Source organism: Flaviaestuariibacter flavus, assembly GCF_004337505.1.
GTDB lineage: Bacteria > Bacteroidota > Bacteroidia > Chitinophagales > Chitinophagaceae > Flavisolibacter > Flavisolibacter flavus.
Genome location: NZ_SJZI01000046.1, coordinates 115,344 through 171,930 on the forward strand (window position 1 = coordinate 115,344; position 56,587 = coordinate 171,930).

Consider the following 56,587-nt stretch of genomic DNA (forward strand, 5'->3'; position numbering starts at 1 on the left):
GTGGCGCGTACCGCACTGCTCGGCTCGCTTGCCTGCTGCCTTGCCGCTCCGCTGGCGCTCCGCCTGCCCCTGCCGCTTTTTACCGCTTTCCTGTTGTTCTGGGGCTTTATGGTAGTGGCCGACTCGCCGATGTTTTCTACCCTCGTAGCCCGGAGGGCACCGGCAGCTCAAAAAGGCACGGCGCTCACCCTGGTGACCTCGCTTGGATTTGCCATTACCGTTGTTTCTATTGCGTTGCTGGGGCGGCTCCAGGGCGTATGGCCGGAGGGGATGCTTTTCCTGCTGCTGGCGCCCGGGCCGCTCTTCGGACTGCTGGCTCTTGGAAAGGAGCAGCAATAAAAAAGCCTCCCGTGGTGGAGGCTTTGATAGAGCGTTTATTTGCTTAGCGCTTTTGCTTGCGCTCTTTCCAGTAGTTACCGGTTTTGCGGCCTTTGCCTTCGGGCGAACCCATCCGGTCCATGGCGCAGCGGAAGCCTACCATGCTCGAAGCCTGGTCTTCTTCCATATAGCGGCGGGCACCGGGGCTCAGCCAGTAAGCGCGGTCGTTCCAGCTACCGCCTTTGTAAACGCGGCTCTTGTCGGAAACGAGGGTGGTCTTGCCATAACCGTAGGAGGCGTCGGACAGGGAGTCACCATCGAGGAAGTTGATCACGTTACCACGCTGGTAGTTGCGGCGGCTGCGGCTTTCGGCATCGGTCACGGCTTCCATCTTCACGCGGCCGGTGGAGTCGATCTCAGCCTCACCGTTGGCGTTCTTATAGAGCTTCATGAACTTGTTGCCACGGAAGGGCGCTACGTCGTCGGCGTCAAGCGAGGTGAGGGGACGGAAAACGTCGGCAGTCCACTCGCTTACGTTGCCGGCCATATTGTAGAGGCCAAAGCCGTTGGGGTAGAAGGATTGTACGGGCGCCGTGTAGATGGCGCGGTCGTTCAGGCCACCGGCCACACCGGCGTTGTCACCCGAGCCCCGCTTGAAGTTGGCCAGGAACTGACCATGCCAGGAGCCGTGCTTTGTTTCGCGCAGGCCGCTGTAGTTCATGTTAGCCGTCCAGGGGTAAACCTGCTTGTTGGTCACCAGCTCTTCGCCACGCTTGCCTTCTTTGGTGCTCTTGCGCGGGTTGTTGGCAATGTGACCATAGGCGGCGTATTCCCATTCTGCCTCGAAGGGGAGGCGGTAGTCGGGGAGGAGCAGACCGTCTTCCATCGTTACGTTGGTACGCGGTGTGCCCTGGGGGGTCTTGAGGGTGTTCTTCTTCGGCTTACCGGGCTGGGCCTGGTAAAGACCGAGGAGGTAAGACTTCGTAGTGAAGTTCTGCTCCTGCTGCTGGGAGGCGATGCCTTTGTTGTTGACATAACCTTTCTGCATCAGGATGCCTTCGTTAACACGGTCGGAGCGCCACAGGCAGAAGTCGTAGGCCTGCTTCCAGCTCACACCCACTACCGGGTAGTCGTTGAAGCCGGGGTGACGGAAATAATATTCAACGAGGGGTTCGTTGTAGCTCAGCTCGGAGCGCCATACCAGGGTATCGGGCAGGGCGGCGTCGAGGATCTTTTTGTTGGCGGGGTCGTCGGCGGGGAAGATGCGGTTCAGCCAAAACAGGTACTCGCGGTAGTGTACGTTGGCTACTTCCGTACGGTCCATGTAAAACGAAGGAACCGTTACGCGACGGGGGATATTGTTCCAGTCGCCCATGACGTCTTCTTCAGTCTGACCCATGGTGAAGGTACCACCCGGAACGAACACGAGACCGGGGCCGGTGCCCTGCTCTTTGGACTTGGCTACCTGGTAGCCGCCCATGTTCTTGTCGTTGTAATTCCAGCCGGTTACATCGGATTTTGCCTTCTTGCCTTTGCCGCAGGAGGCCAGCATGGCCGCGGAGGTGAGGAGGATTGCAAGGTTTTTCAGTTGCATAAAGCGTTTGATTTGTCTTTCAAGGACTACTGGTAAAGATTTTTCTTTGAAACCCAGCGGGGCCGGATACTTTAAACGACGGTTTTTCGTAATTATTGTATCGCAGTTCGTTGAGGTATCAAGGTTTGCGAATATAGAAAGTTTAGTTTAAACCCGGAAGGGATTTCGTTTTTTTGCCATATTTACCGTATCACTTGTTATTTTACACCGATGACTGCTTTGTGTCGTGCCGGCTTGCTGCTTCTGGGGTGCGTGGGATGGATCTGCGCCGGCGCCCAGCGAACCTATAAGGCGCATTCCGTGCTCGCCGCCGGAACCTGGTACCGCGTGGCGGTATCCACCGAAGGGGTGTACCGGATGGACGGTGCCTTCCTGGCCGCCCTCGGCCTCGGCGCCAACCTGCCCGCCGGCGCCCTGCGGGTGTATGGCGCCACCCCCGGCATGCTGCCCGAAAGCAACAGCGCTCCCCGCATCGACGACCTCGAAGAGCTCGCCATCACGGTTGCCGACGGCGGCGACGGCGTTATCAACTCCACCGACGTCGTTTATTTCTATAGCCCCGGTCCGCACCCCTGGAAAAAAGATTCCGTCAACCGCAGCTTCCAGCACACGAAAAACCTGTACAGCGACGTCGCTTATTATTACCTCACCGTCGGCGGAACGGGCAAGCGGGTGGCCACCGGCCCGGTGCTGGGCGGCGGCCAGAGCGTCACCAGCTTCGACGAGCGGGTGTTTTACGAAAAAGACTCGGTCAATTTCCTTTCCAGCGGCCGCGAATGGTTTGGCGAGGAGTTCAGCGCCCTGCCCGGCCGCGCGCTGAACCGCACCTTTACCTTTAATGTACCCGGCGCCCTTGCCGGAACCCAGGCGGCGCTCCGCACCCGCGTGGCGGCCCGCTCCATCGGCGTTACCACCCGCTTCGATATCAGCCTCAACGGCCAGCCGGCGCTCCAGGTGGGCGTTTTCCCGGTTACCGGCGTTTTCAACGATCTTTTTGCACAGCAGACCACCCAAACCGGCTTTACGATCCTTTCGGGCGGCAGCGGTATCAGCCTCGCCTATAATTATGTCACCAACGGTTCGTTCAATGCCCAGGGCTGGCTCGACTGGCTGGAAGTCGTTTTCCGCCGCTCCCTGGCGATGGCGCCGGGTCAGCAGCTCCAGTTCCGCGACTGGAGCACCGTGGGCACCGGCAATGCCACCTTCCGCATCGGCGGCGCGGCTGCCAGCACCACCGTATGGGACGTCACCGACCCCTTCAATGCGGTGCGCATGCCGGCAACCCTGTCGGCGGCTGAGCTCAGCTTTACCGCCCCCACGGAACGCCTGCGTGAATACGTTGCTTTTGGAACTGATTTCGGGGTGCCGGTGGCGGCCGGAGCCGTTCCCAACCAGGACCTCCACGGCAGTCCCGCGGCCGATTTCCTGGTGGTGACCCATCCCGACTTCCTGCCCCAGGCCAATGCTATTGCCGCCTTCCACCGCCAGCGCGACGGGCTGCAGGTGTTGGTGGTTACCACCGACCAGGTATTCCGTGAGTTCGGCGGCTCCACCGGCGACCCCACGGCGATCCGCGACTTTGCCAAGATGTTCTACGACCGGCAGCGCGCCACCTGGGGAGCTTCCGGTAAATACCTGCTGCTGCTGGGCCGCGGCTCCTTCGATTACCGCGACCGCGTGCGGAACAATACCAATTTCGTCCCGGTATGGGAGAGCCCTTCCTCCCTCGACCCGCTTTCGACCTATGCCTCTGACGACTTTTTCGGTTTCCTCGACGACAATGAAGACATCCATTCGCTGCTCGTTCCCAACACGCTCGACATCGGCATCGGTCGTATCCCGGTGCGTAATGCCACCGAAGCGGGCAACTTCGTGGCGAAACTGCTGGCGTATCACAGTCCCGCCGGCTTCGGGCCCTGGCGCAACAATGCGACCTTTGTTGCCGACGACGGCGACCAGAACCTGCACCTCGAAGACGCCGAGGTGATGGCTTCCACAACAAAGACACAGGCTCCCTTCCTCAACCAGCAAAAGATCTACCTCGATGCCTACCGCCGCGAGGGCGGAACGGCGGGTGGCGCCTACCCGCAGGCCAACGCCGCCATCAACAACAATATTCTCGCCGGCGCCCTTATCTGGAACTACAGCGGTCACGGCGGCTACGCCCGCCTGGCGGAGGAGACGATCGCCGACCAGGATATTGTCAACAACTGGAAAAACCAGAACCGCCTCCCGCTGTTCATTACGGCTACCTGCGACTTTGCTCCCTACGACCTGCCGGGTATCAATTCGCTGGGTGAGAACCTGCTGGTGCGCCCCCAAACCGGCGCCATCGCGCTGATGACCACCAGCCGCGTGGTGTTTGCGTACAGCAACCGCGTACTCAATAACAACTACCTGCAGACGGCACTGCAGCCCGATGCCTCGGGCCGTTACAAGACCCTCGGCGAGGCCGTGCAGGCGTCGAAGAACCTGACTTATCTCACAAACGGAGACGTGAACAATAACCGCAAGTTCGCCCTCCTCGGCGACCCGGCGATGACGCTTGGCTTCCCGAAGGGCCGGGTGCGGCCCCTGCTGGTGAACGGTCATCCCATCGCTACGGCAGATACGCTGAACGCTACCGAGTTTGCCGAGATCGAGGGGGAGGTGACCAACGCGCAGGGGACACGCCTCACCGACTTCAACGGCAACGTATGGCTGACGCTATTTGACAAGCCGCAGGTGGTGCGGACCCTGGGCAACACCCCGGCTTCGCCGCCGACTTCCTTTCAGCAGCAGACGGCCTCGCTGTTCCGCGGGCGGGTAACGGCGTCGGGCGGCCGGTTTAAGTTCAGTTTTCGCGTTCCGCGCGACATCAATTTCCAGCACGGCGCCGGCCGGATGAGCTTTTATGCACAGGACAGCACCCGCGATGCCGGCGGGGTCAGCAACAGCGTCATTATCGGGGGCATCGTACCGGGAGCTTCAGATGACAAAGAAGGGCCGCAGATCCGGGCCTTCCTCAACGACGAGCGCTTCGTGAGCGGATCGGTGACCGACCAGAATCCGGTGCTGCTGCTCCGCCTTGCCGACAGCTCGGGCATCAACACCGGCAACGCGGGCATCGACCACGACATCGTGGTGACCGTGGATGGCAATAACCGTAATTATTATGTGCTGAATGACTTTTACGAAACGGAGCCCGACACCTACCAGCGCGGGCGGGTGCGCTTCCAGCTGCCGGCCTTTACACCCGGGAAGCATACGCTGACCATCAAGGCCTGGGATGTGCTTAATAATTCCAGCACCTATACATTGGATTTCACCGTGGCGAAGGACAAGGAGCTCGTGCTCGACCACGTGCTGAATTACCCGAATCCGTTTACCACGAAAACCCAGTTTTGGTTCGAGCACAACAAGCCGGGTATCGACCTGAATACCCGGGTGGAGATTTTTACCGTCACGGGCCGCTTAATAAAAACGCTTCGCCGCACAATAAATAATGACGGCAACCGTTCGAGTGAAGTTGAATGGGATGGAGCCGACGACTTCGGTGCCCGTGTCGGGAGAGGTGTGTACATCTACCGTTTGGTAGTGGAGAGCGGCGACGGAAAAAAGGCCACCCAACTGCAAAAGCTTGTGATTCTATGACGGGAACGTTGCCGAAGAAAAAATTGCGTATAAACCAAAACTGTATATTTTCACACCTCTATTTCAAAAAATCTTTATGAGAGCGACTGCTTTGAAACTCACGGTCGGTGCGATCTTTCTAGGTTCGACAGCTGTTCAGGCGCAAGAACCTTTGAAAGTCGTTACGACTGCCGTTCCCTTCCTCCGTATTTCTCCCGATGCCCGTGCCGGCGGTATGGGTGACCTCTCGGTCGCCACCAATCCCGATGCCGCTTCTTCTTATTTCAACCTCGGAAAAGTTCCCTTCAATGAAGCCAAAGGCGGTGTCAGCCTCACCTATACCCCCTGGCTCAAAAAATTTGTAAACGACGTATACCTGGCATCCGCCGCCGGTTACTATAAGCTTGATGAGAACTCCGCGATCTCCGGCTCGCTGCGTTATTTCAGCCTTGGCGACATTCCCTTCACCGACGAGAACGGCAATGAACTCCAGACCGGCCGTCCCCGCGAGTTCGGCATCGATGTCGGCTACAGCCGCAAGCTGTCGCCCCGCACCGGTATCGGTGTTGGCCTGAAATACATCCACTCCAACCTGGCCGGCAACTTTTCGAGCGCCGGAACGAGCTACAAGCCCGGTTCTTCGGTAGCCGGCGACATCGGCCTGTACCACAACCGCCAGAACGATCTCGGACAGGGCTGGGCTTTCGGTCTTGCGCTGACCAACCTGGGTGCCAAGATCGCGTACACCAACAACGCCAATCAGAAAGACTTTATCCCGGCCAACCTCGCGCTGGGTACGGCTTATACCCGTGTGTTCAACGAAAGCAACAAGCTGATGATCGGCCTCGATCTGAACAAGCTGCTGGTGCCGACGCCTCCCGATTTTGAGGAGGTAAACCCCAATTCGCCCGACGCACAGGCGGTAATGGACCGCAATACGGCGAAGGCCAACGCCTATCGCCAGAAGAGCGTGGTGGGTAGCTGGTTCTCTTCCTTCGGCGACGCCTCCGGCGGCTTCAGCGAGGAGCTCCGCGAATGGCAGCTGTCGGTAGGTGCCGAGTACACCTACAACAACCAGTTCATGCTCCGCGCCGGTTATTTCTACGAAGACAAGACAAAGGGCGGCCGCAGCCATTTCTCTGCCGGTGTCGGCCTGAAGTACAGCGCCTTCAACCTGAACTTCTCCTACCTCGTTCCTGCCGGTGGCAACACCATCAACCAAAACCCCCTGTCGAACACCCTGCGCTTCTCGCTGGCCTTCGACCTCGGTGGTGGCGGCAATGGCAGCACAACGAGCACGTCGGCCCAATAATTTCGTGAACCGTCAACCGTGAGCCGTGAGCTCGCGATGCACGGTAAGAAAAAACGTCCCGCTTTTGGCGGGACGTTTTTGTTTTTGGCGAAAGCATTCCCGGTTGACGGCTCACGGTTCACGCACCCTATCTTCGCCGCAAATTTTTCATCATGTCCTTCCGTGTCGGTTCGGGTGTTGATTTTCATCAATTGGGCGAAGGCCGTAAGCTGATGCTGGGCGGCGTGCACGTGCCGTATGAGCGCGGCTGCGTTGGGCACAGTGATGCCGATGTGCTGCTCCATGCGATCTGCGATGCCCTCCTCGGGGCGCTGGCGCTTGGTGATATCGGCGTGCATTTCCCGGATACGGATAACCGCTACAAGAATATCGACAGCACCATCCTGCTGCGCGAAACGGCAGCACTGATCGCGGCCGAAGGATGGCGCGTGGTGAACGTGGATTCCACGCTGTGCCTGCAGGAGCCGAAGATCAAGCCCTATGTGCCGAAGATGCAGGAAGTGATTGCGGGTGTGCTGGGCGTGACCGTACGCGAGGTGTCGATAAAAGCCACCACCACCGAGCAACTGGGCTTCGTGGGCCGCAAGGAAGGCGTAGTGGCTTATGCCACGGCATTATTGCAAGGGCTTTAACATCTTTCGCAGCATGGCCCCTTATCTTTGAAGCATGACCCCCGTCGCGGTACCCGTTCGCAATGAGTCGCCCTGGCCGTTGCCGGCCTATGCCACCGAAGGCAGTGCCGGGCTTGACCTGCGCGCGCACCTGGGGGAGGCGGTATCGTTAGCGCCCCTGCAGCGCATCCTGGTACCTACCGGCCTTTTTATCGAACTCCCCCATGGTTATGAAGCACAGGTGCGGCCCCGCAGCGGGCTCGCCGCCCGGCAGGGAATCACCTGCCTCAACAGCCCCGGCACCATCGACTCCGACTACCGTGGAGAAATTAAGGTATTATTGATCAATCTCGACAGCGGCCCGCAGGTCATAGCACCCGGTGAGCGCATCGCCCAGCTGGTATTGCAGCGGGTGGAGCGACTCGACTGGATACCCGCGGAAAGCCTTGGCAGCACGGCCCGGCAGGGCGGCGGTTTTGGCTCTACCGGAAAAGAATAGAAAGAAACATGAACAGACTCCTGACGCTCATTTGCATTGTGATCCTGGCGAGCTCCTGCCGCTCCACGCGGAAGATCGGCGTGGCCATCAACAACCGGAAGGACAGCAGCCAGGTAGCTTCCGCGTCGGGGCGCGCCGACAGCCTCGCCTTCATCCATGGCGCGCTGCAGCAACTCGGCGGGCACCACATCACGTACAAGACCTTTTCTGCAAAGGTCAACATCGATTATAAAGACGCTACTAACAAGAATTACAACGTCAACGCCACGATCCGCATGCAGAAGGATAGTGCCATCTGGATTTCTGCCAATGCGCTGCTTGGTATTGAGGCGATCCGCGCCTACATCACGCGCGACTCGGTAAAGATCCTCGACAAGCTGAATAAGGTATATACCGCGCGCAGCATGCGCTTTCTGCAGGAGCAGACCGATATGCCGCTGACTCTTTCCATTATGGAAGATCTTATCGTCGGCAACCCGGTGTTTCTCGACACCGTCGGCTCCTACACCCGCAACCCGTCATCCGGAACGGTTACCATGCTGAGTGTCGGCACCCTGTTCAAGCACCTGCTGACGCTCAACGAGTCGAACATGACCCTGGCCCACAGCAAGATCGACGACGTGGACCCGGCCCAGAGCCGCACGGCCGATATCACCTACGATGACTACGCTGCCAGCAACGGCGTGCTCTTTTCCACAAAGCGCCAGCTGTTGCTGTCGGAAGTGAAGAAACTGAATATCAAGCTCGATTTTCGCGCGTATGATTTCGGAGTGCCGGTAAGTTTCCCGTTTGGCATTCCCAAAAATTACAAGCGCAACTAAAAATATATCCAGCGCCGGGGGCGTTATAGCCATCCGGCCAAAACAAAAAGGATGAAACGACATTTGCTACTTTTCCTCTGCCTCGCGCTCTTTGGCGGGGTAGTGCTGGCACAGCAGCCTTCCAGCGACCGTACGCGGATGGAGAACGAGCGCCGCGCGATCCAGAAAGAGCTGCGCGACCTCCAGGAGCAATACAGCAAGATCAAGGGGCGCACCAAGGCGACCCTGGGGCAGCTGGCGGCGATCCAGAACCGGATGGAAGTGCAGCAGCGCCTCCTCCACAGCATCGACAAGGAAGTACATATCCTTTCCGACGATATTTACCTCAGCACCCTCGAGTTGAACCGCCTGCAGCGGCAGCTCGACTCGCTCAAGCAGCAATACGCCCGCAGCGTGGTGTATGCTTATAAAAGCCGGAGCTCCTACGATTACCTCAGTTTTATTTTTTCGGCCAATTCCTTCAACGACGCCCTGAAGCGGGTACGCTACCTGCGCAGCTACCGCCTCTACCGGCAGTCGCAACTGACCACCATCCGCGAAACGCAGAAGGCGATCGAAGACCGGAAGGTATCGCTGATGGTCAAGCGCAACGACAAGAACAACGCGCTGAAGAACCAGACGCTCCAGTACAACGAGCTGGAAGACCAGAAGAAAGAAAAGGACCGCGTGGCTGCGCAGCTTAAATCGCAGGAAAAGGAACTGTCGCAGCAGCTGGCGGCGAAGCGCAAGCGCGATAACCAGCTGAAAACCCAGATCGCCGCCATGATCCGCCGCGAGATCGAGGCTGCGAAGCGCGAAGCAGAGCGCCGCGAAGCCGAGCGCCGGGCTGCGGAAGCCGCCGCTGCCCGCAACAACCCGGCAGCCACTCCGAAGGCAAGCACCCCGAAGGCAACACCGAAGCCGAAAACCGAAAGCGTGCTGATCTTCAACGAAGGCGAGCGCGCCCTGGCCGCCACCTTCGAACGCAACAAGGGCAACCTTCCCTGGCCGGTGGACCAAGGCAGCGTAAAGATTCCCTATGGTGTGAGCAGGGTGGAAGGACTCGAGTTCGACAACGCGTTCCTTACCCTCAGCACCGGCCTCGGATCATCGGTGAAGGCCATCTTCGACGGAGAGGTGACCATGGTTACCGGCACCGGCGACGTGATGACGGTAATGATCCGCCACGGTAAATACTTCACCATCTATAGCAACCTCGCCAGCGCCAGCGTGAGCAAGGGCCAGCAGGTGAAGCGCGGTCAGTCGATCGGCTCTGCCGGCCGCGACGATGACGGCTCCGGCGGCATGATCGACTTCGGCATGCAGCAGGAGTACAAGCGGCTGAACCCGAGCCAGTGGCTGCACCGGTAGAATATTGAATAACGATCAAGGAATATCGAATAATGAAATAGCGAAGCCCCCGCCGATGGCGGGGGCTTCGCGTAAACAATAATCAATATTCAATGATCAATATTCAAGTGGGATAGCTCATAACCTTTAGCACTGATAATGAACGTTGAATATTCCCTTCAACTTTCATTATTCCTTGATCGATATTCGATATTCTACACCGCCAGCTCCTTGCTCATCACATCATCATACAACTGCTCATAGGTAGGAATGATGTTGTGAATGTCGAAGTGGTTGGCGTGCTCGGCGGCATCTTTCTTGAATTGCTGGAGGCGCTCGTCGTCTTGCAGTATTTCTACGGCACGGCGGCTCATGGTGTCGATGTCGCCGATAGCGCCCATATACCCGGTCTTGCCGTCGATCATGATCTCACCGAGGCCGCCGGCATTGGTGGAGATCACGGGTACACCGGCTGCCATGGCTTCGAGCGCGGCGAGTCCGAAGGACTCATATTCCGAGGTGAGGAGGAAAAGGTCGGCAATGGCGAGGATATCTTCCATCTGTTCCTGCTTGCCCACGAAGCGGATCTCGTCGCACACCCCAAGCTCGCGGCTGAGGCCTTCTGCGGTGGCGCGTTCCGGCCCGTCGCCCACGAAGAGCAGCTTGGCGGGGATCTGCTTCAGCACGTTGGCGAAGATGTGCACCACGTCCTGCACGCGCTTCACCTTGCGGAAGTTGGAGGCATGCAGCAGGATGCGCTCGTTGTTGGGCGCGATCACTTTGCGGAAAGCATCAATGGGCTTGCGCTGGAAGCGGGCCACATCCACGAAGTTGTGAATAACGTGTATCGGCTTGGTGATATTGAAGTTGCGGAAGGTCTCGTCGCGCAGGTTTTGCGAAACCGCTGTGATGGCATCGCTCTGGTTGATCGAAAACGTGACCACAGGCGCGTACATTTTATCGCGGCCCACAAGCGTGATGTCGGTGCCGTGGAGGGTGGTGATCACCGGCACGTGGATGCCTTCCTGCGCCAGTATCTGCCGGGCCATATAAGCGGCCGAGGCATGCGGGATGGCATAGTGCACATGGAGCAGCTGCAGGTGGTTGTTCTTGATCACGTCTACCATGGTACTGGCCAGGGCCGTCTCATAAGGCGGGTAGTCGAAGAGCGGGTAGGTAGGCACCTGCACTTCGTGGTAGAATATGTTGGGGATGAAGCCGGTGAGCCGCACCGGTTGCTGGTAGGTGATAAAGTGCACCTGGTGTCCTTTCTGCGCCAGCGCCTTGCCCAGCTCGGTGGCCAGCACGCCGGAGCCGCCGAAGGTGGGATAGCAAACAATTCCGATCCGCATGGGGGCTTTTTCCATTTGGCTTCGAAGGTACACCCGGGTGCAAGGAATATTGAATATCGATTACATGAATATCGAATATCGGTGGAGAACCGGTATGCAGGTGGCGGGCTTCCTTTCGCCGATATTCGTTATTCGATATTCGTTATTCGATATTTTTAGCTCATGAAGCGTACCCTTTCCTTCCTGGCCGGCCTCCTGATCGCCGGCGCAGCAGCTGCTCAAAACGTCGACTCTCTTTTCATCCGCCGGCTTGCCGACGAGATCCTCGAGAACAGCCGTGCCTACGAGAACCTGCGGCAACTCACCAAGGGTGTCGGCGGCCGTCTTGCCGGCTCTCCGGGGATGGTGAAGGCCGAAGCCTGGGGCCAGCGGGCCCTCCAGGAAGCCGGCGCCGGCCGGGTGTGGTTGCAGGAATGTATGGTGCCGCACTGGGTGCGCGGCGGCTACGACATCTTCCAGGCCGAACGGCTTACGGCCAACGATGGCAAAAACCGCAAGTGGAGCACGCGCCGCCTCTCCGCGATCGCTTTGGGTAACTCGCTCGCCTCCAACGGCGCGCGCCGGGCGCCGGTGCTGCTGGTGCACGACTTTGCCGAGCTGGAGGCGAAGAAGGATTCCGTAGCGGGAAAGATTGTTTTCTTCAACTATAAGTTCAACCCCCGTTATGTGCACACCTTCGAGGCCTACCGCGACGCCGGTGCCTACCGCGGGCAGGGCCCGGTGCGCGCCGCGCGCTATGGCGCCGTAGGGGTGGCCATCCGGAGCCTCTCGGAAGGCACCGATAATTTCCCGCACACCGGCACCACGGCCTCCGGAGACACCGTGAAAACCGTGCCCTCGGTGGCCCTCGGCCTCCGCGACGCCGACTGGCTCGACAGCGCCATCCGCTCGGGCACGACCGTGTGGGCCACGCTCCAGACCTTCGGGCGCTTTCTCCCGGATACGGTCGGTCACAACGTGATCGGCGAGCTGCGGGGCTCCGAGTTTCCCGACCAGATCATCACGATCGGCGGCCACCTCGATAGCTGGGACCCCGCCGAGGGCGCCCACGACGACGGCGCCGGCGTGGTGCATACCATCGAGGTGCTTCGTGCTTTCAAGGCCCTGGGCTACCAGCCGAAGCGAACGATCCGCTTCGTGTTGTTTGCCAACGAAGAAAACGGGCTGCGCGGCGGCCGCAAATACGCCGAAGAGGCGAAAGCGAAAGGCGAGCAGCACATCTTCGCGCTCGAGAGCGACGAAGGCGGCTTTACGCCGCGCGGCTTTGGCCTGAGCGCGCCAGATGCACCGTTCCAGAAGTTTCTTTCCTGGCAGCCGCTGCTGGCACCCTATGGCGCTTCTGAATTCCTGCGCGGCGGCGGCGGCTCCGACATCGGCCCCCTCGGCCAGCAGCTCAAAACGCCGACCTGTGGCTTTGTACCCGACTCCCAGCGCTACTTCGACGTACACCACGCAGCCAACGATGTGTTTGAAAACGTCAACAAGCGCGAGCTGGAGCTCGGTGCCGTCAACATCGCGGCGTTGATCTACCTCGTGGATAAATACGGGCTTTAGGATCTCAGATATCAGATCTCAGATTTGTAGTATGGCGTCATCGAAGTGAGTCAGCTCATGGTAAATCGCTTCGATCTGAGATCTGACATCTGAGATCGGAGATTTTGGTTTGGTCTGCTTTTTTAGGATGTAAGCTTAAACCGAAATATGGATCGGCTTACAGTTTCCGACCGCACCCGCAGCGGCGCCCGCCGCATTATCAGCAGCATCCTGCTGCTGGGCTTGCTGTTGCTGGGCATCTTTGTCTACTGGCATTATTTCAACACCTATAGCGAAGGCAACCGCTTCGGGCTCCTGCAGAAATTTTCCAGGAAGGGCAACCTGTTCAAAACCTATGAGGGTGAGTTAATCCTCAGTAGTGTTACCGGAAATAACAACGTTCCCATCGCTTCCGAAAAGTTCTTCTTTTCCGTGTCCGAAGACAGCGTGGCAACGCGCCTGCTGCAGCTGGAGGGACATCGCGTTTCGCTGCACTATACCGAAAAACGCGGGGCGCTCTTCTGGCGCGGCGAATCGAAGTACATCGTGGACGGTGTAAAGGAAGAGTAAGCTTCTAGCCGGCATGCAGCAGGAAGATCGCCGGCCGCTTATGCAGCTCCGGCAGCGACACCCGCCATTGTGCGGGTGTTTTTGTTTGAATAAACTCGTTGGGGCCGGTGAGGTCGGCGGCGACGCAGATCCGCGTTTGCGGTCCGCAGGTCTTCAGCAAAACTTCCAGCAGCTGGTTATTGCGATAAGGTGTTTCAATGAAGATCTCGGTGCAGTCTTTCTGCCGCGACTCTGTCTCAAGGGCCTTGATTGCTTTCTGGCGCTCACCGGCTTCGATGGGCAGGTAACCGTTGAAGCGGAACTGCTGGCCGTTCATGCCCGATGCCATCAGGGCCAGCAGGATGGATGACGGTCCGACGAGCGGACGTACGGTGGCACCCTGCTCCTGTGCGAGGCTTACCAGCAGCTGGCCGGGGTCGGCCACGCCGGGACAGCCGGCTTCGCTGAGGATGCCGATTGTCTTTCCCTCCTTCAGGGCCCGTAGAAATGCTGTACGCACCTCCGGTGTCAGCTCGCGCATATTATGCCACCCGTAATCGTCGATGACCATTTCCTTCCAGAGGGCTTTGAGAAAGCGACGCGCGGTGCGCTCATTTTCCACGAAAAACTGGCTGCAGGCCTTGACGGCGTCGAGCACGTAGGCGGGCAGCGGTGCCAGCGCGCCTTCTTCGAGCACGGTCGGGATCAGGTAAACGGTCGCACTCATGCGTTCTTGATTTTATGGAGGCTCAGGGTGGCGGCAACAACCGCGTAAGCCGGTGCCAGCACCCAGCCCAGCAGGGGCACCAGGTGCATCAGGTAAAAGATCATCCCGTTGCCGATGGCCAGTCCCTTGTGCCGCCCGATATAGTCGATGCTTTCGGGCGCGGTCATGCGCGAGCGCTCGAGGCTATAGTCGAGCATGGAAAAGCCGTAGTAATAGCTTTCTACAAAAAGCGCGATCAGCGGTGTTACCCAGCCAGCGAGCGGGATGAGCGACAGCAGCACCAGCGCGATCATATACACAGTTTGCCAGAGGCCGTTGCGCAGCGCGATGCGGATGCCACGGCCAATATCCTTCAACAGCTGCGGCAGTGAAAAGGGAAAGTCTTTGCCCTCGAGGATGGCTTCGGTCTTTTCGCTGAGGTAGGCGAATACCGGTGAGCCGATGATAAGAAACAGGTATTTGAACAGGGAGAAATAAAAGACAAGCAGCAACAGCTGCAGGAAGATGGTGGCCAGCATGAACAGCACGCTCAGCAGCCCGTTGCGCTCCCGTTGCAGCCAGGCGGTGAGACCGGTCTTCTGGCTGAAGAAGCCGATGGCGGCCTCCGAGGAATGCCAGAAATACCAGATGCCGGCGGCGAACAGCAGCATGTACAGGATCCCAGGCACCAGAATCCAGCGCCACAGGCGGTGCCGGCTGATGAAGGCGTGGGCCTCGAAGTACGACTGGATGGCGATGATGATCTCTTTGAGCAAACGGGAGCGGTTGTGCCGGCAAGATACGCAAACCGGGGACGGGAGAGAAGGAACGCTGATCCCGCAGGGGGGATACGCTGATTGGTTATGATTTAAGCGGATGCTGGTACCGATCCGCGTAAATCATAAGAGATCATAAAGATCTGCGTTCTTTCTCTCCGCTTAACTTGCACGCATGCCCCTGAAGCCGCTCCCGCTTTCTTTTTACGAGCATCCCGACCCGGTGCACCTGGCCTATGCGCTTATCGGGAAGGTGCTGGTGACGGAGTTTAAGGGCGAGCGCACGTCGGGGCGGATTATCGAAACGGAGGCCTACCACGGCAGCCAGGACCGCGCCTCGCATGCCTACAAGGGCCGCACGAAGCGCACCGAGGTGATGTTCGGGCCGGGCGGGCGGGCCTACGTGTACCTCTGTTACGGCCTCCACCAGATGTTCAATATCGTCACCAACGTGGAAGGAGTGGCGCATGCCATCCTGGTGCGGGCCCTGGAGCCGCTGGAGGGCATCGACGTGATGCTGCGGCGCACGGGCAAGGCAAAGGCCGACGCCACGCTCACCCGCGGCCCGGGTAATGTGGGCAAGGCGCTCGGTTTTCATACGAGCCAGTGCGGGCTTGCCCTGGAGGGGCCGGAGCTGCTGATCGCCGACGACGGATTCCGCTATCCCGCCGGCGCCATCGCCGTTTCCCCGCGGATCGGGGTGGCTTATGCCGGCGAAGACGCGCTTTTGCCTTACCGTTTCTATGTGCAGGGCCATCCTTCGGTGAGTGGGAGGCCGCGCTAGGCGGGCATTTGGGGCCGTTGGACGGGAATTTTGCAAAAAGTTGGCGAAAAGAGCCGGAGTCATTTGTTCAAATCCGGACCAGTGCGTAGATTTGTAGCCCAAATTTTATTTCTTCACCGCATTTAAATTTCTATTTAAAATGCCAGTTAAAATCCGACTGCAGAGACACGGGTCTAAGAAGCGCCCCTTCTATTTCATCGTCGTTGCAGATGCCCGCGCACCCCGCGATGGTAAGTTCATTCAGAAATTAGGTACCTACAACCCCCAGACTTCGCCCGCAACGGTGCAGCTGGATCGTCAGCGCTCACTGGAGTGGCTGAACAAAGGTGCCCAACCTACCGACACCGTACGTAAGATCCTGTCGAACAAAGGTGTTCTGTACCTGAAGCACTTGCTCCGTGGTGTATCCCTGGGCCTGTTCGACGAGGCTACGGCCATGGAAAAATTCCAGCAGTGGCATACTGAGCACGAAGCTCAGTTCCGCAAAAAGCAGGAAGACGCCATGAGAGCGCGCCGCGCCCAGCGCAACCCGCCCTACCAGCGTCGTGAGCAGCAGCGCCCCGCGCCTGCAGCCCCCGCAGCTGAAGAAGCAGGTTCTGAAGGTTAAGCACCCAAAACCTCAACACATTCAAGGTCCCGCTTTGCCGGGACCTTTGTTTATTTGTCTATTGGTTAATTGGTCTATTGGTAAAGCGTTTGACGCCAACGTGATCTTCGCAACCCCTCGGACGGACGGAGCAGAAGCGACCTGTACCACTAGACCACTAGACTAATAGACCACTAGATTTTATGACGGAATACTTTAAAATCGGAAAGCTCGTAGCCGTATTCGGACTCAAGGGTGAGCTCATCCTGAAGCACAGCCTGGGAAAGAAGACCGCCTTAAAAGGGCTCGTGGCGCTTTTCGTGGAAGAAGGCGGAAGCCGCTTTCTTCCCTGGTTCGTGGCCGGTGCCCGTATCAAGGGCGAGGACGAGATCTATATCCAGCTCCAGGACGTGGACAGCCGCGAGAAGGCCATGAAGCTGGTGCAAAAAGAAGTGTGGCTGCCCGAGGCCGACTTCAAGAAATTCTCCGGCGCCTCGGCCCCCATCAGCCTGCTGGGCTATATGCTGGTGGAAGACGGCAAGGAACTCGGCGCTATACTCGAGGTGATCGAGCAGCCGCACCAGGTGCTTTGCCGCATAGAAGTGCAGGGCAAGGAAGCCCTCATCCCCCTCAATGAGCAAACCATCCGCGCGGTAGACCGCAAAAAAAAGCAGGTCCATGTGGAACTGCCGGAAGGATTGCTGGAGATCTACCTGGGGTAAGAGCGAACAAGAACGCAGATCTTTTATGATTAATAGGTTTTTCGCTGCTCATCGTATCGGCAAACGATCCTAAAACATCATAACAGATCTGCGTCATCTGCGTTCGTTGTCTTTACGCCAGCGAGGCCGCCTGCTGTTGCCCCTGCGTCCGGTTCACCTCCACGATCACCGGGAAGCGGTCGGTAGCTACGCCGGTCGACTTCAGCATATTGCGGGCCTGAAGCATGTGGCGCTGCTCGTGCGCCACCAGGAAGCGGAGGGCATCGCCCAGCTTCAGCTTAATGAGCTTGCTGATGGTGATGGGTACGCGCACTTCTTCCATATTCACATGCTGCGACAGGTCGATGAGGCGCAGGAGTTCGTCCTGCTGCTGCGCGAACTCGTTGAGCACCGTCTCCACGTTGAGGCTGTTGGGGAAGGTGTACGTCTTCATCGCCTTCATCTTATTCTTCACCTCGTATACATTTACGGGCTTCATGGATTTCGTGAAATAATCGCCCCAGAAGCCGGACGAGAACCAGGCCGACTTGCTGGTAGGTCGCTCGGTCATGGCCTTCTCTATGGCCGGCAGGTAAAAGCGCCCATAGGCATTGAGGTGCTCCAGGATCTGGACGACGCTCCACTGCTGGGCCGCATTGGGCGTGTAGGCCATCTTATGCTTGTCAGCATCTTTAAAAAATTGCGCGGCGGCACGGATGCGTTCAACGTCGGTGCGCAGTTGCTGCAACAGGTCTTCGGTCTTGTATTTAGCCATAACAGTGGGTTTTTTAGCAAAGCTACCCGGGGCTATAGAGCAAAATCTTTGCCTGCGCCAAGGTTTGGGAAGGAAAAACCACAAGAGAACAAGAGAGCGAGAGAACAAGAGAAAAGGAGAACAAGTGAGCAAGAGAACGCGGGAACAAGAAAACGAGAGCTGGGAGTGATCAATTGTAGCTGAGCTTCGACTTGGCAGCTCTTCTCGTTCTTTCATCTCACGTTCTTTCGTTCTCTACAGCCGCACCGAGCCAAGCAGCTTTGAAAACGTCGTGGCGTCCAGCCCCAGGTAGCTCGCGAGGTATTTGTGCGGGATCAGGTTGAGGAGGTGCGGGCTGCGTTGGAGGAAGCTGCGGAACTTTTCCCCGGCCGATGCCGTCTGCTGTTCCGCCATCCGTTCGAGCACGCCCTTCAGCACCAGCGATGTGATCCGCAGCACAAAGCCCTGGATCGCCGGCCGCTCCTTCATCAGGGCTTCCAGCTGCCCATGGCTGGTGCGCAGAAAACAGGAATCCGTCAGCGTTTCGAAATAAAATTGCGAGGGCTGCTGTGTGAGAAAAGAATCCGCCACGCCCGAAAAGGAAGGCGGGTAGGTGAACACGATCGTGGCTTCTTTTTCCTGCGGGTTGACGTAGTAACTGCGCTGAATGCCTTCGAGCACGAAATACAGGTAGCGCTCGGTGTCGCCGGCCGCCGTCAGCAGCGTCTTCCGCCGGCACGTGAAGGGCTGCCATATGGCGCTGAAAGCGGTCCAGTCTTCCTCCGGCAGCGGCTGGATATTGTCGACGAAAAAACGAAGCAGGTCGAGGGGCATGAAGCTCAAAATAGCCGACTTGTCAACACCTTCCAAAAGTTCCCTAAAACCTCAGAACCTTAGAGCCCCAAAACCCTAAAACCTTCTATTCTGGGTTACCTTTGTCTGTGCCCGCCCCCCTCCGTCATATTGCTCATTTCGACCTCGATGCCTTCTTCGTTTCGGTGGAACTGCTGAAGCGGCCGCACCTGCGCGGCAAGCCGCTGATCGTGGGCGGGGACGGGCAGCGCGGCATCGTGGCGGCCTGCTCCTACGAGGCGCGCAAATTCGGCATCCAGAGCGCCATGCCCTCGATGCAGGCCAAAAAGCTTTGCCCTGAAGCCATCTTCATTTCGGGCTCGCACGGCGAATACAGCAAATACTCCCGCATGGTCACGCAGATCATCGCCGACTCGGTGCCGCAATACGAAAAGGCCTCGATCGATGAATTTTACGTGGACCTTACCGGCATGGACAAGTTCTTCGGCGTTTCGCAATACACCCGCGAGCTCCGCGAGAAGATCATCCGCGAAACGGGCCTGCCGATCTCCTACGGGCTTTCCGCCAACAAGCTGGTGAGCAAGATGGCCACCAACGAAGCAAAGCCCAACGGCTTCCTGGAGGTGCCCCACGGACGGGAAACGGCTTTCCTGTGGCCGCTTACGGTGGACAAGATTCCCGGCGTGGGCGGCGCCACCCAGCAGCAGCTTTATTCGCTCGGCATCCGCAGCATCGAGCAGCTGGCGCATACGCCCGTGGCGCAGCTCGAGGCCTGGTTTGGCAAATGGGGCAGCAAGCTCTGGGAAAAAGCAAACGGAATTTCCGACTCGCCGGTGGAAGCCTACAGCGAGCAAAAGTCGCTTTCGCACGAGACCACCTTCGGCGAAGACAGCAACGACCCCGAATTCCTCCACCGCCAGCTGGTGCAGCTCACGGAGGAAACCGCCTACGACCTGCGCCAGGAGCAGAAGATCACGGGCTGCGTAACGGTGAAGCTGCGCTATTCGGACTTCACCACGGTGTCGCGGCAGGAGGTGATCGACTACACGGCATTCGACCCGGTGCTGCTGGCACGGGTGAAGGATCTCTTCAACAAGCTCTGGAAGAAAGGGGAGAAGGTGCGCCTGCTGGGTGTGCGCTTTTCGCACCTCGTGCCGATGACCCTGCAGATGAACCTTTTTGACGACACGCTGGAAAAACTCGAACTCTTCAAGGCGGTGGACGATATAAAGAATAAATTTGGCAGCGCCCTGGTGCAAAAAGCCACCACGCTGAAAAAGAAAGACCCCTGATGAATGAGCGCTCCCTGCTTCTGAAAGATTTAGTGAAGAAAATGCTTGGCCTCCTGCCTTTTGCGGTGACGCAGAACCAGCGCTACGACCGGCAGACCAACGCGATCATCCGCCGCGTGTGCCGCCGCGCCTCCAATTGCGTGGACGTGGGCACCCACCGTGGCGAGATCCTCGACACCATGCGCCAGGCAGCGCCGGAAGGCACGCATTTCGGCTTTGAGCCGCTCCCGCATTTCTACGATAAGCTGCAACAGCGCTATGCCGGCGTCGCCGGCATCGAGGTGTTTCCCTATGCGCTTTCGGAAGCACCCGGCGAAGCTTCCTTCAATCATGTCAAGACCAATCCCGCCTATAGCGGCCTGCAGAAGCGCCGCTACGACCGGCCGCACGAAGAAGATGAAACCATCACCGTGGAAATGCGCACCCTCGACGAGGTAGTGGGCACCCGCGGCGTACCGATCGCATTGATCAAGATCGACGTGGAGGGCGGCGAGATGGGTGTGCTCCGCGGTGCCCGCGGCCTGCTGGCCCGCGACAAGCCCGTGGTCATCTTCGAAGCCGGCATCGGCGGCAGCGATGTGTACGGCACCACTCCCGGGATGCTCTTCGACTACCTGTCCGGCTTCGGGTACCGGGTATCCCTGATGGGTCGCTACCTGAAGGGGCAGCCCCCCTTCTCGCGCCAAGACTTCGCCGCCAGCTTCAACGGTGGCCACGATTACTACTTCATCGCATACTGATCTCAGAGGTCAGATGTCAGATCCGAGATCCGAGATCGAAAGATCTTCTCCCTTACCTTTAGCGCCAACAATCAAAGTCAACATGGAACATACCCACACAGCCTGGACCGAATACCAGAAGCAGCACCAGCAGCGCTTTCTCGACGAGATGCTCGAACTGCTGCGCATTCCTTCCATTTCCGCTAAAAGCGAGCACAAGGACGATATGCGCAAGTGCGCCGGACTCGTGCGCCAGCGCCTGCTCGACTCGGGCTGCGACCGCGCCGAAGTGATGGAGACCGCCGGCCACCCGGTGGTGTATGGCGAAAAGATCGTTGACCCCGGAAAGCCCACGGTGCTGGTTTACGGCCACTATGATGTGCAGCCGGCCGACCCGCTGGAGCTCTGGCACAGCGGGCCTTTCGACCCGGTGATCAAGGAAGGAAAGGTATTTGCCCGCGGCTCCGCCGACGACAAAGGGCAGTTTTATATGCACGTAAAGGCACTCGAGACAATGGTGAAGACCGGCTCCCTCGAGTCGAACGTGAAGTTCCTCATCGAGGGTGAGGAAGAAGTGGGCTCACCTAACCTCGGCACCTTCGTCGCGGCCAACAAAGAGCTCCTCAAAGCCGACGTTATCCTGATCTCCGACTCTTCGATGATCTCGATGGAAACGCCCTCGCTGGATATCGGCGTACGCGGGCTTTCGTATATCCAGGTAGAGGTGACCGGCCCCAACCGCGACCTGCACAGCGGCACCTACGGCGGCGCGGTTGCCAATCCCATCACCATGCTGTGCAAGATGATCGCTTCCCTGCACGACGAGAACAACCACATCACCATCCCCGGCTTTTACGACGACGTGGTGGAAGCTTCCGCCGAAGAGCGTGAGCTGATGGCGCGCGCGCCTTTCAATGAAAAAGAATATAAGGAAGACCTCGGGGTGAAAGAAGTCTGGGGCGAGAAAGGTTATACCGTGAACGAGCGTACCGGTATCCGGCCCACAATGGAAGTGAACGGCATCTGGGGCGGCTACACCGGCGAAGGCGCCAAGACGGTACTTCCCTCGAAGGCCTATGCGAAGATCTCGGCGCGCCTTGTGCCCAACCAGAACTCGCGCAAGCTCACCGACATCCTGCTGGAGCATTTCCGCAAGATCGCACCCGCGGGTGTAACGGTTCATGCCGAAGAGCACCACGGCGGCGAGCCCTACATGACGCCCATCGACAGCAAGGGCTACAAAGCGGCGGCCAAGGCCATCCAGACCACCTTCGGCAAAGAGCCGATCCCGGTGCGCGGCGGCGGCTCCATTCCCATCTGCTCCATCCTCGAGCGTGAGCTGGGCACCAAGATCATCTTCATGGGCTTCGGTCTCGACAACGACAACCTGCACTCCCCCAACGAGAAATACAACCTGGAGAACTACTATAAGGGCATCGAGACGATCCCGTATTTCCACAGGTTCTTTGCGCAGGGGTGATCGTGACCCGTCAATCGTGAGCCGTGAGCGGCTGACGCACCTTTATAAAAGAAAGGATGCCTTTGGCATCCTTTCTTTTTGCCGCGCAATGCGGGCTCACGGTTGACGGCTCACGATATCACTTTCCCTCCGCCGACAGCAGCGCCTTATCCAGCGGGTTGGGTATCCGGTTGCCTTCGGTAAAGGGCACCTTGGGGTTGGGCCAGGCATTGGGCATTTTCGCAACAGCGGCCGTGTCGGGCACCACGCAGGGCATCCCATCGACCGGCAGGTTGTAAACTCCCGGTTCCGAAGGCGGCAGCAAGCCGGGCTGGCTGCCTTTATTTGTCCGGCTGAACCGGTAGGAGTAGGGCATATTGCGTTCCCGGGCGTTGGGCATCCGCCGGTATTTGGAAACGAGCCGTTCGCGCAGGGCGCGCTCGAGCAAATCAGGTTTTTGGTTTTGTGCGTGGGCGCCGGTAACAGCCACAAGGCCCAGCAGCAGCAGGACGGGTTTCATAAAAAGCAGTTGCGTTTATCAATATTAGGAAAAAACCACCTGCGTTTGCCGGCGAATAGTCCAACGGACACGGGGGAGCGACAAAGCGGGTGAAGGTGGCTGCCGGTGAGGGCAACGAAATGGCGCCTGTTTGATCGCCTCCGGGCAGGCCGGGGATTTGCTATATTGTTGAACTAAAACAGGATTATGGGGAAAGTCGAGCTTCCTTTTTACGCCAAGGTCTCCGTCATTTTATTGGGCCTGGTACTTTTTACGTACATCCTGAAGGGGCTGGGCGATATTCTGACCCCACTCGCCTTTGCCGTGATCATCGCCATACTGCTCAACCCGCTGGTGAACAAACTCAGCTCGTTCAAGCTCGGCAAGATCCCGTCCATCCTTCTGGCAATGCTGGTGGCCCTTATCGTGTTTACAGGGGTCTTTTACTTCCTGTCGTCCCAGATCATGGGCTTTGGAGAAAACCTGCCGGCATTGAAGTCGAAGTTCAATACGCTCCTCTCCAGCCTGCAGCTCTGGATGCAGCAGAAGTTCGGACTGTCAATCAAAAAGCAGATGCAGCTGATCGACGAGGCTGCTAACAACAGCAAAGCACTTATCGGCGGCACCCTCACCGGCGTCATCGGTACCCTGGGCGTGTTGCTGTTGCTGCCGGTGTACGTGTTCCTGTTTCTTTTCTACAAAACCCTGATCCTGAATTTCCTGTTCAAGGTTTTCGCCGAACACGAAGCCGGCAAGGTGGCGGAGATCCTTGGCGAGACCAAGCTGGCGATCCAGAGCTATATGGTGGGGCTATTGCTCGAGGCGGCCATCGTGGCCGCCATGAACTCAACCGCGCTGCTCATCATTGGCGTACGTTACGCCTTGCTGCTGGGTGTTCTTGGCGCCTTGCTGAATATGCTGCCCTATATCGGCGGCATCATTGCCATTGCCCTTCCGGTGCTGATGGCAACGGTAACCAGCGAAGGCTTCAGCAAGCAACTGTGGATCGTGGTCGCGTACCTGATCATCCAGTTTATCGACAATAATATTCTGGTGCCCCGGATCGTATCCTCCAAGGTGAACATCAATGCCCTCATTTCGGTGGTGGTGGTATTGCTGGGAGGTGCCCTGTGGGGTGTGGCAGGCATGTTTCTCTCCATTCCCTTTGTAGGTATTCTCAAGATCGTTTTCGACCGCGTAGATGGCCTCAAGCCCTGGGGGGAGCTCCTGGGCGTAGAGGTGCCGACCAGCTATACCCGGTTTTCCTTCCGCAAAAAGAAAGAGAACTCGGTGGCTGAAAAAGTGGTGCAGAAGTCGACTGAGAAGTGAACGGTTGCGGTACTTTATTCGGTCGATATTAAGAATAAATGTGCTATGTTGCGGTCTTATTTCTAAAGGTCGCAAGCGTGAAGACAGAAGCAAAAGAAAAGGTCCGCCTCGATAAGTACCTGTGGTCGATCCGCCTGTTCAAAACCCGCTCGGAGGCCGCCGCCGCGTGTGAGTCGGGTAAGGTGCGCCTCGCCGGCAGCACCGTCAAGGCCGCCCGTACCGTGGGTGTCGGCGACGAGTACGAGGTACGCGCCGAGGGCCGCAAATGGGTGATCCGCGTTACCGCGCTCCTGCAGACCCGCGTGGCCTATCCCGAAGCCATCAAGCACTATATCGACATCACTCCCGAAGACCAGGTGGATGTGAACAAGTTCCAGGCGGCCTCCTTTCATACCGGCAAGCGTCCGAGCAAGATCGGGCGGCCCACCAAAAAGCAGCGCCGCGACATCGAAGGCTTCATGGGTGAAGGTGAAGGCGACGAAGAATAAAATCGAAATTCGATATTCAGAAGCGCAGTCGGCACCGACTTCCCGTTCTTTGCACCTCCATCGGGGCGGCTGTACTGTGTCTCTTCCGAAGTCCCGCTTTTGAATTTTTACTTTTGAATTTTGAATTGATCATGCACATCGATATTCTGACAGTTCTGCCCGAATTATTGGAGAGCCCCCTTGGCCACTCCATCATGAAGCGCGCCCAGGACAAGGGCCACCTCACCGTGCAGGTGCACCAGCTGCGCAAGTGGGCGGTGAACGCCTATGGCCAGGTGGACGACTACCAATACGGTGGCGGCGCCGGCATGGTAATGATGTGCGAGCCCCTGGTGGCCGCCATCGAGGAGCTCCAGAAAGAGCGGACCTACGATGCCGTTATTTATATGACGCCCGACGGCGAACGCCTTGAGCAGCGTACCGCCAACCGGCTTTCGCTGAAAGAAAACCTGCTCATTATCTGCGGTCACTACAAGGGCATCGACCAGCGGGTGCGCGATCACTTCGTCACCCACGAGATCTCGATCGGCGACTATGTGCTGAGCGGCGGCGAGCTGGCCGCGGCGGTGCTGGTGGACGCCATCGGCCGCCTGTTGCCGGGCGTGCTCAACGACGAGACCTCCGCCCTCACCGACTCTTTCCAGGACAACCTGCTGGCGCCTCCCGTTTACACCCGCCCCGCGGAGTTCCGCGACTGGAAAGTACCCGACATCCTGCTGAGCGGAGATCCCAAAAAGGTAGAAGACTGGCGCCATGAGCAGGCCCTGAAGCGCACCCAGGAACGCCGCCCCGACCTGCTTCAATAATGTTTGATGTCAGATGTTAGATCTCAGAGCTGCGGCACCGCCTCGCGCCAGATCCGACATCCGAGATCGTAAAATAAAAAAGCCCCGCAAGGGGCTTTTTCTAAGCAGGCAGTTCGACACGAAGGCGTGTGTTGTTTGGAATCTTGTTTCGAAGGTTATCGGGTATCGGTCGGTTTAAAACTTAGGGCAATTCAGTTTCGGCAGACGATCGGCCGGGCGGTGGATGTAGATGAGCGAAATCTCGGCACCGCCGCGCATGTTGGAGGCGGGCTTCAGTTTCGAAATGTTCACATCATAAGATGCGCCGACACGGAAGGCACCGAACTCAAGCCCGATGTAAGGGATCACCGCGTCCTGGAGGCGGTACCAGGAGCCTACATAGAGGCTGGTGGGGCGCTCCGACTCCGCGTTGAGGTTCAGCTCGTAGGCACCGCCGATCATTGTGTTGGTGGCGTTGGCCTGGCGGCTGTAGTTGGCGCTGAAGTGAACGGCGTTGAATTCACCAACCGGGAGGCGGGCGCCGCCATGGACGGTAAAGCGCGGCTGGAGGAAATACTCACCCTTGTTGAAGGTTTCCTTGTGGCGGTTGATGTGGTACATCGAAACACCGAAGAAGATATTATTGTCGCCGTTGGTGGTGCCGCTGTAAAAAGCGCCGGCGTTTACATCCATGTACGATACCGAAAGGCGGTCTTTGGAGGAAAAGTCTTCTGTAGTCACACCCGTAAAGCCGTCGGAGCGGAGCATGTCCTCGAAGTTGAGGCCCACCGTGTTCAGGCGCTTGCTTACGTAAGTGCCCTGGAAGCCGAGGCCGATGGAATGCATGCCGTCGTCGTCGAGCGACTTATGGTAGGAGGTGGAAAGCGCGATGAAGTTGTTCTGGAGCACCCCGTTGCCGCTTTTGTCGGAGAAGGCCATTACACCGACACCAAAGACGTCGTTCTCCGAAATGCGGTCCTTCAGGATGCCTGCGTCGGCCGAAACGGTGTACGTAGTAAAGGCGTTGTTGATCGTCGGCCACTGGTTGCGATAATTGCCGGCAATACGCATCGTTCCGTCAAACTTTCCGGTAAGAGCCGGGTTGAGCGTCAGCGGGGAAACGAAGAATTGTGAAAAGTTGGGATCCTGGGCTTGCGATCGTAAAAACCCCATGCTCAAGAGTATGATAACGTACAGTCGGCTCATTTCTCACAAAGTTAGAGTGGGAAAATTACGATTAAATTATATGCAACACTAATATTTTCGGCCTAGTTCTGGATTTTGGGGCCGAAAGCAAGGTCCCCTGCGTCGCCGAGGCCGGGGACAATGTATCCCTTTGCGGTCAGCTCGTCGTCGATGGTGCCGCACCAGATCACCGCTTCGGGGATATGACGTTGCACATGTTCGATGCCCACCGAGCAGGCGATGGCAGCCACGATGTGGATGTTCTTGGGCTCGCCTTCCTCGCGCAGGTATTGCACGGTCTTCACCAGCGAGGCGCCGGTGGCCAGCATCGGGTCGGAGAGGATGAGGATGCGGTTTTCGATATCGGGCGAGGAATAGTACTCGAGTGCAATTTCAAAAGTGCCGTCGGTGTTGTGCTTGCGGTAGGCCGAAACAAAAGCGCAGTCGGCCTTGTCGAAGTAGTTGAGCAGGCCCTGGTGCAGGGGCAGGCCGGCACGCAGGATGGTGGTGAGCACGGGTTGCTCCGACAGAACGGTAGCCGAAGCGGTGCCGAGTGAAGTGGTCACCTCGATGTCGCGGGTGGGAAGGATCTTCGAAATCTCGTAGGCTGCGATCTCGCCGATGCGCTCCAGGTTGCGCCGGAAGCGCATCCGGTCTTTCTGAATCTCCGTGTCGCGCAGCTCCGCAACCCAATTGCTGACCAGCGAATGCTCCTGGCTTAAGTTAATTACCATTTCCGTTGACATAGCCGCCAAAACTAAGGAAGAATGCGGTAATGTGGTAATGCGGTAATGTGGTAAACCGATTACATGGCATCCCGGGAGTCGAGCCGTCGGGTAGCGGCTGTTGTATCACCGCATTATCACATTACCGCATTACCACATTACTTTAGCGCCTTCATCCCACTTCGTAACTTATGCTTTACCGCGCCATTGGCCTCATGAGCGGCTCTTCGCTCGACGGGCTCGACATCGTCTTTGCCGAATTCCACGAAAACGCCGGGCACTGGTCCTGGGAGATCAAGGCCGCCGACTGCTATCCTTATGACGGCGACTGGACAGCGCGTCTCCGCGGAGCCACGGAGCTGACGGCGCGCGACTACCTGCTGCTGCATGCCGAATACGGGCATTACCTCGGCGCTGCCGTCAACCGCTTCATCGAAGAGCAGGGCCTGCACTACCAGGTAGCGCTCGTTTCCTCGCACGGGCATACCTCTTTTCACCTGCCGGCGCAAAAGATGACCGGGCAGCTCGGCGACGGTGCCGCCATTGCCGCCGCTACCGGCCTGCCGGTGGTGAGCGACCTGCGGGCGCTGGATGTTGCCCTCGGCGGCCAGGGAGCCCCCATCGTGCCGATGGGAGAGGCCCTGCTGTTTACCGACTTCCGGATCTTCCTCAACCTGGGCGGCATCGCCAATATCGCCATCCACAACGGCCCGCCCACGGCTTTCGACGTATGCCCCGCCAACCGGGTGCTCAACGCGCTGGCACAAAAAGAAGGAAAAGACTATGACGCGGACGGTTCACTTGCCGCGTCCGGAAAGGTCAATGAGGCATTGCTGCAGCAGCTCGACGCCCTCGATTTCTACGGGCAGCCTGCCCCGAAATCGCTGGCCAACGACTTCGGCACAGGTACCGTGCTGCCGCTGATTGAGGCGGCCGGCCTTTCCACCGCCGACGCGCTGCGCACCTATGTGGAGCATATCGCCGGCCAGGTGGCACGTGCCCTTACCGGTAACCTGCCCGAAGGCCTTCTTTCGCGCCGTATGCTGGTGACGGGTGGTGGCGCCTTCAACGGCTTCCTTGTAGAGCGGCTCAAGGCGCATCTCGAAAAGGCGGGTATTGAACTGGTGGTTCCCGACGAAAAGCTGGTCGCTTATAAAGAGGCCCTCATCATGGCCCTGCTCGGCGTGCTGCGCTGGCGCGAAGAAAGCACGGTGCGGGCTGCGGCTACCGGTGCACGGCGTGACAGTGTGGGTGGTGCGATGTGGATGGGGCAGGAAGCATAGGGAATATCGAATATCGAATATCGAATATCGAATATCGAATAACGAATATTGAATATCGGGTATGGAGCCGGATGTTATTGATGACTGATGGTAATGACAGATGCCCCTGCTTGCGCAGGGGCATCTGTCATAAGCGCCGGAGCCTAAAGGCCGCGGCTGCTGGTATCGTTCCTCAGGTCGCGGTCCGTATTACTACGGCTCGTGTCATCGGTCCTGTCTACGTCGATATCTGTGCGGCGCACCGAGTCGTGGATCGTTTCGTTGCGCTCGGTAACGTCTTTGCGCACGCGCACTTCTTCTACCACGCGGGCTTCCTTGTTCACCACAGGGACTTCCGATCGCTCGGTGAGCTCGATGTTGCGCTCGCGGAAGGCATGCTCCCGGTCGCTCTCGCTGAGCGGCCGGTTCACGGCTTCACGCTCTACGGTCACATGCTCTTCACGCAGGCGTATCTGCTCTTCCACCGGCTTCTCGATGATGCGGCTGCGTACCCGTACGCCTCCACCTTCCACTTCCCGCTTGCCCACCTGGAGCTCTTCTTCCACACGCGGAATGGTCGTGCCACGTTCGTCTGCAACACGCTGCGGACCGCCGGGAGCACTGTCACGCACGCCGAGGCCGTATTGGCTGGCGCGCTCGTCCACGTCTACCGCGCCGCAGCGATCCAGGATGCCTGCCGCTACTTCTGCTTCTTCGCGCGATGAAGCATGCACGGTCACAATCGAGTTGCTGCGCTCCGCCACGCGGCTGTAGCGCTCCGCATGCCCGTGGGCGTCATTGCCGAAAAGCGAGTTGAAGAAATCCGTGATCTTATTGGTGTTGCGGCCCTTGTCATCCACCGTTCGTTCCGCGCTTACATCCGCGTTGCCGCCGCCGCGCGACAGGTCAATACGATCGCGGCTGATCCCACTGGCCACCAGCTCACTGATGGCTTTCTGTGCTTCACTGGATTGGTCGAAAATTCCGACTACGGTCTGTGCCATAATACGTCCTCCGTTGCGATTTATAGATTGAATGAAAATTAAAGACGCTTTTTATTGCCGTCGGTGTCGGTGCGCACCACTTCCACCTGTTCTTTGAGCAGTACGATCTGTTGAATGTGGGGCGTGGATGTGGTTTTGCGTATGAGGTGCACTTCCTCGGTCACTTCATAGCGTTTCTCAATGACGAGGATTTCTTTTACCACCGGCACAATGATGACGTCGCCTTCCTGGCGCGGCACCGGTGCTTTAGCGTATACGTCTTTCTTGGGTACCCGCTGTACGTCATAATATTCAGACAACAAAGGGATGTTGATCGTTTCTTCTTTTTCATGCACCGTTGTGCGGATGTTGATCCGGCCGGTCTCCACCACTTCCTTGTCAACGGTCATGAATTCCTGCACGACGGGAATTACCAGCTCGTCGGTGTCCGACGGTGTGTTTTGTGCTGCTGTTGTGCCGGGAGTGACCGGCTCTTCCGTATTCTTCACCAGGGGCGCCTGCTGGACGGCGCTTGCCGGCTGGGAGTGAACCGGCTTGCCATCGGGGCCCAGAATGATCCGCTGATTTTCCTGATTCATCATGTGGAATGCGCTGCCAATACCATGCCTTTACCCAGAAGCCTTGCTGTTAAGTTTTTTTGAAAACGGAGGGAGCACGGCTGTAGAAACATTTGGACGGCAGGACCGCTGATACCAACTTCGTGGAATATAGATTGAGGCGTTCATGAAGTATTTGCTGGCAATTTGCTTTTTTCTTTCCGGCGTTTCCGTGGCCGCGCAACCTGGGGTTTACCGTTGGCACTGGCACCGTTCGGGAGATAGCCTGTTAATCAGCGGCATGAAGGCGGACGGCAGCCGGGAATCAGTGTTGGTGCCTTTTGAAAGCACTGTACGTCGCTTTGGACGCCTTTACCGGATCGCGGACCTTTTAGAATACGAGCGTACCGCAACTTTCTTCGAAACGATTGATTCATTAAGCCATACGCTGGTGCAACCGTTTGCGCCGGAGCTGAGGCAGGCACAACGCCTGGAGATTGTTCTGGATTCAAACCTGGTGTCCTTACCAATAGAGTTTTTGAAAATTAATGCTGAACTGCTGGCCTTGCATTGCCCTTTGGTGTTTCGTATTTCTACGGGTTCGGGAAGTGGACCTGATAAGGTACGGCTGACACAGGGTGCTTTGTTGCGCGACACGTCGGCGGATCCTGAGAATGCCTGTCGCTTCGTGCAGCGGATGTTTCCGGGTTCGGTATTAAAACCAGCCCATACGCTCCGGTCATTCCGGATCAACGGCCAGGCCGACTTTGCGGTACTCAGCACGCACGGTGTGGTGGATAGTGCCTCGGGGAAGGGCATTCTTTTCCTGAACGAAAAGCCACTCGACCCGGACCTGTTGTTTGGCGGGAAGCCATTGAAGCTGTTGTATATCGATGCGTGTCAGCAGGGAGTCAGTCAAACGCTGATTGGCCGTTTGGCAAGGCAGAAGGCACGCTGGCTCCTTGCGCCGATCATCTCCAACGATTCGGGAGAATCCTCTACCCGAACGATGACCGGTTTCTTTTCCCACCTCAAGCGGAATGACGACCCGGCAAAGGCGCTGTGGGAGACTCGCAAAGAGCTTTATCGTCACTATGGGGTGGGCTGGTCTCCCCTGGACCGGGTCAATAAGTCGCTTATTTTCCGGGCCTACTTATTCTGATTTCCCGGACCGGTTTACAAAAGAAAAGCTGTCGCCGTCGAACAGCCCGAGGTCGCTCAGCTTGAGGTGCGGGATCACCAGCAGTGCCATAAAGGAAAGTGTCATAAAGGGCGCGGCGAGCGGCGAGCCGAGCGCTTTTGCCGCCGCGTCGATGGCGGAATATTTTTCCGCTACGCTGTAGCCGTCTTCGGCACTCATGAGGCCGGCTACCGGCAGGGGCAAAACGAATTCGCTTTGGCCGTCCACGCAGCTTACGCCGCCTTTCGCCGCGATCACGGCATTCACCGCACGGGCAAGGCTTTCGTCGTCGGCGCCCACGGCTACGATGTTATGACTGTCATGCGCCACCGAAGAGGCGATGGCACCGCGGCGCAACCCGAAGTTGCGGATAAAGGCAGTGGCTACCGGGGCATCTTTGTAGCGGTTTACCACGGTGATCTTCAGCACATCTTTTTCCGTGTCGGAAACAACGTGCCCGTCTACGACGGTCGGCTCCAGCTCGAGCCGGTTGGTGATGAGCTGCCCGTCGAGCGCCTCGATAACCGGTATGGTGGCCGCCCCGTTGTGCGGCACCGCGAAGGAGGAAGCGGCTTTATGCGTACAGTCAAACTGGTTGATGACAGTTGCTTTTTTCGCGGTGATGAGGCTCTTGCCGTCACGGGCCACCAGCTGCCCGTCGATCCAGGTCTGCAGCACCTCGAAGCGCTCCAGGTCGCGCACCAGGATGAGGTCGGCAGGATCGGCCAGCTGGAGCTGTCCCACCTTCATGCCATAATGGTGAACCGGGTTGAGGCAGGCCGCCTTCAGCACCTTGAACACATCGATGCCTTTGGCTACCGCCCGGGCGCAGAGCTCGTTGATATGGCCCGCCACGAGCGAGTCGGGGTGCTTGTCGTCGCTGCAGAACATGATACGGTCCTCGTGATCGTGGAGCAGGCCGATCAGCGCTTCGAAATTGCGGGCAGCGCTACCTTCCCGGATGAGGATTTTCATGCCGTAGCCGAGCTTGTCGAGGGCTTCTTCGGCGGTGAAGCATTCGTGATCCGTAGAAATACCAGCGTCGATATATTGACGGGCCGCCGCGCCGCGCAGACCCGGTGCGTGGCCGTCGATCACTTTGCCATATTTCTTCGCCAGGGCGATCTTCCGCATCACTTCGGGGTCGCCGTGCAGCACACCGGGGAAGTTCATCATTTCGGTGAGGTATACGATCTCCTTGCGTTGCAGCAGGGCGTCGATATCATCGCTGTCGATGACGGCGCCGGCTGTTTCAAACGTGGTGGCGGGCACGCAGCTCGGCGCGCCGAAATAAAACTTGAACGGCACGGTGGCACCATTGGCGATCATATAATCCACTCCGGCCACGCCGCATACATTGGCGATCTCGTGGGGATCGGAGATCGTTGCCACGGTGCCGTGCACCACGGCAAGACGCGCAAACTCCGACGGTACCAGCATCGAGCTCTCCACGTGCACATGCGCATCCACGAAGCCCGGGAGCAGGAAAGGGAGGCTGGATGCATCGCCGGTGAAGGGCGTCAAAGCGCTGATGCGCCCGTGCTCGATGGTGAGGGTGGTCGGCTCTACAGTTTTTTGCGCGATGCGTACAAGGCGTCCGGAAACGGTGATGGGCGTGCTCATACAGCGAAGCTAGCCAAAGATGAGCAACGGAAACCAGGTCGGTAGTTGTTCTCCGAAATCCGTAAATTGATGTAGGAACCGGTCCCGGCTATGCGCCCCGCCGGATGCCTTTTACACCCGTCCCCTTTGAAGCTACCGATCTGTTGCCCTTCTTTTCTTCATCTTAAAAAAACGTGTTCCATGAACGAAACAGCAACAATCCCACAGGCGGCTTCGAACCCCAACCAGGCGCTCTGGGAGAAGGGCGACTTTACGCGACTCGCGGAAACGATGCGTGAGAGCGGCTCCGGGCTGGTGGCATCCCTGGGCATCACCAAAGACATGAACGTGCTTGATGTTGGCTGCGGCGACGGCACCACGGCGCTGCCCGCTGCGCGGCTGGGCGCACGTGTGCTCGGTGTCGACATTGCACGCAACCTGGTGGCGGCGGCCACGGCGCGCGCCGAAGCCGAAGGGTTGACCAACTGCCGGTTTCAGCAGGGCGACGCCACCAACCTGGAAGGGATCGGCGACAGCAGTTTCGACCTCGTAGTGAGCATCTTCGGCGCCATGTTCGCCCCGCGTCCCTTCGACGTTGCCCGCGAGCTGGTGCGGGTAACGCGGCCGGGCGGCCGCATAATGATGGGCAACTGGATCCCGGGCGATCCGACCCTGGTGGCGCAGATCCTGCGGATTGCATCGGCCTACACCCCGCCACCACCGGAAGGCTTCATTAGCCCGATGCTCTGGGGCGTGGAGCAGCACGTTACCGAGCGCTTCGCCGCTGCCGGGATCGCTCCCGAAAACATCTCCTTCCAGCGTGATACGTACACCTTCCGGGCCCCGTTCCCGGTCACGGAATTTCTCCAGCGCTTCCGGTATTTCTACGGCCCGACGATGAACGCCTTTGAGGCCGCCGCAAAAGACGGCCGCGACGGCGCCCTGCAGGAGGAACTGTCGGCGCTGTTTGCAGCCCAGAACCGCAGCGGCAACCCGGGCACGACCGAGATCCCGGCAACTTTCCTGCGTGTGACGGTTTCGCGCTGATTGGGCTATTGACAACCGGAAGTCAAAGGGAGCCTGCGCTCCCTTTTTTACTAGCCCTCACTACCGGTATTTGAAGAGCGGTCCCCGCGGCCTTCATCGCGCCGGGTATCTTTGCCGCATGAACCCGTTGCTCGACAATCCTGTTTACAATGCGCTTTGTACCCGCGATGCTCACCTTGGAACGCGGCAGGGCAGTGTTGCCTGGTTCGATGCGGAAGTGTCGCCGTTTGCGGGCTTCCCCGTTGGGTATGCGCCGGGGCTGGCCGAGCTGCTCGGGCTCCTGCCGGCGGGCCGCCGCATCCTGCATGCAAGCCGGACGCCGGTGCACGCTTTCGGTGGCTGGAAACCCGTTGCAAGTATCAGCGGCCTGCAGTTTGTATACGGGGGCGTTACGCCTGTGGACGATGCAGACGAAAGGCTTGTTCCCCTCAGCGCGCAACACGCAACCGAAATGGTAGCGCTGGCGGCGCTCACCCGGCCGGGTCCTTTTGCTATCCGCACCATCGATTTCGGGAACTACTTCGGTGTTATCGACGGCGGCAAGCTGGTGGCGATGGCCGGGCAGCGGCTGCATCTTCCCGGGTACTCGGAGATCAGCGCCGTGTGCACCCACCCGGAGCACCTGGGCAAGGGCTACGCGGCGGCGCTCATCCAAAGGCAGCTGTCCCTGATCTGCGCCACCGGCAACACGCCCTTCCTGCACGTACGGGACGATAATAAACGCGCCATCGCCCTTTATGAGCGACTCGGCTTCCGCGTGAGCGGTCCCATGCATTTTTATTTCCTGGAAAAAGAATAGCCCACCATTGTGACCCGTTCAGCTGCATAGCGGCTACTGGTTCAGCAGCTCCTGGAAGCGCTTGAAATACTGGCCGATGTGCAGGCCGTCCATCAGCCCGTGGTGCGCTTCCACCGAAACCGGCATCCACTTGCGGCCGTCCTGCTCGCGGAACTTACCAAAAGTGATCTTCGGAATGGATTCCTGCTGATCGAGGTTGGTGGGATGAAGAATGGCCGTAAACGACAGCCAGGGCACGGTGGAATGGCGGATAAAATCCTTGCGGCCATTTTCTACGTGACGACGAAGCCCCGTTGAATTTTTTACTTCCGCGATCTCCTGCTGCATGCTTTCCAGGAATTCGCTGAAACGGGGTGAGTAGGTGATCATCGAAAAGGCAAAGGTACCGTCTTCGCGACCGATGGTGGTGCCCGCATGGATGGTGTCGGTCTCATACACGGCGCCATCGAAAAGGCGCAGCCGGAAGGCGGGGACGTCATTGACGGCAACCATGGAGCGGTGCAGGTAGGTAGCGAAGAAAGAGTGGCCTTCGGCGCGGCACCAGGCATAGGCATTGGTGCAGTCCACTTCGGCGGTGATGCCGAAGAAGGGGCTCTTCAGCGAGGAAAAAAAATCGAAGTGCTCTTTGCGGTTCCAGCTTTCAAGATCGATCTGCTTCATGGTTCGCGGCTTGCACGGCAAATTTAGCGACGGGCCACTGCGTCGCGGATTTCCGGAAAGGCACCGGTCCGCGTTTCGGTGCACACCGGGATGCCGTCTCTTTTTTCCCAGCGTTCGTAAACACGCACGGTGCGTGCTTCTTCCGACCCAAGCCACCAGGCTATTGCCGCCGCGGCCCCGCTCCAGTCCGCGCTATGATCGCGGAAGCGGTACAGGAAGCCGCGTTTGAAATCCGCGAGCCCGACGAGCTCATCGGGGAACACCGGGATATTCCATTTGAGCCGGTACTTCTGGAAAATGGTGCGCCCGTCGAAGCCCGCGCACTGGTCGCGGATAAAGCTGGCCCGTGACTTAAAGTCGTGGCGGCCCGAGCGCTCCAGCTCGCGCGCTACCGCCAGGTACAGCGTGTCCGGCTCCGAACCATCGGGGCGCAGGCCGGCCAGCAGCTCGTTGAATGCGGGGATCTTTTCAAACATAGACGAAAGAGGCGCGCAGGTCAACATGTACTACCCATGCGCACGCGGCCGCTGCAGCAGCCTGCGCGCGCCGTTCACCACCACCACCAGCACCAGCAGAGCCAGCATCGGGTTCAGGTCCATCAGGGAGTAAAAGATGTTCATGTATGGGGCGCTTTGATACCTAAATTTAGACCGGTTCCGCCGGCTTTTGTTTACGACACCGGTTTATTTCACAGGAATTTGGATGAAACGGCAGTTTCGGCGTGCGAAGGTGGCGGGGCGATGCCCCGGGCGGCAATATTCATCGTTCACGCTCCATATTTCCCTAGCTTTCCGCCATGAGAACCGCATTCTTTTTTCTTTGCCTGCTGTCGCTGACCGTATCGGCGCAGAAACCCAAAGCGCCGGTGCCCGTGCGTGCCGCGACGGCTCCTGCGTTGGCGGGCCCCATCCAGACACTGCCCTTCAGCTTTGGCGAAATCCGGGTGTATGCCTATGCGCCCAACATATACAAGATCGTGGTGAAGGCCAACGGCGACCAGATGAACGATGCCTTCTCGGATGCGGTCACCGCCCGTCCGCTGGCCTCGGGCGCCGCGCCCCTCACCGCTGCAGGCCGTGATTCTTTTTCTGTACTCGGCGGCCGCCTGCTTTTCACCACCTATATCGAGAACTACTACAAAGGCTTTCGGGTATACCTGCGCGAGGGAGAAAAGATCTTCGGCGCCGGCGAGCGGGCCCTGCCCCTCAACCGCCGCGGCTACCGGCTTGCCCTCAACAACAATCCCCGGTACGGTTACGGCGAGGGTGCCGACAACCTCAATTACAGCGTGCCCTTCGTTACTTCCTCGGCCGGCTACGGCCTCTTTTTCGATAACCCCGCCCGCAGCTTTGTCGACATCGGCAAGCAGGAGCCCAACGCCCTCGTCTATGGCACACCGGCCGGAGAATGGAGCATGTACCTGCTGCTCGGCAACCCCGCCGAAGTGCTCGCGGCCTACCACAAGCTCACCGGCACACAGCCCATCCCGCCGCGCTGGGCCTTCGGCAACCTCATGAGCCGCTTTGGCTACACCAGCCAGGCGCAGGTAACAGAGATCCTGGGCCGCATGAAGCAGGAAGGCATCCCGGTGGAAGCCGTCATCTTCGACCTTTTCTGGTTCGGCGATTCCATCAAGGGAACGCTCGGTAACCTCGACTGGGTCAACAAGAAGAAGTGGCCCGACCCCGCCGGCATGATCGCCGGCTTCAAAAAGCAGGGCGTCAAAACGATCCTCATCACCGAGCCTTTCTTCGTGGAGACCTCGAAAAACTACAAGGCTTCAAAACCTTACCTGGCGGTAGACAGTGCCGGGCGTCCCTATTACTTCACCGACTTCTACTTCGGCCACGGCGGGCTCATCGACATTTTCCGCAAAGACGCCCAGGCCTGGTTCTGGAGCTTCTACCGCAGGCAGATGCAGCTGGGTGTGGAAGGCTGGTGGGGCGACCTCGGCGAGCCCGAGCGGCACCCGGATAATATGTACCATAACCTCCGCGACCTGGGCCTGTCGAAGCGCCTGTACCGCGCCGAGGAAGTACACAACCTGTACGGCCACACCTGGACGAAGATGCTCTATGACTTTTATGCGAAGGAGTATCCCAACAAGCGGCTCTTCAGCCTCAACCGCAGCGGCTTCGCCGGCTCGCAGCGTTATGGCATCTTTCCCTGGACCGGCGACGTGGGCCGCAACTGGAGCGGCCTGCGCGCGCAGCTGCCCGTGCTGCTCGGCATGACCATGAGCGGCGTGCCTTACGTGCACAGCGATGCCGGCGGCTTTGCCGGCGGCGAGGGCGACGGTGAGCTGTACACGCGCTGGCTGCAGTTCGCGGCCTTTACGCCCATCTTCCGCCCGCACGGCACCGCGCTGTACGAGGTGGACAAAGCCGCTTTCTCCTTTCCCAGCGAGGCGGCGCTGATCGACACGCCCTGGCGCAACTATGCCAAAGAGGCCATCCGCACCCGCTACGAGCTGATGCCGTATAACTACAGTCTTGCCTATCTCCAGGCGAAAGAAGGGAAGCCGCTTATGGCGCCCCTGTATTTCTACAATCCAACGGACACCGCGGCGCAGCGCGTGGAAGATGAATACTACTGGGGCCCTTCGATCCTGGTGGCACCGGTGCTGGAAAAAGGCGCAAGAAGCCGAAGCGTTTACCTGCCCGCGGGCCAGTGGCTCGATGCCAACGCGCGGCTCCTGGAAGGCGGCCGGCGTATCGAGGTGCCGCTCACCCTGGATCGCATCCCGGTGTTTGTCAAAGCCGGTTCCATCGTGCCTGGGCGGGAGTCGGTACAGGGCGAAAAGCTGGGACCGAAAGGCATGGAGAAGACGGATGACCTGGCAGGTGGCAGCCATACCCTGCTTTATGTTCCGGGCCCCGCCGGCACCTTCGACTGGTACCTCGACGACGGCGAGTCGAAGAACGCGTTGTCGGCCGGTAAGCACACCCTTGTTCGCTGCAATGCGCAGGCCGAAGGCAACCGCATCCGCCTTTCCATCTCGCCTTCCAACAGCCTTTTCAGCGTCAGCAACCTGCAGGTGATGATACCCACGCTGAAGCAGCAACCGGCGCGCCTCCAGGTAAACGGGCAGGCAGTTGAGATCGGCAGCTCCTCCGCCCAGTGGGTGGCCGACAAAAACCTCCTGGTGCTTACCATCGCCGGGGGCACCCGCAAGGCCACGGTGATTGAAATTGAATAGGCCCGGCGCATTAAACCAGCCAGCCCCCTCCAAAAAGGGGGCTTTTTTGTCATCCTGAGCTTGCCGAAGGATGCCCCCGTGTAGCGCCGGTGTCGCCGTTGGCATTCGGGTCGGGGACCCTGAACCGCCGTTGGCGGGGCAGCCTTCGCCTGGTTCAGGGCCCTCCCGGGAGCGGGAGGTAAGAGCAAATGATCACAGAGCAAATGAATACATGATCAAATGAACAAATCCACATCATGTAATCATTTGCTCATGTATTCTGTGATCATTTGCTCTTCGATCCCTTCCGTGAAACGGCGCCCGGCCATTCGGACGCGGGAGAATGCAGAATACATGATCACAGAGCAAATGAATACATGATCAAATGAACAAATCCACATCATGTAATCATTTGCTCCTGTATTCTGTGATCATGTAATCCGCGATCCGAACCGCGAAATGTCGCCCGGCCATACGGACGTGGGGAATGCAGAATACATGATCACAGAGCAAATGAATACATGATCAAATGAACAAATCCACATCATGTAATCATTTGCTCATGTATTCTGTGATCATTTGCTCTTCGATCCCTTCCGCGAAATGTCGCCCGGCCATACGGACGTGGGGAATGCAGAATACATGATCACAGAGCAAATGAATACATGATCAAATGATCAAATCCACATCATGTAATCATTTGCTCCTGTATTCTGTGATCATGTAATCTTCGATCGCGCTTCTGGTGATGTTCCGCCCCGGCAATGGCGTCGCCACCGGTCGCCGGTGGCCGGCGATAACGAAAACGCCCATTTTTGATCTTCCCGGTGGCCGGCAATAACGAAAACGCCCGTTTTTGATCTTCCCGGTGGCCGGCAATAACGAAAACGCCCGTTTTTGATCTTCCCGGTGGCCGGCGATAACGAAAACGCCCGTTTTTGATCTTCCCGGCAGCCGGCGACACCAAAAACGCCCGTTTCCAGCCTTGCGGGAATTCCGCGGCCCTGAAAACGGGCGTTTTCGGGTTCCCGGGATTTCCGCGCCCCCGGCAACGGGGAATCGCTCCCCGCTCCCACAGGGAGAGGGGCGGGGGGGAGGTCGCCCGCCCGCCACCCGATAACCCCCAACCAAATCAGACATCCGACATCGGACATCATCACATTCCCTTGCGTATCTTACCCGCACAAACGTTATTGCATATGCGCCTGCCCTTGATCCTGCTTACCCTGCTTTGTTCGGCCGCTGCCTTTTCGCAAAAGCGGAAAGCCGCGCCGGCCGCCGATCCCGACTCCGCCCTTTTTGCTAAAATGAAATACCGCCTCGCCGGGCCCTTCCGCGGCGGGCGCGTGGCGGCCGTGGGCGGCTCCGCCCGCAACAAAAACACGTTTTATTTCGGCTCCGTCGGCGGCGGCGTCTGGAAGACGACCGACGGCGGCTCCAACTGGAAATGCGTGTCGGACAAATACTACGGCGGCTCCATCGGTGCCGTGGCCGTAGCGCCCTCCGACGACAACATCGTGTATGTAGGTGAAGGCGAGAACACGCTCCGCGGCAACGAAAGCGAGGGCCTCAACGGTATGTGGCGCTCCGACGACGGCGGCCGCACCTGGCACAATATCGGCCTCCGCGATGCCCGCCACGTGAGCCGCATCCTGGTGCATCCCCGCGATCCCAACACCGCCTGGGCGGCCGTGATCGGTCACTCCTTCGGGCCAAACGCCGAGCGTGGTGTATATAAGACCACCGACGGTGGCAAGACCTGGCGCAAAACGCTTTTTGTAAACAACCTGGCCGGCGCCGCCGAGCTGGCGATGGAGCCGGGCAACCCCTCGGTGCTGTGGGCCGGCACCTGGCGCGTGCTGCGCACTCCCTGGAGCATGGAAAGCGGCGGCGAAGGCAGCGGCCTCTGGAAAAGCACCGACGGCGGCGAAACCTGGACCGATATGTCGGCCCGCAAAGGACTCCCGAAAGGCACCTGGGGCATCGTGAGCGTGGCGGTAGCCGCCACCAATCCCGACAAGGTGTACGCCATCATCGAGAATGAAAAAGGCGGTCTCTTCGCATCCAACGACGGCGGCGATACCTGGACGCTCGTGTCCAGCGACAACAATATCCGCCAGCGCGCCTGGTACTACAGCAAGGTGTTCGTGGATCCGAAAAATGAAAACCTGGTATACGCGCCCAATGTGGGCTTCATGCGGAGCCGCGACGGTGGCCGCACCTTCCAGGCGGTGCCCGTTGGCCATGGCGATTGCCACGACCTGTGGATCGACCCCGAAGACGGCAACCGCATGATCCTCGGCGACGACGGCGGCGCGGAAGTTTCCTTCGATGGCGGGCAGAACTGGAGCTCCATCCGCAACCAGCCCACCGCGCAGATCTACCGGGTTACTACGGATAACAGCTTTCCCTACCGCATCCTCGGTGCGCAGCAGGATAACTCCACCATCCGGATGCGCAGCCGCGGCCGCACGCGCGCCGGCATCACCGACAACGACTGGGAACCCACGGCAGGCGCCGAAAGTGGCTACGTGGTGGCCGACCCGCTGAACCCCGATATTGTGTATGGCGGCAACTACGGCGGCTACCTCTCGCGCCTCGATCACAAGACCGGGGAGAACCGCGCCGTATCGCCCTGGCCCAACAACCCGATGGGCGCCGGCGCCGACGTGCAGAAATTCCGCTTCCAGTGGAACTTCCCCATCTTCTTTTCGCCCAACAACCCGAAGCGCCTCTATTGCGCGGCCAACGTTCTTTTTGCTACTGAAGATGAAGGAGCCAACTGGGAGCAGGTGTCGCCCGACCTCACCACCAACGACAAGAGCAAGCAGGGCCCGAGCGGCGGCCCCATCACCAAGGACAACACCTCGGTGGAATACTATTGCACCATCTTCACCGCGGCCGAGTCGCCACTGGAGCCCGGCGTGCTGTGGACCGGATCCGACGATGGCGTCATTTCCGTAACCCGCGACGGCGGCAAGAACTGGAAAAATGTTACGCCCGCCGGCGCGCCGAAGTGGATCATGTGGAACTGCGTGGAGGTGGATCCCTTCAAGCCGGGCGCGGCCTACTTCGTGGGTACCCGCTACAAGCTCGACGACTTCGCACCGTATATCTACAAGACCGAGGATTATGGCGCTACCTGGCGCCGCATCACCAACGGCATCCCGGCGCAGCATTTCACCCGTGCCCTGCGTGCCGACAAAAAGCGTCCCGGGCTGCTTTACGCCGGCACCGAGTACGGCATGTACCTGTCGTACGATGATGGCGCCACGTGGAAGCCCTTCCAGCTGAACCTGCCGGTGACGCCCGTCACCGATATGACCATCAAGGAGAACGACCTTATCGTGGCTACGCAGGGCCGTGCCTTCTGGGTGCTTGACGACCTGGGCCCGGTGCAGCAGTGGAGCACCGCGGTGCCTGCCAGGCGCCTGCAGCTGTTCACGCCGGCCGCGGCGTACCGCATGCCCGATGCCGGTGGCCGTGGTGCCCAGCAGGCGCCGCGCAATGTGGGTGCCAACCCGCCGGCGGGTGTGGTGGTACCCTTCTGGCTCTCCGGCATCAACGACTCCACCAGGGTGCGGGTGACGGTACTTGATGAAGCCCGCAAGCCGATCCGGACCTTCAGCACCGATGCCAAGGAAGAGAACGCGAAACTGGACGTCAGCAACGGCATCAACCGCTTTGCCTGGAACGGCCTCTATGCCGAATCGGAGCGCGCGCCCGAAGGCATGATCCTCTGGAACGGCGTGCCCGCCGGCATCCTGGCGCCTCCCGGCAATTACTTCGTGCGTGTGGTGGTGGATGGCAAGGATTCGTCGGAAGTGCCCGCCCGCATTCTCGCCGACCCGAACTACAAAACCACGCCGGCCGAATACACCGCGCAGTTCAACTTCCTCCGCGGCGTGCAGGATAAGTTCAATGAAACACAGAAGGCGATCCGCGACATCCGCACGCTCCGCAGCCGCATCGAGGGCTTCATGACCCTGCAGGGCAAAGACGTTCCGAAGGACGTGAAGGAACTTTCCGACAGTATCCAGCGCCGCCTCACCCGCATTGAGGAAGTGCTGTACCAAACGAAGGCGAAGAGCGGACAGGACGTGCTGAATTATCCCATCCGCCTCAACGACAAGCTCTCGGGGCTTTTCGATGTGGCCAACAGCGGCAACTTCGCGCCCAGCCGCCAGGCACAGGAAGTGTACGCGGAGCTCGCCGGCGCCATCGACGCGCAGCTGGCGGCGCTGAAGCGGGTGCAGGAGGTGGATGTGAAGGCGCTCAACGAAGCCATCCGGCAGAAGGCCCTGCCCGTGATTGGTGTCCGGTAGTTGGAATCTCTTTATCTTTCGCCTTACTTTTCAAGAACAGACCCCTGATCATACGTAACACACCAACATGAAGTGCTTAATCGTAGACGATAACAAGATGGCCCGGATGGCCATGAAGCAGCTGGTAGGGCAGGTGAAGGACCTTGAGCTCGTAGACGAGTGCGAGGACGCCATGGCAGCATACCATATCATCAACAAGCAACCCATCGACCTCCTGTTTCTCGACATCGAGATGCCCGGGATGACCGGCCTCGAGCTGACCAAGAACCTCGGGCACAAATCGCCGCTGATCATCTTCACCACGGCCAAGAAAGATTACGCCGTGGAGGCCTTCGAACTCAACGTGGTGGATTACCTGGTGAAACCCGTTTCGCCCGCCCGCTTCCTGCAGGCCGTGGAGCGCGCCCAGGAAACCATCGCCGCCGACAAGGAAGAAGTGAAGGTCGAGGCCCAGGAGTTCGTGTTTGTAAAAGACAATGGCATCCTGAAGCGGATCAATGTAGACGAGATCCTCTACCTCGAGGCCATGGGCGACTACGTGAAGGTGCATACCCCGCAGAAATTCCATGTGCTGCATGCCACCCTGAAGTCGATCGAGGAAAAGCTGTCGCCGCAGAAGTTCATCCGCGTGCACCGCAGCTATATCGTTTCCATGAGCAAGATCGACTTCATCCAGGAAGGCGTGATCTCGATCGGGAAGGCTTCGGTGCCCGTGGCCGACACCTATCGCACCGCGCTCAACAAGCGCCTCAACCTCCTTTAATTTCGACTATGCATCGGTGCGGTTGGCCGAGCATATTACCGCTATCACCTAATTCGGGGAGCCCCACGGCTCCCCGAATCTATTTTTGAAACAGCCTTAGCCGCGGCTCTGTCCCGGAATACTGCTTATCCACCAAAACGACCAGCGCCACCGGCCTGATATTATGAAACTTCGCTACCTGATACCCTTCCTCACCTGCATCCTCCTGCTCATTGCATCGGAGTACTTCCTGCTGAGCGAAGTGTGGAGCGGGCGCCGCCTCCCCGTGATCCTGGGTTCTTCGGCCATTCTTTTGGGGAGCATCGTCTACTTCTGGCGCTCCTACCGCCGCTTTCGCCAGGCGGAACCTGTCCAAGCCTGATTTTTCGTATTTTAGACCCTCAGCATGGGGGACGGTCGCATGAAATACCTGGCGTTGTGGTTTTTTATTATTGGCGTATTGCTGATCGTCTTTATACAGTTCATTACGTCCCATAATGTCCGCGACCTTACCGAAGGCAACCGCCGACTGCTCAGCGAGGTCAATATCCAGAACAATCTCCGCAGCCTCGAAGCCGACGTTCTTTCGGTGGAAAGCGATATCCGTGGTGCCATCATCACCAACGACCGGCGGCACATCCGCGACGTCAACAACAAGATCAGCAATATCCGCAGCGAGCTGGGGCCGATCCGCAAGCGCCTGCAGGGCACGGAGACGAACGGTCTCGTGCGGGAGCTCGACGGCCTCGTGGACCGGAAGATCCGTTTCAGCTACGACATCCTGAACGCCTATGAGCGCGGCGGCAAGGACGCGGGTGAGGCCGTTATCAATACCGGCCGCGGCCGCCTGCTCCGCGATTCCATCAACTCGGTGATCTACCGCCTCGACAGCATCCGGCAGGCGCACCTTACCTCCATCATGGGCGGCATCGAGCGCAACGGCGACCGGGCCCGCTTTACCGGCGTGGGCATGGCTATCATCGCCTGCCTGGCCTGCATCCTGGCCTTTATATATGTGGTCAACAAGGGCCGCCAGCAGGAGCGCATGATCCTGATGCTCAACGAGTCGGAAAAACGCATCAAGGAAGGCGCCCTCATCAAGGAGCAGTTCCTGGCCAATATGAGCCACGAGATCCGCACCCCGATGAACGCTATCCTCGGCTTCACCAACCTGCTGCGGCGCTCCTCGCTCACGAGCCAGCAGCAGCAGTATGTCGACTACATCTATTCCTCGAGCCAGAACCTGCTTACGCTGATCAACGACATTCTCGACCTCTCCAAGATCGAGGCGGGAATGATGCACATCGAGCAGACGCCCTTCTCCCTCAACGGGCTTGTGGGCTCGGTGCAGGTGATGTTTGAAGACAAGGCCAGGCAGAAAGGCCTTCAGTTCACTATCAACGTCGATCCTTCGATCCACGACACGCTCTCCGGCGACCCGGTGCGCCTGACGCAGGTGCTGATCAACCTGCTCAGCAATGCCATTAAGTTTACCGAGCGCGGCTTCGTGCATTTCGAGGTGACGACGATCAGCCAGAATGAGGAGCTGGTGCACCTGCAATTCCGCATCAAGGATTCCGGCGTGGGCATCGCCCCCGAAAAGAAGAACACCATCTTCGACCGCTTCCAGCAGGCGGAGGCGGAAACCACGCGCAAATTCGGCGGCACGGGTCTCGGGCTTGCCATCGTGAAGCAGCTGATCGACCTGCAGGGCGGCTCTATCCAGATGGAAAGCGAGGTGGGGCGCGGCTCGGAGTTCCTGGTGCGTATGCCCTTCCGGCCCCTGCACAATCATACCGAAAGCTTTGCCCGTCCCGCCGACGAGGTGCACCATGCGCTCCAGGGCATGCGGATCCTGGTGGCCGAAGACAACGCCATGAACCAGCAGCTGATCCGGCACCTGATGCAGCAGTGGCACCTCGACTACCACCTGGTAAACAACGGTCTCGAGGCGGTGAACGCACTCCGCGAAGGCAACTACGCCGCCGTGCTGATGGACATCCAGATGCCGCTCATGGATGGTTATGACGCCACCCAGGTGATCCGCGGCGAGCTGAAACTCGACCTGCCCATCATCGCCATGACGGCCCACGCCATGACCGGCGAGAAAGAACGCTGCCTCTCTTTCGGCATGAACGACTACATTTCTAAACCAATCAAGGAAGGTGAGTTATACGCTATCCTGCAACACTATTGTCAACAAATGGAAACCGATCGTACCCCAGTGCCGGTGGTGAACCTTGCCTACCTGCACGAGCTGTCGCTGGGCGACACCGAGTTTGAGAACGCCATTATCCGCCAGTTCATCGTTCAGGTGCCCGAAGAGCTCAACCTGCTGCAGGAGGCCGTGGAAGCCGGCAACCGCACCCAGATAAAAAGCATCGCCCATGGCATGAAAAGCTCCGTGGCCTATCTCGGCCTGACCGAGCGCCTCTCGCCCTACCTGCACCGTATGGAAGTGGAAGCAGTGGGGCAAACAGACGAAAATCATTTCCTGGAAGACTACCTCGAGGTGCGAAAAGTTTGCGAGCAGGCAGTTGCCGAAGCGCGGGGCTTATTGAGTAGCGTCGGCTAAGGGTAGATGCTTATCCGCTCATCCTGTCAATGGATGAATTTGACCGGCATTTTTGCCCGGTTGAACGATTGGATTTGGATTGTGGCCTCCCGGCGAACTACTTTTACCATGTAATCGGAACACAGTATCCCGGTTACTCAAAAAGAAGATTATTCTACGCTGAATATAAGATCTTGGTTTCGTATGGTTAAGGGTGAAGCCCTGTCATTCTTGACGGGGCATTTTTTTGCAACCGCGAACACATTATTCAAAATTGCCATAACAAAGGGATGCAAGTCCTGATAAGCCGCTCGTTTCTACGAATGGCTTTTATTTTCAATGGCCTGCGGCCAGGCATTGCCCTGAAAAGAAAGAACGCAGATTTATTATGATTCTTATGATTTACGCAGCCTTCGACCTCGCACAGGCTGACAACGTCATGGCGAGCTTGTCGCATCATACCGGCGCCGGCCTATCATAAAAAAATCATAACCAATCTGCGTATCCCGCTTGCGGAATCAGCGTTGTGTTGCTCCCGTTGCCTGCGGTGCGGCTATCTCCGTCCGCGGCCTACCAGCCAAAGGATGAGTCCCACCACCAGTACGATCAGGATAATGGCCGTCCAGAATCCCGCTTTAAAGATGCCGCCAACGACCTGGCAGGAAGCAAAGGTGCTTGCCAGGAAAAACAAAGCCATCCAAAGTGTTGCATGCCGTTTCATAGTCTGCCTTTTTCATAATGCTTTGCAAATGCGTTGCCACAGCCTGCCTAACGTCATTTAACCTTATTTAACCGGAAGGGCTTAAACCTATCTTTCCGGTGGCCGTCTATGATAAAACCGTTTACAAAACACAAATAATGAATATGAAAAGAATGATTACCAGTGCTTTGGCCATCCTGTTGCTGGCCGGCGCCGCCCAGGCCCAGGGTCGTGGCAAGGAAGCAAAGCAAGAACGTCGCAACGACATGAAGGAGCTCAACCTGAGCAACGACCAGAAAACAAAGCTCAAGGATATCCACACCCGCGAAAAGGCCGAAATGGATGCCCTGCGCAACAACACCGCCCTTACCGATGAGCAGCGCAAGACCCAGCGCAGGCAGATCCACGAAAAATATGTGGCCGAGCGCAAGAGCCTGCTGACGCCCGAGCAGCAGAAGAAGGCCGCTGATTTCCGCGAAGAGTGGAAAGACCGCCGCGGTGCCGGTGGTCCCGGTGACCGCGACACCATCCGCCGTCATGGCGGCCCCGGTGGCGAGTACGGCAAGCATGGCGAAGGTTTTGGCAAAATGCAGCAGGAGCTCAACCTGACCGCGGCCCAGCAGGAAAAGATGAAGAGCATCCGCCAGGACTATAAAGGTCGCCTGGATGCCCTGCGCAACAATACGGCCATCAGCCAGGAAGAAAAGCGCAAGCAACAGCACGAGCTGATGAAGGCCCAGATGGAGCAGATGAAGTCTGTACTCACCCCCGAGCAGCAGCAAAAGATGCAGCAGCTCCGCAAGGGTGGCCGCAAGAAGAATGCTAACGTGAAGTAACCCGTTTTTAGTTGGGTTCAATAAAAAGACCCCCGCATTGCGGGGGTCTTTTCTACTTTTGCCGGATGAACAAGAAATCAGGGTTTGAGAAATTCCACAAGGGCGGCCCCAAAAAAGGCGCGGCCCTGAAGGAACAGTTTCGGCAGGAAAAGAAGGAAGAAACCCGCAAGCGTAAAGCTTTTTTTGAGCAGCAGCGTGCCGATAAGGCCGCGGCGCGGAATTCCGGATTTGGCAGCGAAGCACCCGCCCCGCGTGGTGCGCGCACCCCGAAAGCGGGCAATGACCGCCCCGCTAAGCCCGCACGCGAAGAGGGACGCCCGTCGAAGTTCTCGAAGGAAGAACCGCGCGGTGCCCGTCCTGCCGCCCGCCCGGCCAAAGGCCCCGGCAAGGAGCCTGCCGCGCCGAAGCGCACTGGAACCCCCAACGATAAAGACGCCCCGAAAGGCTCATTCCGGGTGCGCCGCGCCATTGGCGACACGGCGCATGAGGCCCGGCCCACGGCCGCTCCCGATGCCGCGCCCGACCGGAAGCCGGTTACCCGCGCGCGCAAGGAAGCACAGATGCCCCTGAATAAATACCTCGCCCACGGCGGCATCTGCTCGCGTCGCGAGGCCGCCGACGTAGTCAAAAGCGGCAAGGTGCAGGTGAACGGCGCCGTAGTGACCGAGCCCGGTTACAAGGTGCAGGCCGACGACAAAGTGACCTTCAACGGTAAGAAAGTGACGCCTACCGGCAATCTCGTGTACATCCTGCTTAACAAGCCGAAAGATTACCTCACCACTACCGACGACCCGCAACAGCGCAAGACGGTGCTCGACCTCATCGCCCGTGCCACCGAGGAACGCGTGTACCCGGTGGGCCGCCTCGACCGCAATACCTCGGGCGTGCTGCTGCTCACCAACGACGGCGAACTGGCGCAGACGCTGACCCATCCCAGCAACGAAGTGCGGAAGGTGTACGCCGTAACGCTCGACAAGCCGCTCACCAAAGCGCACTTCGATGAAATCCTCAAGGGCGTGCCGCTCGAGGACGGGCTTGCCACGGTTGACTCGCTGGCCTATGCCGATTCGTCGAACAAAAAAGAGGTCGGCATCGAGATCCACAGCGGCCGCAACCGCATCGTTCGCCGCATCTTCGAGCACTTTGGCTACGACGTTAAAGGCCTCGACCGCGTCATCTTCGCCGGACTCACCAAGAAGAACGTACCCCGCGGCAAATGGCGCCTCCTCAGCGAAAAGGAAGTGCGTGATCTTAAATTTTTCAAGAAAGGAAAAAAATAGTGTGCTGGTGGGTTAATGTGCTGGTGTGCTAACGGAGGCAAGCAGTAAAACAAAACTTTTGGTATAGTTGCGTCCATTGCCGGTTTAGCCAGACCTTTTGACCATTTAGCACATTAGCACACCAGCACACCAGCACAATACGACTATGGCTTTTCGAATTGACGATCTGATAGTTTACGAAGACGAAAACCTGGTGGCGGTGAACAAACCCTCGGGCATGCTCACCATTCCCGATCGCGAGGGCGTGGCCGGGCTGCGCAACGGGCTGCAGGATAAATACGGCTCTATCTTTACGGTGCACCGCCTCGACCGCGATACGAGCGGGCTCGTGATCTTTGCCCGCAACGAGGTTGCCCACCGGCATTTTTCGATGCAGTTTGAAGAGCGCAGCACCCGCAAGGTGTACAACGGATTTGTGCTCGGCACACCGCATATCACCGAGGGCGTGATCGACGAGCCGATTGCCGAGCATCCTACTAAGAAAGGGGTGATGACGGTTTGGCGTAAGGGAAAGGAAAGCGTTACCGAGTTCACCGTGCTCGAGCAGTTCCGCCTTTATGCCTGGATGGAGTTCCGCATTCTTACCGGCCGCACCCACCAGATCCGCGTGCACATGAAGCACCTCGGGCACCCCATTGTGTGCGACCCGATCTACGGCGACGGGCGCCCGGTGCTGCTGTCGGAGTTCCGGAAGAAATTCAACCTCGGCAAGTTCGAGGAGGAGCGTCCCCTGCTCAACCGGCTTGCCCTGCATGCATCGAAGCTTACCCTTAAGAACCTTGATGGAGATGAGATCACACTCGAGGCGCCGCTGCAAAAGGATATGAAGGCGACGCTGCAACAACTAAGAAAGTAATACGAAGGCCCCGCGAAGCGGGGCCTTCGGCGTTATTGCGAGCGCAGCGAAGCAAACTCCACGATCTTAAGACTGGTCTTACTCCGAAAGGATTTCAAAATGATATCCCGTTCAAGCGCTTTGCGACTGACCTCCGTAACATGGTACAGGGCATTTAGATTTCCGTATACCGCAAATAGGGCTTCACGATCTCTACACCCTTCGGGAATTTTTCCTGCGCCTGCTCGGTAGGAACCGACAGCGCTACGATCACCTTCTCACCCGGATTCCAGTCGGCGGGAGTGGCCACGCTATGCTTCGCGGTAAGCTGCAGCGAATCCACCACACGCAATACTTCGTTGAAGTTGCGGCCCGTAGAAGCAGGGTAGGTGAGGGTCAGCTTTACCTTTTTGTCGGGCCCAATCACGAAGAGCGAGCGTACCGTGAAGGTCTCCGAAGCATTCGGGTGGATCATACCGTAAAGGCCCGCTACTTCCCGGGTCTCATCGGCGATGATGGGGAAATCCACGGTCGTGTTTTGCGTTTCGTTGATGTCGCGTACCCAGCCCTGGTGCCTGTCGAGCGCGTCGACGCTTACCGCCAGCACTTTCACGTCGCGCTTTGCAAACTCGTCTTTCAGTTGCGCGGTGCGCCCCAGCTCGGTTGTGCACACGGGTGTGTAATCGGCAGGGTGGGAAAACAAAATGCCCCAGCTGTCGCCGAGGTACTCGTAAAAGTCGATGTCGCCGGCCGTTGTGGTCGCTTTGAAATTGGGGGCGGTGTCGCCGAGTCGCAGGCTCATAGAATGAAGTTTTTTGTGACTACAAATCTAAGGGTAAAACATTTTCCTATAAAAATGGTAGACTAATGGTAGAAAGAGAAAGCAGATTTTTTATGATCTGTCAGGATGAACGCAGATACCGGTACCAACATCCGCGCAAATCATAACCAATCTGCGTATTCCGCTTGCGGGATCAACGTTCTTTCTCTACGTGGCTTTCTTTTTTGTGGCTTTCTTCAGGCTCTTCACCAGGTCTTCTTTCCCCGTTTTCAGGTCTTCGATGGTCTTGTTTTCGAGAATGCCCAGCATGGCGTCGCGCACCTGCTCCATAATGTCATGAAGTCCGCAGTTGCGTTCGTCGCAATTATGGCAACGTTCGTAGAAATACAGGCTCACGCAGGGGAGGGGCGCGATGGGCCCGTCAACGGTGCGCATGATGGTGGCGATACTGGTATCGGCGGGCTGCCCCTTGATGAAATAGCCGCCGCCCTTTCCCTTCTTGCTGTCGAGTACGCCGGCTTTTTTCAGCTGCAGCAGGATGTTTTCCAGGAACTTGAGCGGGATCCGCTTTTTTTCGGCGATGTCGGCAATGAGCACCGGGCCGCTCTCGTATTGGTCGGCGAGGTAGGTGAGTGCCCGGAACGCATAGATGGCTTTCTGCGTCAGCATCAGGCCTCCGGTTTTACCAGCTTCAGCGTGTAGCGGATGTCGGAATTCTTGCGCAGCATAGCCGCCACACCGCAATATTTTTCGAGTGACAGCTCGATGGCCTTCACCACCTTTTCGCGGTTCTCCGGGTCGGTGCCGATCCTGTAGATGATATGGATGCCGGTGAACACGCGCGGGTGACTTTCGGTCTGGTCTGCTTCGGCCTCGATCTCCAGCGAATCGAAAGGCACCCGCATCTTTTCGAGGATGTCCACGATGTCAATCCCGGTGCAGCCGGCGAGGCCGCTCAGGAGGAGCGCCTTCGGGCTGAAGCCCGCCGTAGCGTTGATCGCGATCTTCGCGCCGTTCGGCTGCGTGCTTTCGTAGGCTGAGCCTCCTTTCCAGACAGTAGTCGTTTTCATCTTCCGAAGGTGATTGGTGGATGCCGCAAAGATACCGCCTTAGAATCTGATAATCTGGAATCTGAAATCTGGAATGTATGGCTATGAGCGGCCGCAGCAGATTCCAGATTGCGAGATTGGAGATTCAAAGATCTCCCGGCCCGTGCTTTTTGTTCTGCAGGATATTGTCCACCGTCCACCGGATCTCCTGGCGGAAGGCGTGTTGCCGCACCGGGCAATCTTTTTTGTCGCAGATGGGACACTGGAAATAGAGGCAGCCGTCGGAGTGCACGAACAGCTCGAGCGATTCGCCGAATTCGGTGCGCGCGAGGCTTGCCAGCTGGTCGATCTCCTGGTGGGCCTGGTGTACGTTGAAATACCAGGGCACCGTGAGGTGACAGTCCATATGCAGGGTATTGCCGTATTTGATCACCCGCAGGTTGTGCAGGTCGATCCAGCCGTCGCGGCGGTTGCTGTTGAGTACTTCCACCATCCGGCTCAGCAGGTCCATATCGGCTTCGTCCATGATACCTGCCAGCGATTGCCGCAGGATGCGGTAGCCGGTAAACAGGATCAGGATGCCCATGGCCACCGCCACCACCGAATCGATCCAGAGCCAGCCGGTGATGCGGAGCAGCAGCAGGGCCGCCACGATGCCCAGCGTCGACCAGGTGTCGGTTTGCAGGTGCCGCCCGCTGGCGATAAGCGCAAGTGAGTTGGACTTCTTCCCCTGGCGCACGGCCGTCATGCCCAGCAGCCAGTTGACCAGGGCCGTGCCGGCGATGATGTAGATGCCCACATCGAGCGGGTGAAGCTTTTCGGGAATAAAGAAGGTCTTTACCGCTTTAAAGATGATGAGGGCGCCGGCCGAAAGCACCAGGGTGCCTTCCACGGCGGCCGAGATGAATTCGGCCTTGCCGTGCCCATAGGGGTGGTCGGTATCACGCGGCTTGGCTGACACATAAAGCGAGTACAGGCCGATGAAGGCGGCTGCTACGTTGACGATGCTTTCGAGCGCGTCGGTGAGTACCGCTACCGAGTTGGTGCGGAAATACGCGAAGAATTTCGCCAGCAGCAGCAGGCAGGACGCAACGGCGATCCAGAACTGCAGGCGCAGGTTGGCGTTTGGAGTGTGGGTAGTGGCGGGCAGGATCGTTGGTTTTTTCGTCAGGAAAGGCTTTGGTGCAGCTGCGTTACATAGTTCCAGTTGACCACTTTCCACCAGTTGGCGATGTAGTCGGCGCGCTTGTTCTGGTAGCGCAGGTAATACGCATGCTCCCATACGTCGAGGCCGAGCAGCGGCGTGCCTTTGATGATGGACACATCCATCAGCGGGTTGTCCTGGTTGGGCGTGGAGCCGATGCGCAGGGTTTTGTCGCCATCGAGATACAGCCAGGCCCAGCCCGAGCCGAAGCGGCCGGTGCCGGCGTCGGCAAACTGCTTCTTAAATGCATCCAGCGATCCGAAGGAAGCATTGATGGCGGTCAGCAGCGCGCCGGAAGGAGCACCTCCGTCGGGGCTCATCGTCTTCCAGAAAAACTCGTGGTTGAAATGGCCGCCCGCGTTGTTGCGCATCTTGGCGGAATATTTCGAAATGCGCGTGAGCAGTTCCTCGATCGACCCGTTCGTGGCTACGCCTTCCGCCTTTGCCGCATCCTGCAGGTTGCTGGCATAGGAAGCCGCGTGCTTGCCATAATGGATCTCCATGGTACGCGCATCGATGGCGGCTTCCAGGGCATTGAAGGCATAGGGGAGCGGCTTTTGCGTGAAGTCGTTCACCGGGTGAAAGTTGGTGCCCGTAACTGCCTTGCGGGTGCTGTTGTTGCAGGCAGCCAGCAGCGAAGAACCAATGGCCAGGCCAAGGCCGGCTTTCGTGGTGTTGACGAGAAAGTCGCGTCGGGAGGGTGCCATGGGATAAGAGTTTCGGCCAAAGGTAAACAGGGGACAATTTGGAGGTTCAAGAGGTTCAAAAAGGTTCAAGAGGTTCGTAAATGCGGTAACCAACCTCCTGAGCCTCTTGAACTTTTATTGTGCCTTTTTCCTGCGCAGCTTCCGGAAAAGCCGGTAATAATACTCGCGGTTGAAGAGCTGCGAGTCGTGGATGGCCTTCCACGTGAGGAGGATACCGATGGGCGTTAGTACGAAGGTGGCGAGCCACATGCCGCTGAAGGCGGTCCAGCTGCCTTCTTTCGCGAATTTTTCGCCCGTGTTGGCAATGAAGTAGAAGAGCATGAAAAACGCGATCGACGAAATAAGCGAGTTGCCGATTCCGCCGCGGCGGATGATGGAGCCGAGCGGCGCGCCGATGAGAAAGAGCACGAGGCAGGCGAGGGAGAGCGAGATCTTGCGGTGCCATTCGATCTCGTAGCGGATCTTTTCGCGCTGGTCGGATTCCAGCTGGTTGGCGATGGCTTCGTTGATGCTGCGGACGGTGCCGATGCGGCCCACCACGCGGTCGTTCACAACAGTCTTTACCGAGTCGGGGATCAGCTTTGCCATGTCGATCGCCGCGGTCGCCGCGGGCACGCTGGCCCAGCTCGTGTCCTGCCAGCGCCCGATGCCCGAACCGCCGAATGCTTCCTTACGGATGCGGCCGCCTACGCGCGCATGGGTGCGGTTCATCGAGTCGATCACCTTCGCCAGCTGCGGCATGCTCATAACGCGGAAGTTGGCCTTCTCCGCGGAGTCGGATGTTGACTTGAACTGGAAGGCGATGAGGTCGAGGCTTTTCTTGTATTCCTTAAAGCCGAGGCGGATGAACTCGGTGCCGGGGCCGTTCTGCGCCGCGCGCTCCGAGTAGCGCCAGCCGTTCTTCAGGTTGAACTCCAGGAAGCGCTTGTCGGGCGACACCGTCATGATGCCGTCGGATGCCAGCACGAAATTGTCCTGGAGGCCGCCGGCCTGCTCGTAGATGATGATGTCGTGGATGATGGAGTCGTTCTCCTTCTTGCCGATCTTGATGGCGAGGCCGGAGATCTTATCATAAAAAACGCCCTCCTTGATATCGAATGCCGGTTTCGCCCAAACGATGTCGCTCAGCATGGTGCGCGACTTCAGCTGGGTGATGGGAATGACGCTGTTGCCGAAATAAAAGGCGACGCCGCAGATGGCGAGCACGAAAAAGAACAGGGGCCGCATGAAGCGGAGCAGCGAGATGCCGGAGGCTTTCACGGCTACCAGCTCGTAGGTTTCACCGAGGTTGCCGAAGGTCATCAGCGATGCCAGCAGCACGGCCAGCGGCAGGGCCAGGGGCACCAGCGTGGCGGCCTGGAAGCCGATGAACTCGAGGATGATGCCGGGTGAAAGGCCTTTCCCCACGAAGTCGTCGATCCAGAGCCAGAAGAACTGCAGCACCAGCACCACCAGCGTGATGAAGAAGGTGGCGGCAAAGGGACCGAGGAAGGCTTTTAGAATAAGCTTATCTAATTTCTTGATCACGTGCGCTGCCCGGTTGGTAATTTTGAATGTGGAAGAAGCAAAAATACAGTTTTCGGCCCCGGAGATGGAGCTGATGTGTAACGCGGGGTTCATTTTAACGAAAAACAAAATCCTTTACGGCATCCGGCGCCTGCTCGAAGGCCTGCAGGCAGAGATGGAACGGGCGGTGTTCCACGCCGATCCCGGCCCGCTGGCGGAGGTGCTCGGCCCTTCGGCCAAGATCTCGAAGGGCGAGAATTACCTCGGACTGCCGTACCTGGTGCTCGACTTCCCGCGCTCCTTCGACAGCCGCAACATCTTTGCCCTGCGCACCCTGTTCTGGTGGGGCAATTCCTTCAGCAGCACCCTGCACCTTTCGGGTGTATATAAAGAGATCTTTTCGGCGGATATCGCCGCCAGTCACCACCTACTCGCCAAGCACAATTATTTCATCGGCATCAACGAGGAAGATCCCTGGCAGCACCATTTCGAGGAAGACAATTACCGCGCGATCGCCCTGATGAACGAAGGCGCCTTCTCCGAACGCGTGGAGCGCGCCGAGCACCTCAAGATCGCCGTGGAATATTCGCTGCGCGACGTCCACTTCGTAGCCGAGGACCTGCTGGAAAGCTGGAAGCGACTGCTGACGATCTGCGGGGCGCGGTTCAGAAACGAGGAATGGTAAAAGCAATACTTGAGTAATTGAAGTAGAGGGGCTTCCGATCCCGGATGTCTGATGTTTGATTTCTGATTTTGCCTGACGGCGGTATTATTTGACGCTAAGGATATTTTTAGGGAGGTGGACTTTGGTTCAGTCATTCCGCTGCTTTGGCAAGAGCGGTCAGTCTTAAAGTTTGTGGAGGCGGAAGGCGCTAAGCGGGGCCGGGCGCCCGGGGCACCCGGTGTGCACTTTATCTTAAGGCATAACTACCGATGTTGATTTCCTCCTCCACCCTTTATTAGTGGAGGCCTGCCGCAGGCGGGCAAAGCTCCCGCAACTCACTGCCGTGAATTATAGGACATTCCCCTGCCAGTAAGACTGCTCCAAAACTGTAATCGTAGAAAAAGTCTCCGTGCCCTCTGCGAAACGCTCCGTGTCCTCTGCGAGAAAAAACACCCGCGGTAGAAACATCCGGCAAATCCAAAGCTCGAAAGATACCCTGCCCGGCGCTTGTTCCGATCGTTCTTTAAACAAAAAGCCCCGCAGAGCGCGGGGCGTATCATTAATCAGTTACCTAACCGGTGAAAAAGGTCTTTCACCTGGTGGTTCCAAAGCTGGCTCTGGTCTTTGATCTCATTTTTGGAAGCGAAATCCTTGATGACGAGAATCGTTTGATTGCTGACCTCCGACTTCTCGATCCGGAATTCGAAGAATTCGTCTTTGGGCGCATGGCTCCAGTGGAAGCGGATGAATTTGTCTTCTTCCTTTTCCAGCACTTCGGCCGTGTCTTCCGAACCGTTCCAGGAAAAGGTAAAGACGTTGTCCTGGTCGTCTACCTTATCGGCAAACCACTCCTGCAGACCCGAAGACGTGGAGAGAAATTCGTACAGGATGGTTGGGGAACAACGGACAGGAAATTCAAGCGTATACAACTGTTTTTTGCTCATCGTCACATTTTAATGCCTCGGGAGGTGTGCAATTATAGAAATAATACCGTACGGGCAAAAT

The 56,587-nt window shown here is 58.3% G+C and carries 53 protein-coding genes (1 of these 53 running past the window's edge); 31 read left to right on the forward strand and 22 right to left on the reverse strand.

Annotated elements, in window-relative coordinates; genetic code table 11:
- On the forward strand, window positions 1–339 hold the 3' portion of the coding sequence (locus EPD60_RS13005) for an MFS transporter (RefSeq protein ID WP_131449959.1). 807 nt of this gene lie to the left of the window's left edge; only the last 339 of its 1,146 coding nucleotides appear in the window; the start codon falls outside the window, past its left edge; the stop codon is at window positions 337–339.
- 43 nt (window positions 340–382) lie between these two features.
- On the opposite strand, the gene EPD60_RS13010 is transcribed toward EPD60_RS13005, so the two are convergent.
- Complete coding sequence (locus EPD60_RS13010) at window positions 383–1,912, reverse strand: SUMF1/EgtB/PvdO family nonheme iron enzyme (protein WP_207896654.1); 1,530 nt, start codon at window positions 1,910–1,912, stop codon at window positions 383–385.
- A 210-nt stretch (window positions 1,913–2,122) separates the two neighbouring features.
- Between EPD60_RS13010 and porU the strand changes: the two genes are divergently transcribed.
- From porU to EPD60_RS13040, 6 genes are all read left to right on the forward strand, one after another.
- Window positions 2,123–5,545 (forward strand): type IX secretion system sortase PorU, encoded by a 3,423-nt coding sequence (gene porU / locus EPD60_RS13015; RefSeq protein WP_131449960.1) that lies wholly within the window; start codon window positions 2,123–2,125, stop codon window positions 5,543–5,545.
- Window positions 5,546–5,621: 76 nt separating this feature from the next.
- On the forward strand, window positions 5,622–6,836 hold the full coding sequence (gene porV, locus EPD60_RS13020; protein ID WP_131449961.1) for a type IX secretion system outer membrane channel protein PorV: 1,215 nt from the start codon (window positions 5,622–5,624) through the stop codon (window positions 6,834–6,836).
- Between the two features lie 152 nt (window positions 6,837–6,988).
- Window positions 6,989–7,468, forward strand: coding sequence for a 2-C-methyl-D-erythritol 2,4-cyclodiphosphate synthase (gene ispF, locus EPD60_RS13025; protein ID WP_131449962.1), 480 nt, complete (start codon window positions 6,989–6,991; stop codon window positions 7,466–7,468).
- 34 nt (window positions 7,469–7,502) lie between these two features.
- Window positions 7,503–7,946, forward strand: a complete 444-nt coding sequence (gene dut, locus EPD60_RS13030; RefSeq protein ID WP_131449963.1) for a dUTP diphosphatase — start codon at window positions 7,503–7,505, stop codon at window positions 7,944–7,946.
- An 8-nt stretch (window positions 7,947–7,954) separates the two neighbouring features.
- Entirely contained in the window at window positions 7,955–8,767 is an 813-nt protein-coding gene (lolB1, locus tag EPD60_RS13035) for a lipoprotein insertase outer membrane protein LolB1 (RefSeq protein WP_131449964.1), read from the forward strand.
- A 51-nt stretch (window positions 8,768–8,818) separates the two neighbouring features.
- On the forward strand, window positions 8,819–10,117 hold the full coding sequence (locus EPD60_RS13040; RefSeq protein WP_131449965.1) for a murein hydrolase activator EnvC family protein: 1,299 nt from the start codon (window positions 8,819–8,821) through the stop codon (window positions 10,115–10,117).
- Window positions 10,118–10,311: 194 nt separating this feature from the next.
- Here EPD60_RS13040 and bshA read toward each other — a convergent pair whose 3' ends face one another.
- A complete protein-coding gene (gene bshA, locus EPD60_RS13045) occupies window positions 10,312–11,448 on the reverse strand; it encodes an N-acetyl-alpha-D-glucosaminyl L-malate synthase BshA (RefSeq protein ID WP_131449966.1) in 1,137 nt (378 codons plus the stop codon).
- A 162-nt stretch (window positions 11,449–11,610) separates the two neighbouring features.
- Between bshA and EPD60_RS13050 the strand changes: the two genes are divergently transcribed.
- Complete coding sequence (locus EPD60_RS13050) at window positions 11,611–13,002, forward strand: M20/M25/M40 family metallo-hydrolase (RefSeq protein WP_131449967.1); 1,392 nt, start codon at window positions 11,611–11,613, stop codon at window positions 13,000–13,002.
- A 147-nt stretch (window positions 13,003–13,149) separates the two neighbouring features.
- A complete protein-coding gene (locus tag EPD60_RS13055) occupies window positions 13,150–13,551 on the forward strand; it encodes a hypothetical protein (RefSeq protein ID WP_131449968.1) in 402 nt (133 codons plus the stop codon).
- Window positions 13,552–13,555: 4 nt separating this feature from the next.
- On the opposite strand, the gene EPD60_RS13060 is transcribed toward EPD60_RS13055, so the two are convergent.
- Together EPD60_RS13060 and EPD60_RS13065 are read right to left on the reverse strand one after the other, a co-directional pair.
- Window positions 13,556–14,257, reverse strand: coding sequence for an SAM-dependent methyltransferase (locus EPD60_RS13060; RefSeq protein WP_131449969.1), 702 nt, complete (start codon window positions 14,255–14,257; stop codon window positions 13,556–13,558).
- Window positions 14,254–15,012: an EI24 domain-containing protein gene (locus EPD60_RS13065; protein ID WP_131449970.1), complete on the reverse strand. Its 759-nt coding sequence runs from the start codon at window positions 15,010–15,012 to the stop codon at window positions 14,254–14,256. Before EPD60_RS13065 ends, EPD60_RS13060 begins: the two co-directional genes overlap by 4 nt.
- 175 nt (window positions 15,013–15,187) lie before the next feature.
- Between EPD60_RS13065 and EPD60_RS13070 the strand changes: the two genes are divergently transcribed.
- From EPD60_RS13070 to rimM, 3 genes are all read left to right on the forward strand, one after another.
- Entirely contained in the window at window positions 15,188–15,796 is a 609-nt protein-coding gene (locus EPD60_RS13070) for a DNA-3-methyladenine glycosylase (RefSeq protein ID WP_131449971.1), read from the forward strand.
- A 139-nt stretch (window positions 15,797–15,935) separates the two neighbouring features.
- Window positions 15,936–16,403 carry a 30S ribosomal protein S16 gene (rpsP, locus tag EPD60_RS17350; protein ID WP_131449972.1) on the forward strand — a complete coding sequence of 156 codons (468 nt, stop codon included), beginning with the start codon at window positions 15,936–15,938 and terminating at the stop codon, window positions 16,401–16,403.
- A gap of 182 nt (window positions 16,404–16,585) precedes the next feature.
- Complete coding sequence (gene rimM, locus EPD60_RS13080) at window positions 16,586–17,104, forward strand: ribosome maturation factor RimM (RefSeq protein WP_131449973.1); 519 nt, start codon at window positions 16,586–16,588, stop codon at window positions 17,102–17,104.
- 112 nt (window positions 17,105–17,216) lie between these two features.
- On the opposite strand, the gene EPD60_RS13085 is transcribed toward rimM, so the two are convergent.
- Both EPD60_RS13085 and EPD60_RS13090 read right to left on the reverse strand, forming a co-directional pair.
- Window positions 17,217–17,858, reverse strand: coding sequence for a DinB family protein (locus tag EPD60_RS13085; RefSeq protein ID WP_165871540.1), 642 nt, complete (start codon window positions 17,856–17,858; stop codon window positions 17,217–17,219).
- Between the two features lie 234 nt (window positions 17,859–18,092).
- Window positions 18,093–18,671 (reverse strand): Crp/Fnr family transcriptional regulator, encoded by a 579-nt coding sequence (locus EPD60_RS13090; protein WP_131449975.1) that lies wholly within the window; start codon window positions 18,669–18,671, stop codon window positions 18,093–18,095.
- Between the two features lie 107 nt (window positions 18,672–18,778).
- Here EPD60_RS13090 and dinB point away from each other — a divergent pair, with 107 nt between their 5' ends.
- The 3 genes from dinB to EPD60_RS13105 all read left to right on the forward strand — a co-directional run bounded on the left by dinB (window position 18,779) and on the right by EPD60_RS13105 (window position 22,141).
- The gene (gene dinB / locus EPD60_RS13095; RefSeq protein WP_131449976.1) at window positions 18,779–19,942 is read left to right on the forward strand and encodes a DNA polymerase IV; all 1,164 of its coding nucleotides are present in this window, start codon (window positions 18,779–18,781) and stop codon (window positions 19,940–19,942) included.
- Window positions 19,942–20,682 (forward strand): FkbM family methyltransferase, encoded by a 741-nt coding sequence (locus EPD60_RS13100; RefSeq protein ID WP_131449977.1) that lies wholly within the window; start codon window positions 19,942–19,944, stop codon window positions 20,680–20,682. The genes dinB and EPD60_RS13100 overlap by 1 nt, the downstream gene beginning before the upstream one ends.
- 82 nt (window positions 20,683–20,764) lie before the next feature.
- Window positions 20,765–22,141 (forward strand): dipeptidase, encoded by a 1,377-nt coding sequence (locus tag EPD60_RS13105; RefSeq protein WP_131449978.1) that lies wholly within the window; start codon window positions 20,765–20,767, stop codon window positions 22,139–22,141.
- Window positions 22,142–22,259: 118 nt separating this feature from the next.
- Here EPD60_RS13105 and EPD60_RS13110 read toward each other — a convergent pair whose 3' ends face one another.
- Window positions 22,260–22,640: a hypothetical protein gene (locus tag EPD60_RS13110; protein WP_131449979.1), complete on the reverse strand. Its 381-nt coding sequence runs from the start codon at window positions 22,638–22,640 to the stop codon at window positions 22,260–22,262.
- 186 nt (window positions 22,641–22,826) lie between these two features.
- Here EPD60_RS13110 and EPD60_RS13115 point away from each other — a divergent pair, with 186 nt between their 5' ends.
- From EPD60_RS13115 to trmD, 3 genes are all read left to right on the forward strand, one after another.
- Window positions 22,827–23,948 carry an AI-2E family transporter gene (locus EPD60_RS13115; protein ID WP_131449980.1) on the forward strand — a complete coding sequence of 374 codons (1,122 nt, stop codon included), beginning with the start codon at window positions 22,827–22,829 and terminating at the stop codon, window positions 23,946–23,948.
- A 77-nt stretch (window positions 23,949–24,025) separates the two neighbouring features.
- Window positions 24,026–24,436 (forward strand): RNA-binding S4 domain-containing protein, encoded by a 411-nt coding sequence (locus EPD60_RS13120; protein WP_243647833.1) that lies wholly within the window; start codon window positions 24,026–24,028, stop codon window positions 24,434–24,436.
- 131 nt (window positions 24,437–24,567) lie between these two features.
- Window positions 24,568–25,242: a tRNA (guanosine(37)-N1)-methyltransferase TrmD gene (gene trmD / locus EPD60_RS13125; protein WP_131449982.1), complete on the forward strand. Its 675-nt coding sequence runs from the start codon at window positions 24,568–24,570 to the stop codon at window positions 25,240–25,242.
- A 174-nt stretch (window positions 25,243–25,416) separates the two neighbouring features.
- Here the strand turns inward: trmD and EPD60_RS13130 are convergent, their stop codons facing one another.
- Together EPD60_RS13130 and upp are read right to left on the reverse strand one after the other, a co-directional pair.
- Window positions 25,417–26,427, reverse strand: coding sequence for a PorP/SprF family type IX secretion system membrane protein (locus EPD60_RS13130; protein ID WP_131449983.1), 1,011 nt, complete (start codon window positions 26,425–26,427; stop codon window positions 25,417–25,419).
- 62 nt (window positions 26,428–26,489) lie between these two features.
- Window positions 26,490–27,140, reverse strand: coding sequence for a uracil phosphoribosyltransferase (gene upp / locus EPD60_RS13135; protein ID WP_131449984.1), 651 nt, complete (start codon window positions 27,138–27,140; stop codon window positions 26,490–26,492).
- Window positions 27,141–27,322: 182 nt separating this feature from the next.
- Here upp and EPD60_RS13140 point away from each other — a divergent pair, with 182 nt between their 5' ends.
- Window positions 27,323–28,414 (forward strand): anhydro-N-acetylmuramic acid kinase, encoded by a 1,092-nt coding sequence (locus EPD60_RS13140; protein WP_131449985.1) that lies wholly within the window; start codon window positions 27,323–27,325, stop codon window positions 28,412–28,414.
- Window positions 28,415–28,557: 143 nt separating this feature from the next.
- Here EPD60_RS13140 and EPD60_RS13145 read toward each other — a convergent pair whose 3' ends face one another.
- Together EPD60_RS13145 and EPD60_RS13150 are read right to left on the reverse strand one after the other, a co-directional pair.
- A complete protein-coding gene (locus EPD60_RS13145) occupies window positions 28,558–29,397 on the reverse strand; it encodes a YsnF/AvaK domain-containing protein (RefSeq protein ID WP_131449986.1) in 840 nt (279 codons plus the stop codon).
- 38 nt (window positions 29,398–29,435) lie between these two features.
- The gene (locus EPD60_RS13150) at window positions 29,436–29,978 is read right to left on the reverse strand and encodes a YsnF/AvaK domain-containing protein (protein ID WP_131449987.1); all 543 of its coding nucleotides are present in this window, start codon (window positions 29,976–29,978) and stop codon (window positions 29,436–29,438) included.
- Window positions 29,979–30,120: 142 nt separating this feature from the next.
- Here EPD60_RS13150 and EPD60_RS13155 point away from each other — a divergent pair, with 142 nt between their 5' ends.
- Window positions 30,121–31,095, forward strand: a complete 975-nt coding sequence (locus EPD60_RS13155; RefSeq protein WP_131449988.1) for a CHAT domain-containing protein — start codon at window positions 30,121–30,123, stop codon at window positions 31,093–31,095.
- On the opposite strand, the gene ade is transcribed toward EPD60_RS13155, so the two are convergent.
- Window positions 31,087–32,736, reverse strand: a complete 1,650-nt coding sequence (gene ade, locus EPD60_RS13160; RefSeq protein WP_131449989.1) for an adenine deaminase — start codon at window positions 32,734–32,736, stop codon at window positions 31,087–31,089. The two genes, EPD60_RS13155 and ade, sit on opposite strands and share 9 nt — an antisense overlap.
- A 180-nt stretch (window positions 32,737–32,916) precedes the next feature.
- On the opposite strand from ade, the gene EPD60_RS13165 reads away from it, so the two are divergent.
- On the forward strand, window positions 32,917–33,762 hold the full coding sequence (locus EPD60_RS13165) for a class I SAM-dependent methyltransferase (protein ID WP_131449990.1): 846 nt from the start codon (window positions 32,917–32,919) through the stop codon (window positions 33,760–33,762).
- 118 nt (window positions 33,763–33,880) lie between these two features.
- Entirely contained in the window at window positions 33,881–34,561 is a 681-nt protein-coding gene (locus EPD60_RS13170) for a GNAT family N-acetyltransferase (protein WP_131449991.1), read from the forward strand.
- A 33-nt stretch (window positions 34,562–34,594) separates the two neighbouring features.
- Here EPD60_RS13170 and EPD60_RS13175 read toward each other — a convergent pair whose 3' ends face one another.
- A complete protein-coding gene (locus EPD60_RS13175; RefSeq protein WP_131449992.1) occupies window positions 34,595–35,221 on the reverse strand; it encodes a chloramphenicol acetyltransferase in 627 nt (208 codons plus the stop codon).
- A gap of 23 nt (window positions 35,222–35,244) precedes the next feature.
- Window positions 35,245–35,697 carry a hypothetical protein gene (locus EPD60_RS13180; RefSeq protein WP_131449993.1) on the reverse strand — a complete coding sequence of 151 codons (453 nt, stop codon included), beginning with the start codon at window positions 35,695–35,697 and terminating at the stop codon, window positions 35,245–35,247.
- A 320-nt stretch (window positions 35,698–36,017) separates the two neighbouring features.
- Here EPD60_RS13180 and EPD60_RS13185 point away from each other — a divergent pair, with 320 nt between their 5' ends.
- The 5 genes from EPD60_RS13185 (at window position 36,018) to EPD60_RS13205 (ending at window position 46,041) form a co-directional block, all read left to right on the forward strand.
- Window positions 36,018–38,420, forward strand: a complete 2,403-nt coding sequence (locus EPD60_RS13185) for a TIM-barrel domain-containing protein (RefSeq protein WP_131449994.1) — start codon at window positions 36,018–36,020, stop codon at window positions 38,418–38,420.
- Window positions 38,421–39,598: 1,178 nt separating this feature from the next.
- Entirely contained in the window at window positions 39,599–42,724 is a 3,126-nt protein-coding gene (locus EPD60_RS13190) for a VPS10 domain-containing protein (protein WP_131449995.1), read from the forward strand.
- A 67-nt stretch (window positions 42,725–42,791) separates the two neighbouring features.
- Entirely contained in the window at window positions 42,792–43,487 is a 696-nt protein-coding gene (locus EPD60_RS13195) for a LytR/AlgR family response regulator transcription factor (RefSeq protein ID WP_131449996.1), read from the forward strand.
- 163 nt (window positions 43,488–43,650) lie between these two features.
- Window positions 43,651–43,848, forward strand: a complete 198-nt coding sequence (locus EPD60_RS13200; RefSeq protein WP_131449997.1) for a hypothetical protein — start codon at window positions 43,651–43,653, stop codon at window positions 43,846–43,848.
- 24 nt (window positions 43,849–43,872) lie between these two features.
- Window positions 43,873–46,041 carry an ATP-binding protein gene (locus EPD60_RS13205; protein WP_131449998.1) on the forward strand — a complete coding sequence of 723 codons (2,169 nt, stop codon included), beginning with the start codon at window positions 43,873–43,875 and terminating at the stop codon, window positions 46,039–46,041.
- Between the two features lie 532 nt (window positions 46,042–46,573).
- Here the strand turns inward: EPD60_RS13205 and EPD60_RS13210 are convergent.
- Window positions 46,574–46,741 carry a phosphatidate cytidylyltransferase gene (locus tag EPD60_RS13210; RefSeq protein ID WP_165871541.1) on the reverse strand — a complete coding sequence of 56 codons (168 nt, stop codon included), beginning with the start codon at window positions 46,739–46,741 and terminating at the stop codon, window positions 46,574–46,576.
- 143 nt (window positions 46,742–46,884) lie between these two features.
- Between EPD60_RS13210 and EPD60_RS13215 the strand changes: the two genes are divergently transcribed.
- From EPD60_RS13215 to EPD60_RS13225, 3 genes are all read left to right on the forward strand, one after another.
- Window positions 46,885–47,556 (forward strand): hypothetical protein, encoded by a 672-nt coding sequence (locus EPD60_RS13215; protein WP_131449999.1) that lies wholly within the window; start codon window positions 46,885–46,887, stop codon window positions 47,554–47,556.
- Window positions 47,557–47,621: 65 nt separating this feature from the next.
- Window positions 47,622–48,836, forward strand: coding sequence for a pseudouridine synthase (locus EPD60_RS13220; RefSeq protein ID WP_131450000.1), 1,215 nt, complete (start codon window positions 47,622–47,624; stop codon window positions 48,834–48,836).
- 112 nt (window positions 48,837–48,948) lie between these two features.
- Window positions 48,949–49,692 (forward strand): RluA family pseudouridine synthase, encoded by a 744-nt coding sequence (locus EPD60_RS13225; protein ID WP_317126067.1) that lies wholly within the window; start codon window positions 48,949–48,951, stop codon window positions 49,690–49,692.
- Window positions 49,693–49,846: 154 nt separating this feature from the next.
- Here the strand turns inward: EPD60_RS13225 and EPD60_RS13230 are convergent, their stop codons facing one another.
- From EPD60_RS13230 to EPD60_RS13255, 6 genes are all read right to left on the reverse strand, one after another.
- Window positions 49,847–50,473 carry a peroxiredoxin gene (locus tag EPD60_RS13230; protein ID WP_131450002.1) on the reverse strand — a complete coding sequence of 209 codons (627 nt, stop codon included), beginning with the start codon at window positions 50,471–50,473 and terminating at the stop codon, window positions 49,847–49,849.
- A gap of 186 nt (window positions 50,474–50,659) precedes the next feature.
- Window positions 50,660–51,121, reverse strand: coding sequence for an RrF2 family transcriptional regulator (locus tag EPD60_RS13235; RefSeq protein WP_131450003.1), 462 nt, complete (start codon window positions 51,119–51,121; stop codon window positions 50,660–50,662).
- Window positions 51,121–51,522: an OsmC family protein gene (locus tag EPD60_RS13240; RefSeq protein WP_131450004.1), complete on the reverse strand. Its 402-nt coding sequence runs from the start codon at window positions 51,520–51,522 to the stop codon at window positions 51,121–51,123. Before EPD60_RS13240 ends, EPD60_RS13235 begins: the two co-directional genes overlap by 1 nt.
- Before the next feature lie 124 nt (window positions 51,523–51,646).
- Window positions 51,647–52,723, reverse strand: a complete 1,077-nt coding sequence (locus EPD60_RS13245) for a cation diffusion facilitator family transporter (protein WP_243647834.1) — start codon at window positions 52,721–52,723, stop codon at window positions 51,647–51,649.
- Window positions 52,669–53,412, reverse strand: a complete 744-nt coding sequence (locus tag EPD60_RS13250; RefSeq protein WP_131450006.1) for a superoxide dismutase — start codon at window positions 53,410–53,412, stop codon at window positions 52,669–52,671. The genes EPD60_RS13245 and EPD60_RS13250 overlap by 55 nt, the downstream gene beginning before the upstream one ends.
- Before the next feature lie 114 nt (window positions 53,413–53,526).
- Entirely contained in the window at window positions 53,527–54,939 is a 1,413-nt protein-coding gene (locus EPD60_RS13255; RefSeq protein ID WP_243647835.1) for an LptF/LptG family permease, read from the reverse strand.
- Between the two features lie 28 nt (window positions 54,940–54,967).
- On the opposite strand from EPD60_RS13255, the gene EPD60_RS13260 reads away from it, so the two are divergent.
- Window positions 54,968–55,603: a hypothetical protein gene (locus EPD60_RS13260; RefSeq protein WP_131450007.1), complete on the forward strand. Its 636-nt coding sequence runs from the start codon at window positions 54,968–54,970 to the stop codon at window positions 55,601–55,603.
- Window positions 55,604–56,145: 542 nt separating this feature from the next.
- Here EPD60_RS13260 and EPD60_RS13265 read toward each other — a convergent pair.
- Window positions 56,146–56,526, reverse strand: a complete 381-nt coding sequence (locus EPD60_RS13265; RefSeq protein WP_131450008.1) for an START-like domain-containing protein — start codon at window positions 56,524–56,526, stop codon at window positions 56,146–56,148.
- Window positions 56,527–56,587 lie beyond the last annotated feature (61 nt).

Excerpts from the sequence above, each read along its gene's own strand:
- EPD60_RS13010 (WP_207896654.1), bottom strand. The coding sequence starts at position 1,912 with ATGCAACTGAAAAACCTTGCAATCCTCCTCACCTCCGCGGCCATGCTG.
- porU (WP_131449960.1), top strand. The coding sequence starts at position 2,123 with ATGACTGCTTTGTGTCGTGCCGGCTTGCTGCTTCTGGGGTGCGTGGGA.
- porV (WP_131449961.1), top strand. The coding sequence starts at position 5,622 with ATGAGAGCGACTGCTTTGAAACTCACGGTCGGTGCGATCTTTCTAGGT.
- ispF (WP_131449962.1), top strand. The coding sequence starts at position 6,989 with ATGTCCTTCCGTGTCGGTTCGGGTGTTGATTTTCATCAATTGGGCGAA.
- dut (WP_131449963.1), top strand. The coding sequence starts at position 7,503 with ATGACCCCCGTCGCGGTACCCGTTCGCAATGAGTCGCCCTGGCCGTTG.
- lolB1 (WP_131449964.1), top strand. The coding sequence starts at position 7,955 with ATGAACAGACTCCTGACGCTCATTTGCATTGTGATCCTGGCGAGCTCC.
- EPD60_RS13040 (WP_131449965.1), top strand. The coding sequence starts at position 8,819 with ATGAAACGACATTTGCTACTTTTCCTCTGCCTCGCGCTCTTTGGCGGG.
- bshA (WP_131449966.1), bottom strand. The coding sequence starts at position 11,448 with ATGCGGATCGGAATTGTTTGCTATCCCACCTTCGGCGGCTCCGGCGTG.
- EPD60_RS13050 (WP_131449967.1), top strand. The coding sequence starts at position 11,611 with ATGAAGCGTACCCTTTCCTTCCTGGCCGGCCTCCTGATCGCCGGCGCA.
- EPD60_RS13055 (WP_131449968.1), top strand. The coding sequence starts at position 13,150 with ATGGATCGGCTTACAGTTTCCGACCGCACCCGCAGCGGCGCCCGCCGC.
- EPD60_RS13060 (WP_131449969.1), bottom strand. The coding sequence starts at position 14,257 with ATGAGTGCGACCGTTTACCTGATCCCGACCGTGCTCGAAGAAGGCGCG.
- EPD60_RS13070 (WP_131449971.1), top strand. The coding sequence starts at position 15,188 with ATGCCCCTGAAGCCGCTCCCGCTTTCTTTTTACGAGCATCCCGACCCG.
- rpsP (WP_131449972.1), top strand. The coding sequence starts at position 15,936 with ATGCCAGTTAAAATCCGACTGCAGAGACACGGGTCTAAGAAGCGCCCC.
- rimM (WP_131449973.1), top strand. The coding sequence starts at position 16,586 with ATGACGGAATACTTTAAAATCGGAAAGCTCGTAGCCGTATTCGGACTC.
- EPD60_RS13085 (WP_165871540.1), bottom strand. The coding sequence starts at position 17,858 with ATGGCTAAATACAAGACCGAAGACCTGTTGCAGCAACTGCGCACCGAC.
- EPD60_RS13090 (WP_131449975.1), bottom strand. The coding sequence starts at position 18,671 with ATGCCCCTCGACCTGCTTCGTTTTTTCGTCGACAATATCCAGCCGCTG.
- EPD60_RS13100 (WP_131449977.1), top strand. The coding sequence starts at position 19,942 with ATGAATGAGCGCTCCCTGCTTCTGAAAGATTTAGTGAAGAAAATGCTT.
- EPD60_RS13105 (WP_131449978.1), top strand. The coding sequence starts at position 20,765 with ATGGAACATACCCACACAGCCTGGACCGAATACCAGAAGCAGCACCAG.
- EPD60_RS13110 (WP_131449979.1), bottom strand. The coding sequence starts at position 22,640 with ATGAAACCCGTCCTGCTGCTGCTGGGCCTTGTGGCTGTTACCGGCGCC.
- EPD60_RS13115 (WP_131449980.1), top strand. The coding sequence starts at position 22,827 with ATGGGGAAAGTCGAGCTTCCTTTTTACGCCAAGGTCTCCGTCATTTTA.
- trmD (WP_131449982.1), top strand. The coding sequence starts at position 24,568 with ATGCACATCGATATTCTGACAGTTCTGCCCGAATTATTGGAGAGCCCC.
- EPD60_RS13130 (WP_131449983.1), bottom strand. The coding sequence starts at position 26,427 with ATGAGCCGACTGTACGTTATCATACTCTTGAGCATGGGGTTTTTACGA.
- upp (WP_131449984.1), bottom strand. The coding sequence starts at position 27,140 with ATGGTAATTAACTTAAGCCAGGAGCATTCGCTGGTCAGCAATTGGGTT.
- EPD60_RS13140 (WP_131449985.1), top strand. The coding sequence starts at position 27,323 with ATGCTTTACCGCGCCATTGGCCTCATGAGCGGCTCTTCGCTCGACGGG.
- EPD60_RS13145 (WP_131449986.1), bottom strand. The coding sequence starts at position 29,397 with ATGGCACAGACCGTAGTCGGAATTTTCGACCAATCCAGTGAAGCACAG.
- EPD60_RS13150 (WP_131449987.1), bottom strand. The coding sequence starts at position 29,978 with ATGATGAATCAGGAAAATCAGCGGATCATTCTGGGCCCCGATGGCAAG.
- EPD60_RS13155 (WP_131449988.1), top strand. The coding sequence starts at position 30,121 with ATGAAGTATTTGCTGGCAATTTGCTTTTTTCTTTCCGGCGTTTCCGTG.
- ade (WP_131449989.1), bottom strand. The coding sequence starts at position 32,736 with ATGAGCACGCCCATCACCGTTTCCGGACGCCTTGTACGCATCGCGCAA.
- EPD60_RS13165 (WP_131449990.1), top strand. The coding sequence starts at position 32,917 with ATGAACGAAACAGCAACAATCCCACAGGCGGCTTCGAACCCCAACCAG.
- EPD60_RS13170 (WP_131449991.1), top strand. The coding sequence starts at position 33,881 with ATGAACCCGTTGCTCGACAATCCTGTTTACAATGCGCTTTGTACCCGC.
- EPD60_RS13175 (WP_131449992.1), bottom strand. The coding sequence starts at position 35,221 with ATGAAGCAGATCGATCTTGAAAGCTGGAACCGCAAAGAGCACTTCGAT.
- EPD60_RS13180 (WP_131449993.1), bottom strand. The coding sequence starts at position 35,697 with ATGTTTGAAAAGATCCCCGCATTCAACGAGCTGCTGGCCGGCCTGCGC.
- EPD60_RS13185 (WP_131449994.1), top strand. The coding sequence starts at position 36,018 with ATGAGAACCGCATTCTTTTTTCTTTGCCTGCTGTCGCTGACCGTATCG.
- EPD60_RS13190 (WP_131449995.1), top strand. The coding sequence starts at position 39,599 with ATGCGCCTGCCCTTGATCCTGCTTACCCTGCTTTGTTCGGCCGCTGCC.
- EPD60_RS13195 (WP_131449996.1), top strand. The coding sequence starts at position 42,792 with ATGAAGTGCTTAATCGTAGACGATAACAAGATGGCCCGGATGGCCATG.
- EPD60_RS13200 (WP_131449997.1), top strand. The coding sequence starts at position 43,651 with ATGAAACTTCGCTACCTGATACCCTTCCTCACCTGCATCCTCCTGCTC.
- EPD60_RS13205 (WP_131449998.1), top strand. The coding sequence starts at position 43,873 with ATGGGGGACGGTCGCATGAAATACCTGGCGTTGTGGTTTTTTATTATT.
- EPD60_RS13210 (WP_165871541.1), bottom strand. The coding sequence starts at position 46,741 with ATGAAACGGCATGCAACACTTTGGATGGCTTTGTTTTTCCTGGCAAGC.
- EPD60_RS13215 (WP_131449999.1), top strand. The coding sequence starts at position 46,885 with ATGAAAAGAATGATTACCAGTGCTTTGGCCATCCTGTTGCTGGCCGGC.
- EPD60_RS13220 (WP_131450000.1), top strand. The coding sequence starts at position 47,622 with ATGAACAAGAAATCAGGGTTTGAGAAATTCCACAAGGGCGGCCCCAAA.
- EPD60_RS13230 (WP_131450002.1), bottom strand. The coding sequence starts at position 50,473 with ATGAGCCTGCGACTCGGCGACACCGCCCCCAATTTCAAAGCGACCACA.
- EPD60_RS13235 (WP_131450003.1), bottom strand. The coding sequence starts at position 51,121 with ATGCTGACGCAGAAAGCCATCTATGCGTTCCGGGCACTCACCTACCTC.
- EPD60_RS13240 (WP_131450004.1), bottom strand. The coding sequence starts at position 51,522 with ATGAAAACGACTACTGTCTGGAAAGGAGGCTCAGCCTACGAAAGCACG.
- EPD60_RS13250 (WP_131450006.1), bottom strand. The coding sequence starts at position 53,412 with ATGGCACCCTCCCGACGCGACTTTCTCGTCAACACCACGAAAGCCGGC.
- EPD60_RS13265 (WP_131450008.1), bottom strand. The coding sequence starts at position 56,526 with ATGAGCAAAAAACAGTTGTATACGCTTGAATTTCCTGTCCGTTGTTCC.